The organism is Nocardia sp. NPDC059228, from assembly GCF_042754245.1.
In the GTDB taxonomy this organism is placed as follows: domain Bacteria; phylum Actinomycetota; class Actinomycetes; order Mycobacteriales; family Mycobacteriaceae; genus Nocardia.
Window position 1 is genome coordinate 1 of record NZ_JBHZAL010000037.1, and the last position, 55761, is coordinate 55761.

Annotated in this window: 55 protein-coding genes and 6 pseudogenes; 33 read left to right on the plus strand and 28 right to left on the minus strand. The window is 65.8% G+C overall.

Features of this window, described 5'->3' with window-relative positions; translation table 11 throughout:
• Positions 1–465: pseudogene (locus ACFXKA_RS35730) on the plus strand (ATP-dependent DNA ligase); the annotation flags it as partial.
• Positions 466–610: 145 nt separating this feature from the next.
• Here ACFXKA_RS35730 and ACFXKA_RS35735 read toward each other — a convergent pair.
• Entirely contained in the window at positions 611–1303 is a 693-nt protein-coding gene (locus ACFXKA_RS35735) for an HD domain-containing protein (protein ID WP_379430706.1), read from the minus strand.
• Between the two features lie 100 nt (positions 1304–1403).
• Between ACFXKA_RS35735 and ACFXKA_RS35740 the strand changes: the two genes are divergently transcribed.
• On the plus strand, positions 1404–2357 hold the full coding sequence (locus tag ACFXKA_RS35740) for a GlxA family transcriptional regulator (RefSeq protein ID WP_379430707.1): 954 nt from the start codon (positions 1404–1406) through the stop codon (positions 2355–2357).
• Between the two features lie 328 nt (positions 2358–2685).
• Positions 2686–3621 (plus strand): transposase, encoded by a 936-nt coding sequence (locus tag ACFXKA_RS35745; RefSeq protein ID WP_379430708.1) that lies wholly within the window; start codon positions 2686–2688, stop codon positions 3619–3621.
• 24 nt (positions 3622–3645) lie between these two features.
• Here ACFXKA_RS35745 and ACFXKA_RS35750 read toward each other — a convergent pair whose 3' ends face one another.
• The gene (locus ACFXKA_RS35750; protein ID WP_379430709.1) at positions 3646–4038 is read right to left on the minus strand and encodes a hypothetical protein; all 393 of its coding nucleotides are present in this window, start codon (positions 4036–4038) and stop codon (positions 3646–3648) included.
• Positions 4039–4340: 302 nt separating this feature from the next.
• On the opposite strand from ACFXKA_RS35750, the gene ACFXKA_RS35755 reads away from it, so the two are divergent.
• Together ACFXKA_RS35755 and ACFXKA_RS35760 are read left to right on the plus strand one after the other, a co-directional pair.
• Complete coding sequence (locus tag ACFXKA_RS35755; protein WP_379430710.1) at positions 4341–4490, plus strand: hypothetical protein; 150 nt, start codon at positions 4341–4343, stop codon at positions 4488–4490.
• Between the two features lie 150 nt (positions 4491–4640).
• Complete coding sequence (locus ACFXKA_RS35760) at positions 4641–5162, plus strand: DUF6985 domain-containing protein (protein WP_379430711.1); 522 nt, start codon at positions 4641–4643, stop codon at positions 5160–5162.
• Between the two features lie 236 nt (positions 5163–5398).
• Here ACFXKA_RS35760 and ACFXKA_RS35765 read toward each other — a convergent pair whose 3' ends face one another.
• The gene (locus tag ACFXKA_RS35765) at positions 5399–5500 is read right to left on the minus strand and encodes a pentapeptide repeat-containing protein (RefSeq protein ID WP_379430712.1); all 102 of its coding nucleotides are present in this window, start codon (positions 5498–5500) and stop codon (positions 5399–5401) included.
• A gap of 45 nt (positions 5501–5545) precedes the next feature.
• On the opposite strand from ACFXKA_RS35765, the pseudogene ACFXKA_RS35770 reads away from it, so the two are divergent.
• Positions 5546–5992: pseudogene (locus ACFXKA_RS35770) on the plus strand (IS30 family transposase); the annotation flags it as partial.
• A 121-nt stretch (positions 5993–6113) separates the two neighbouring features.
• Here ACFXKA_RS35770 and ACFXKA_RS35775 read toward each other — a convergent pair.
• On the minus strand, positions 6114–6407 hold the full coding sequence (locus ACFXKA_RS35775) for a transposase (RefSeq protein ID WP_379430713.1): 294 nt from the start codon (positions 6405–6407) through the stop codon (positions 6114–6116).
• A 257-nt stretch (positions 6408–6664) separates the two neighbouring features.
• On the opposite strand from ACFXKA_RS35775, the gene ACFXKA_RS35780 reads away from it, so the two are divergent.
• Both ACFXKA_RS35780 and ACFXKA_RS35785 read left to right on the plus strand, forming a co-directional pair.
• Positions 6665–6895 (plus strand): hypothetical protein, encoded by a 231-nt coding sequence (locus ACFXKA_RS35780; protein ID WP_379430714.1) that lies wholly within the window; start codon positions 6665–6667, stop codon positions 6893–6895.
• Positions 6896–7176: 281 nt separating this feature from the next.
• Complete coding sequence (locus ACFXKA_RS35785) at positions 7177–7830, plus strand: phosphatase PAP2 family protein (RefSeq protein ID WP_379430715.1); 654 nt, start codon at positions 7177–7179, stop codon at positions 7828–7830.
• Between the two features lie 8 nt (positions 7831–7838).
• Here the strand turns inward: ACFXKA_RS35785 and ACFXKA_RS35790 are convergent, their stop codons facing one another.
• The gene (locus ACFXKA_RS35790; protein WP_379430716.1) at positions 7839–8936 is read right to left on the minus strand and encodes a diacylglycerol/lipid kinase family protein; all 1098 of its coding nucleotides are present in this window, start codon (positions 8934–8936) and stop codon (positions 7839–7841) included.
• A 160-nt stretch (positions 8937–9096) separates the two neighbouring features.
• On the opposite strand from ACFXKA_RS35790, the gene ACFXKA_RS35795 reads away from it, so the two are divergent.
• Positions 9097–10767 carry an ISL3 family transposase gene (locus ACFXKA_RS35795; protein WP_379430717.1) on the plus strand — a complete coding sequence of 557 codons (1671 nt, stop codon included), beginning with the start codon at positions 9097–9099 and terminating at the stop codon, positions 10765–10767.
• Positions 10768–11423: 656 nt separating this feature from the next.
• Entirely contained in the window at positions 11424–11921 is a 498-nt protein-coding gene (locus ACFXKA_RS35800; RefSeq protein WP_379430718.1) for an IS5 family transposase, read from the plus strand.
• On the opposite strand, the pseudogene ACFXKA_RS35805 reads toward ACFXKA_RS35800, so the two are convergent.
• The 8 genes and pseudogenes from ACFXKA_RS35805 to ACFXKA_RS35840 all read right to left on the minus strand — a co-directional run.
• Positions 11908–12885: pseudogene (locus tag ACFXKA_RS35805) on the minus strand (hypothetical protein); the annotation flags it as partial. The gene ACFXKA_RS35800 and the pseudogene ACFXKA_RS35805 overlap by 14 nt on opposite strands.
• Positions 12886–12987: 102 nt before the next feature.
• A complete protein-coding gene (locus tag ACFXKA_RS35810; RefSeq protein ID WP_379430719.1) occupies positions 12988–13938 on the minus strand; it encodes a class I adenylate-forming enzyme family protein in 951 nt (316 codons plus the stop codon).
• A gap of 750 nt (positions 13939–14688) precedes the next feature.
• Positions 14689–15117 (minus strand): response regulator transcription factor, encoded by a 429-nt coding sequence (locus ACFXKA_RS35815; RefSeq protein WP_379430720.1) that lies wholly within the window; start codon positions 15115–15117, stop codon positions 14689–14691.
• Positions 15118–15460: 343 nt separating this feature from the next.
• The gene (locus ACFXKA_RS35820; protein WP_379430721.1) at positions 15461–17155 is read right to left on the minus strand and encodes a bifunctional 3-(3-hydroxy-phenyl)propionate/3-hydroxycinnamic acid hydroxylase; all 1695 of its coding nucleotides are present in this window, start codon (positions 17153–17155) and stop codon (positions 15461–15463) included.
• Entirely contained in the window at positions 17152–17508 is a 357-nt protein-coding gene (locus ACFXKA_RS35825; protein ID WP_379430722.1) for a DoxX family protein, read from the minus strand. Before ACFXKA_RS35825 ends, ACFXKA_RS35820 begins: the two co-directional genes overlap by 4 nt.
• The gene (locus tag ACFXKA_RS35830) at positions 17505–19421 is read right to left on the minus strand and encodes an acyl-CoA synthetase (RefSeq protein WP_379430723.1); all 1917 of its coding nucleotides are present in this window, start codon (positions 19419–19421) and stop codon (positions 17505–17507) included. The genes ACFXKA_RS35825 and ACFXKA_RS35830 overlap by 4 nt, the downstream gene beginning before the upstream one ends.
• Positions 19418–20356, minus strand: a complete 939-nt coding sequence (locus ACFXKA_RS35835) for a fumarylacetoacetate hydrolase family protein (protein WP_379430724.1) — start codon at positions 20354–20356, stop codon at positions 19418–19420. Before ACFXKA_RS35835 ends, ACFXKA_RS35830 begins: the two co-directional genes overlap by 4 nt.
• Positions 20353–21486 carry a VOC family protein gene (locus ACFXKA_RS35840; protein ID WP_379430725.1) on the minus strand — a complete coding sequence of 378 codons (1134 nt, stop codon included), beginning with the start codon at positions 21484–21486 and terminating at the stop codon, positions 20353–20355. Before ACFXKA_RS35840 ends, ACFXKA_RS35835 begins: the two co-directional genes overlap by 4 nt.
• Positions 21487–21617: 131 nt before the next feature.
• Between ACFXKA_RS35840 and ACFXKA_RS35845 the strand changes: the two genes are divergently transcribed.
• Positions 21618–22280 (plus strand): TetR/AcrR family transcriptional regulator, encoded by a 663-nt coding sequence (locus tag ACFXKA_RS35845; protein WP_379430726.1) that lies wholly within the window; start codon positions 21618–21620, stop codon positions 22278–22280.
• Position 22281: 1 nt separating this feature from the next.
• On the opposite strand, the gene ACFXKA_RS35850 is transcribed toward ACFXKA_RS35845, so the two are convergent.
• Complete coding sequence (locus ACFXKA_RS35850) at positions 22282–24081, minus strand: FAD-dependent monooxygenase (protein WP_379430727.1); 1800 nt, start codon at positions 24079–24081, stop codon at positions 22282–22284.
• Positions 24082–24229: 148 nt separating this feature from the next.
• On the opposite strand from ACFXKA_RS35850, the gene ACFXKA_RS35855 reads away from it, so the two are divergent.
• The gene (locus tag ACFXKA_RS35855) at positions 24230–24913 is read left to right on the plus strand and encodes a GntR family transcriptional regulator (protein ID WP_379430728.1); all 684 of its coding nucleotides are present in this window, start codon (positions 24230–24232) and stop codon (positions 24911–24913) included.
• 103 nt (positions 24914–25016) lie between these two features.
• Here the strand turns inward: ACFXKA_RS35855 and ACFXKA_RS35860 are convergent, their stop codons facing one another.
• From ACFXKA_RS35860 to ACFXKA_RS35870, 3 genes are all read right to left on the minus strand, one after another.
• On the minus strand, positions 25017–25208 hold the full coding sequence (locus ACFXKA_RS35860) for a hypothetical protein (RefSeq protein WP_379430729.1): 192 nt from the start codon (positions 25206–25208) through the stop codon (positions 25017–25019).
• A 104-nt stretch (positions 25209–25312) separates the two neighbouring features.
• The gene (locus ACFXKA_RS35865; protein WP_379430730.1) at positions 25313–26197 is read right to left on the minus strand and encodes an alpha/beta fold hydrolase; all 885 of its coding nucleotides are present in this window, start codon (positions 26195–26197) and stop codon (positions 25313–25315) included.
• Between the two features lie 83 nt (positions 26198–26280).
• Entirely contained in the window at positions 26281–26643 is a 363-nt protein-coding gene (locus ACFXKA_RS35870) for a MerR family transcriptional regulator (RefSeq protein WP_379430731.1), read from the minus strand.
• Positions 26644–26758: 115 nt separating this feature from the next.
• Here ACFXKA_RS35870 and ACFXKA_RS35875 point away from each other — a divergent pair, with 115 nt between their 5' ends.
• The 3 genes from ACFXKA_RS35875 (at position 26759) to ACFXKA_RS35885 (ending at position 29590) form a co-directional block, all read left to right on the plus strand.
• Complete coding sequence (locus ACFXKA_RS35875; RefSeq protein WP_379430762.1) at positions 26759–27976, plus strand: MFS transporter; 1218 nt, start codon at positions 26759–26761, stop codon at positions 27974–27976.
• 311 nt (positions 27977–28287) lie between these two features.
• Complete coding sequence (locus ACFXKA_RS35880) at positions 28288–29427, plus strand: serine hydrolase domain-containing protein (RefSeq protein WP_379430732.1); 1140 nt, start codon at positions 28288–28290, stop codon at positions 29425–29427.
• Positions 29411–29590, plus strand: a complete 180-nt coding sequence (locus ACFXKA_RS35885; protein WP_379430766.1) for a hypothetical protein — start codon at positions 29411–29413, stop codon at positions 29588–29590. Before ACFXKA_RS35880 ends, ACFXKA_RS35885 begins: the two co-directional genes overlap by 17 nt.
• On the opposite strand, the pseudogene ald reads toward ACFXKA_RS35885, so the two are convergent.
• A pseudogene (gene ald, locus ACFXKA_RS35890) lies at positions 29589–30588 on the minus strand (alanine dehydrogenase); the annotation flags it as partial. The gene ACFXKA_RS35885 and the pseudogene ald sit on opposite strands and share 2 nt — an antisense overlap.
• 879 nt (positions 30589–31467) lie before the next feature.
• On the opposite strand from ald, the gene ACFXKA_RS35895 reads away from it, so the two are divergent.
• Positions 31468–31788 carry a hypothetical protein gene (locus ACFXKA_RS35895; RefSeq protein ID WP_379430733.1) on the plus strand — a complete coding sequence of 107 codons (321 nt, stop codon included), beginning with the start codon at positions 31468–31470 and terminating at the stop codon, positions 31786–31788.
• 373 nt (positions 31789–32161) lie between these two features.
• Here ACFXKA_RS35895 and ACFXKA_RS35900 read toward each other — a convergent pair whose 3' ends face one another.
• Positions 32162–32677, minus strand: a complete 516-nt coding sequence (locus tag ACFXKA_RS35900; protein WP_379430734.1) for a class I adenylate-forming enzyme family protein — start codon at positions 32675–32677, stop codon at positions 32162–32164.
• 498 nt (positions 32678–33175) lie between these two features.
• On the opposite strand from ACFXKA_RS35900, the gene ACFXKA_RS35905 reads away from it, so the two are divergent.
• The 9 genes from ACFXKA_RS35905 to ACFXKA_RS35945 all read left to right on the plus strand — a co-directional run bounded on the left by ACFXKA_RS35905 (position 33176) and on the right by ACFXKA_RS35945 (position 41797).
• Positions 33176–33397 (plus strand): helix-turn-helix domain-containing protein, encoded by a 222-nt coding sequence (locus tag ACFXKA_RS35905; RefSeq protein WP_379430735.1) that lies wholly within the window; start codon positions 33176–33178, stop codon positions 33395–33397.
• Between the two features lie 434 nt (positions 33398–33831).
• A complete protein-coding gene (locus tag ACFXKA_RS35910; RefSeq protein WP_379430736.1) occupies positions 33832–35217 on the plus strand; it encodes an MFS transporter in 1386 nt (461 codons plus the stop codon).
• Positions 35214–36692: an FGGY family carbohydrate kinase gene (locus ACFXKA_RS35915; RefSeq protein ID WP_379430737.1), complete on the plus strand. Its 1479-nt coding sequence runs from the start codon at positions 35214–35216 to the stop codon at positions 36690–36692. The genes ACFXKA_RS35910 and ACFXKA_RS35915 overlap by 4 nt, the downstream gene beginning before the upstream one ends.
• Positions 36693–36748: 56 nt before the next feature.
• A complete protein-coding gene (locus ACFXKA_RS35920; protein WP_379430738.1) occupies positions 36749–38419 on the plus strand; it encodes an FAD-dependent oxidoreductase in 1671 nt (556 codons plus the stop codon).
• On the plus strand, positions 38416–39975 hold the full coding sequence (locus ACFXKA_RS35925) for an FAD-binding oxidoreductase (RefSeq protein ID WP_379430739.1): 1560 nt from the start codon (positions 38416–38418) through the stop codon (positions 39973–39975). Before ACFXKA_RS35920 ends, ACFXKA_RS35925 begins: the two co-directional genes overlap by 4 nt.
• A gap of 42 nt (positions 39976–40017) precedes the next feature.
• Positions 40018–40611, plus strand: a complete 594-nt coding sequence (locus ACFXKA_RS35930) for a glycerol-3-phosphate responsive antiterminator (protein WP_379430740.1) — start codon at positions 40018–40020, stop codon at positions 40609–40611.
• Positions 40608–40901, plus strand: coding sequence for an antibiotic biosynthesis monooxygenase family protein (locus ACFXKA_RS35935; protein WP_379430741.1), 294 nt, complete (start codon positions 40608–40610; stop codon positions 40899–40901). Before ACFXKA_RS35930 ends, ACFXKA_RS35935 begins: the two co-directional genes overlap by 4 nt.
• A gap of 194 nt (positions 40902–41095) precedes the next feature.
• Entirely contained in the window at positions 41096–41329 is a 234-nt protein-coding gene (locus tag ACFXKA_RS35940; RefSeq protein ID WP_379430742.1) for a hypothetical protein, read from the plus strand.
• 45 nt (positions 41330–41374) lie between these two features.
• Positions 41375–41797 carry an alpha/beta hydrolase gene (locus ACFXKA_RS35945; protein ID WP_379430763.1) on the plus strand — a complete coding sequence of 141 codons (423 nt, stop codon included), beginning with the start codon at positions 41375–41377 and terminating at the stop codon, positions 41795–41797.
• A 294-nt stretch (positions 41798–42091) separates the two neighbouring features.
• Here the strand turns inward: ACFXKA_RS35945 and ACFXKA_RS35950 are convergent, their stop codons facing one another.
• From ACFXKA_RS35950 to ACFXKA_RS35975, 6 genes and pseudogenes are all read right to left on the minus strand, one after another.
• A complete protein-coding gene (locus ACFXKA_RS35950) occupies positions 42092–42652 on the minus strand; it encodes an ATP-binding protein (protein ID WP_379430743.1) in 561 nt (186 codons plus the stop codon).
• A pseudogene (locus ACFXKA_RS35955) lies at positions 42565–42885 on the minus strand (hypothetical protein); the annotation flags it as partial. The gene ACFXKA_RS35950 and the pseudogene ACFXKA_RS35955, both read right to left, overlap by 88 nt.
• On the minus strand, positions 42786–43139 hold the full coding sequence (locus ACFXKA_RS35960) for a hypothetical protein (RefSeq protein WP_379430744.1): 354 nt from the start codon (positions 43137–43139) through the stop codon (positions 42786–42788). The pseudogene ACFXKA_RS35955 and the gene ACFXKA_RS35960, both read right to left, overlap by 100 nt.
• Positions 43115–43708 carry a hypothetical protein gene (locus ACFXKA_RS35965; protein ID WP_379430745.1) on the minus strand — a complete coding sequence of 198 codons (594 nt, stop codon included), beginning with the start codon at positions 43706–43708 and terminating at the stop codon, positions 43115–43117. Before ACFXKA_RS35965 ends, ACFXKA_RS35960 begins: the two co-directional genes overlap by 25 nt.
• Before the next feature lie 192 nt (positions 43709–43900).
• On the minus strand, positions 43901–44692 hold the full coding sequence (locus tag ACFXKA_RS35970) for a GNAT family N-acetyltransferase (RefSeq protein ID WP_379430746.1): 792 nt from the start codon (positions 44690–44692) through the stop codon (positions 43901–43903).
• 478 nt (positions 44693–45170) lie between these two features.
• Positions 45171–45803, minus strand: a complete 633-nt coding sequence (locus tag ACFXKA_RS35975) for a TetR family transcriptional regulator (protein WP_379430747.1) — start codon at positions 45801–45803, stop codon at positions 45171–45173.
• 62 nt (positions 45804–45865) lie between these two features.
• Between ACFXKA_RS35975 and ACFXKA_RS35980 the strand changes: the two genes are divergently transcribed.
• The 3 genes from ACFXKA_RS35980 (at position 45866) to ACFXKA_RS35990 (ending at position 49337) form a co-directional block, all read left to right on the plus strand.
• A complete protein-coding gene (locus ACFXKA_RS35980; protein WP_379430748.1) occupies positions 45866–46813 on the plus strand; it encodes a TIGR03564 family F420-dependent LLM class oxidoreductase in 948 nt (315 codons plus the stop codon).
• 599 nt (positions 46814–47412) lie between these two features.
• Positions 47413–47952 (plus strand): hypothetical protein, encoded by a 540-nt coding sequence (locus ACFXKA_RS35985; RefSeq protein ID WP_379430749.1) that lies wholly within the window; start codon positions 47413–47415, stop codon positions 47950–47952.
• 869 nt (positions 47953–48821) lie between these two features.
• Positions 48822–49337 (plus strand): hypothetical protein, encoded by a 516-nt coding sequence (locus ACFXKA_RS35990; protein ID WP_379430750.1) that lies wholly within the window; start codon positions 48822–48824, stop codon positions 49335–49337.
• 155 nt (positions 49338–49492) lie between these two features.
• Here the strand turns inward: ACFXKA_RS35990 and ACFXKA_RS35995 are convergent, their stop codons facing one another.
• Positions 49493–49828 (minus strand): hypothetical protein, encoded by a 336-nt coding sequence (locus ACFXKA_RS35995; RefSeq protein WP_379430752.1) that lies wholly within the window; start codon positions 49826–49828, stop codon positions 49493–49495.
• Between the two features lie 218 nt (positions 49829–50046).
• Complete coding sequence (locus tag ACFXKA_RS36000) at positions 50047–50355, minus strand: hypothetical protein (RefSeq protein ID WP_379430753.1); 309 nt, start codon at positions 50353–50355, stop codon at positions 50047–50049.
• Positions 50356–50424: 69 nt separating this feature from the next.
• Between ACFXKA_RS36000 and ACFXKA_RS36005 the strand changes: the two genes are divergently transcribed.
• The 5 genes from ACFXKA_RS36005 to ACFXKA_RS36025 all read left to right on the plus strand — a co-directional run bounded on the left by ACFXKA_RS36005 (position 50425) and on the right by ACFXKA_RS36025 (position 55072).
• Complete coding sequence (locus tag ACFXKA_RS36005; protein ID WP_379430764.1) at positions 50425–51414, plus strand: NAD-dependent epimerase/dehydratase family protein; 990 nt, start codon at positions 50425–50427, stop codon at positions 51412–51414.
• Positions 51415–51610: 196 nt separating this feature from the next.
• Entirely contained in the window at positions 51611–52114 is a 504-nt protein-coding gene (locus ACFXKA_RS36010) for a hypothetical protein (RefSeq protein ID WP_379430754.1), read from the plus strand.
• A 382-nt stretch (positions 52115–52496) separates the two neighbouring features.
• Complete coding sequence (locus ACFXKA_RS36015; protein WP_379430755.1) at positions 52497–53120, plus strand: hypothetical protein; 624 nt, start codon at positions 52497–52499, stop codon at positions 53118–53120.
• Between the two features lie 211 nt (positions 53121–53331).
• Positions 53332–54117 carry a DUF1963 domain-containing protein gene (locus tag ACFXKA_RS36020; protein WP_379430756.1) on the plus strand — a complete coding sequence of 262 codons (786 nt, stop codon included), beginning with the start codon at positions 53332–53334 and terminating at the stop codon, positions 54115–54117.
• A 181-nt stretch (positions 54118–54298) separates the two neighbouring features.
• Positions 54299–55072, plus strand: a complete 774-nt coding sequence (locus ACFXKA_RS36025) for a hypothetical protein (protein ID WP_379430757.1) — start codon at positions 54299–54301, stop codon at positions 55070–55072.
• 141 nt (positions 55073–55213) lie between these two features.
• Here the strand turns inward: ACFXKA_RS36025 and ACFXKA_RS36030 are convergent.
• Positions 55214–55732 (minus strand): annotated as a pseudogene (locus ACFXKA_RS36030) (phosphotransferase); the annotation flags it as partial.
• Positions 55733–55761 lie beyond the last annotated feature (29 nt).

Sequence of the window (55761 nt, forward strand, 5' to 3'; positions counted from 1 at the left end):
GCCGCGGAGCACGGTATCGAGGGCGTCATCGGCAAACGGATCGACAGCACCTATCGGTCCGGACGGTCGCAGGCGTGGCGCAAGCTCCCGCTGCGGCGGTGCACCGAGGTGGTGGTGGTCGGCTGGCTGGCCGGCCATACCAGCAGCGAGGTGTTCGGGTCCCTGCTCGTCGCCGCCCACGACAACCAGGGGCGGCTGGTGCTGTTCGGGGCGGTCGGGACCGGGTTCAGCGACACCACCCGCCGGGTGCTGCAGCGCGAGCTGCTGGCCCTGGCCGTTGCCGCGCCGCCGGTCACCGGGGAGATCCCGGCATCGATCGCGGCCATCGCGCATTGGGTCGCCCCGCATCTGGTCGGCGATGTCGCCTATCGCGAGCGCACCGCCACCGGCCTGCGGCACCCGTCCTGGCGCGGACTGCGATTCGATCGCTCACCGGCGGAAGTCTCGGTGCCCGAGCACAATTGACCTTCCGCCGCGGGCGGTTGTCCATCGTTTTCCGTGACCCGCTTACGACCGCTGGCAAAGTCGGGCAAGCCGCACCGCAGCCCACCCGGCCTCGGAATCACTCGTCCTAGGCGTCTGCGGGCCGCGTAGTGCTCAGCGTGCCCGGTTACGGCAAGGCGGTGGTGTCGCTTGCGGTGTCGAGCGGGTTGTCGCGGAGTTTGGCCGCCAGCCCAGTTCGGAGTGCTACCGCCGCCGTGCTGCGGGGTTTGCGGGCCGCTTGGTGCTCGAAACAGCGGGTGAACTCCTCGACCAGGCCCCGCCGCGGCCATCGCGCCAGCACCGTCGCGCGGGTGCTTTCGGGCAGCAGGTGATTCTCGCTGCCGCAGATGTCGATGCCGGTGGCGCGTTCGAGCAGATGCCCCTCGACATCGACCTCGACATCGACGTGATTCCACATGTGTCGCACGATGATCTCGTGCAGGCGCCGCGCCCGCGCCGGGGACCAGCCCGCGCCGGCGGCGAACACCATGGCGACATGACCGCTGGCGTCTTCGAAATCGATGGCATACGAATCGAATTCGGGCACCAAGCCGATGTCGTGGAACATCGCCGCGACATACAGCAACTCGATATCGACGGTGAGGCATTCCTCCCGTGCCAGCGCCGCCGCCCAGTAGAACGAGCGCACCGAGTGATTGAACAACGCCGGTGAATGGTAGCGGCGGGCCACCTCCCGCGCGGCCCGGGCCGCCGCGGTGCCCACATACGGCAGGGCCGCCACGTCCCGCACCAGCTCGGTCGCCTCCCGGGCGGGCGCGCTGTCGGGGATCGCCACCCCCGCGATCGTCTCCGCACTCACCGCTGTCTGCCTCCTTCGATCGTGGTTGACCTCTTCACTGTGCCCGGGCCCGCTACACTCCCACCATGTCCAAAACGACAAACGAACCACAGATCCGGACATGACTCGTCGCGTCGGTTTCCTCGTCTTCGACCACGTCACCCTGCTCGATGTCTCCGGACCGGTCGACGTCCTGCACAATGCCGACCGCTGCTACGAATCGGTGCTGCTCTCACCCGGCGGCGGCCCGGTCATCACCTCGTCGAAGATCACCATCGCCACGACCGCCGCCGCGGACGCCGGCCCGATCGACACTCTCGTCATTCCCGGGGCCGACCATCTCGTGGAGCATCGCATCGAGGCCGCGTTGCTCGAAGCCGCGCGCACGCTGGCCGAAACCGCGTCCCGGGTGGCCTCGGTGTGCACCGGCGCGTTCGTGCTGGCCGAACTCGGTCTGCTCGACGGCCGCCGCGCCACCACTCACTGGCGACACGCCCGGACCCTGGCGCAGCGATACCCCCGCATCGACGTCGTCGCCGACGCACTGCACATCAGCGACGGCCGCTACCTCACCTCGGCAGGTGTCAGCGCCGGCATCGACATGGCACTGGCGCTGGTCGAACACGATCACGGCCCCGACACCGCCCGCGCGGTCGCCCGGGAACTGGTCGTCTACCTGCAACGCCCCGGCGGCCAATCCCAGTTCTCGACCGCCCTGCACACCCCACCGGCGCGCACCCCGGCCCTGCGCACCATCATCGACGCCGTCCACGCCGACCCCGCCGCCGACCACAGCGCCACCACCCTAGCCGCAACCGTCGCCCTGAGCCCCCGCCAGATCACCCGCCTGTTCCACGCCGAACTCGGCACCACCCCCGCACGATGGATCGAACGTGTGCGCCTGGACCTGGCCCAGCAACTGATCCTGCACGGACACACCATCACCGCCGCCGCCCGCCACAGCGGCCTGGGCAGCGACGAATCTCTACGCCGTGCCTTCGCCCGCCACCTTGGACTCACCCCCACCGACTACAAACACCGCTTCACCACCACCCTCACCAACCGCGACACATAACCACGAAAACCCACGACCGCCAGCGGCCGGCAACCCAGAAGGAACTCTCGCTGTACAGCCAGGAAAGTTTGGCCGGCCGCTTCGATGGGGTCCCGGTAGTACTCGCCGAAGAAACAACGGATATGGGCGTCGACCCCGGTCAGGCGTTGGGTGTATAGCTAACCCCCGAAGGGATGACGCTGCCGCGTACACGGCATCCGTTACAGATTCGACCTGCGGAAACACGTTGGCGCGGAGGGTGTCTCGTGAACGTTCGTATCCGGACAGTCCCGCGCTGGCCGGTTCGGTCAGCGCGGTATGCGGCATGGAAAGACGTTCTGTGCCTCGGGTGTCTGGACGTGGGGAACGTCCTCCCGATGCGCTTGTCGGGCTTGGTGTCCCATCGCCGGTAGGAGGACGTTCCATGGGTAACGGTAGTGGCTTGTCCCGGGGTGATCGCAACCGTAACGCGCGTCTGAACCGGCTGCGAGCCTTGGTTCCGACTGGCAATGCGATCGTCGGGATCGACCTGGCTGACCGCAAACAGATGGTCGTGATCACCGATCATGATTCGAAAGTGCTGGCCCGCAGAATATTCCGATGCAGGGCGTGGGATCTGGGCGCCGCGTTGGACTGGGCGGGCGACCAGGCCGCCGCGGCCGGGTTCGAGGGAGTGACGGTGGCGTGTGAGCCGACCGGGCATCGGTGGCGGGTTCTGGGGCAGCTGGCTGCCGAGCGTGGCATGGCGTTCGTGTGCGTGCAACCGGCGTTGACCGCCTGGTCGCGACGCGCCGAAGACCTTACCCACGACAAAACCGACGAGAAGGACGCGGTCCTGATCGCCCGTTTGACCGCCCAGTTGCGCTGCTATGTTCCCGAGCCGGTCGATGAAACATGGGGCAGGCTCAGGCATCTGGGAGCCCGTCGTGAGCAGCTGCTGGTCGAGATGGTCTCCCAGGTCCAGCAGATCCGAGCGTTGCTCGAGTGCGTGTGGCCGGCGGCGTTGGGAACTGCTCGCCAGCCGTTCCGGTCCCGGTCATGGGTCGCGGCGCTGCGAGTGGTCTGCGGGCGCGATCGAGGTGATTTGTCTCGTACTCGGCGCTTGGGCCGTGACCGGTTCGAACATGCTGTGCGTCGCGAGATCATCCGTGCCGGCGGGCAACGACCGCGGACGTTCTGCACCGCACCAGGTTCCGGCCGGCGTCGCCCCGCGCTGGCCGGTTCGGTCAGCGCGGTATGCGGCAGAATCGGACGTTCGATTCCGTGCGGAGGTTTCGGTGTGTGACTGCCAACGTCTTTGTGCGACAAGTCAGAACGGCGGATCTGTCAGAGTGACCGTCCAGGACTCACCTTCCGCGTAGCGAGACCAGCAGGGGCCGTCGGCATCGGTCGGTCCTCGCCATTGGCCGGTGTCCTCGTCCAGGATGAGGTGTGGCTGGTGGAGCGTTCCGTCCGTCCAACGGCGGAGCCATTCGGTGAAGCCGAACTCCTCGCGATACAGCGCCGTCTCGATGTCCTCGACATATGGTGAGCCATCGGTCTCGTGGTGATCGATGATGTTGGGTTCGAAGCCCCACATCCGATACTCGGCGTCGCTGACGTCGATGAATGAGATTACGTTGCACCCCACTCGCAGATCGGCACGAGCGAGGTAAACCGCGACTGCAAAGGCGCTGGCCAACCGTGACAGTGAGATAGCCATTCCCCCGCGATAGTGCCGCCCCCAGGGTGCTCGTGGGTGGAATGACCGCCCCCGAGACCAAGAATCCCCTTGTTGGGACCGAACCCGCCGTCGCCGAGTTCGAGATAGCACCGCCGCAACAAGTCCGGCAATCGTGCACCGATGACCGATTCGCATTCGAGCACTGCTTCCAGAGGGGCCGGAGTCAATGTCGGAAGTGGCCGCAGGTATCCGCCCGCTAGGGCCAAGCGATATTGCGGGGTGCCGCGGTAGTAGTCGAACTGGTTGTCACCGAGGCGAGGTTCTGCTGTTTTGTGGCCGAGATGGGTGAGGATCCGGGGCTCGTCGACTCGATAGTCGACGTACTCGCCGGCCTCGAACAGAGCGCGTACAGCCTCGAAAACCTGATCGTCGTCGGACACTCGACCAGTATGCCGTCGATCGAGACCAGTCATCGCGGCCATCGGCAGTAGCGGACGTTCTGCGCCGCAGCGGGTTCCGACCGCCAGCGCCCCGCGCTGGCCGGTCTGGTCAGCGCGGTACGCGGCAATAGCGGATGTTTCGTTGGTGGTCGGACTGGCATGCTAGCGTCCGGCGGCGTGGAGGTCCCTGGCATTGGTCGGTTGTCCTACGACAACGAGCTGGGCTGCTACAGAAGCGGTCCCGTCTCTGTCCCGCTGGTCGGTGGACAGCACAGCATTCTGGTCAAGCTAGACGACGATGATCCCGCGCCGAAGGACTTCGGCGCCGCGATCCGTCAATTCTTGATGCTGGATCCATCAGTGCTGGTCGATACCGCGCCTGCTGTGTTCTCTTACTACCGCGATATCTCCGCCGCCGTCCTCGCCGACGGGGACGATGACTGGTATATCGAGATCCCTACCGTGGGTGAGGTATTCGACCACGTCCGGTTGGGTGAGGAGCCGGCCATTCTGGTGGAACGCGACGATACTCGCGGTGGGCGTGTGTATGTGTCGCTGGAGTACGAGTGCGAATGGGAGCCCGAACATGGGCTACAAGTTGTTCTCCGCGATGGCTTGACCGTTACGAAGGTTGGCCCCTATGACGGCCACCTCACCAACGCGGCAGCCTTCGACGACGACCGCCTCGACGGGGTCGTGTACGTGCATAGACACATGCCATAAACGCGCGAAACTCGGCATGAGCGCGCACTCCCGGCGGCCATGAGCGGACGTTCGAAGGCGCCGCGGCGTCAGGCCACAGACCACAGACCACAGACCACGTCAGTCTCGTCGGCGCCACCTGAGGGTGCGACACAACACTGCCATTTACTGCTGCGACTCACAACGCCAGGTTGGGCGTGTGGCGGTGTGGCCGTTCGGCAGACGGCCGTTTTCCGAACCCTGATCGAAGGCCCAGATCACTGTGGCGGAACGGCTCCGTCCGGCAATCGTGCGCCGATCAGCTTCGTGTCGATCAGGTTCGCGTTGACCAGTTTGGTTCGTGTCAGGTTCGCGTGCAACGAGAGGGCCCGAACTGGGCCCCTCTTGTTGCGTTTCAGTTTTCACATGTGAAGCCGGACCGGGGATGGGGGAAATCGGCGCCGATCAAGAACGGCACCGCGCTCAGCGGCTATGTGTCGTTGTCGATGAACAAGGCGCTCGCGGCGGCGTTGAAGAAGGTCCCCGAGTCGATGCGCAAGACCCTGACCTGGGACCGGGGAAAGGAACTGTCGGCTCACCTGGCGCTGACGTCGAAGACCGGTGTCCCGGTGTTCTTCGCTGACCCGCATAGCCCTTGGCAGCGCGGAACCAATGAGAACACGAATGGCCTTCTGCGGCAGTATTTTCCGAAGGGAACAGACCTATCTCGCTGGACTGCGAGAGATCTCGCGGCAGTCGCGCACACGCTCAACACGCGACCACGAAAGGTTCTCGGCTGGCGCACTCCGGCCGAAGCGATGGACCATCACCTACAATCGCTCGAACGTAAATGTGTTGCAACAACCAGTTGAATCCGCCCTGGCTGCCGCGGTCGCTGTGGAAGATTGTTTCCCCGGCGGCAATGGGCCCACCGGCACATGGCGGCCACGGAATGATTGCCTTCTTCGACCGCGATGAACGCGTACTTGACCGTTACCGGTGTTTCTTCGCGAAGAAGGCCACCGATTTTCCCAGGAAGAGGTTCTCCTCCTCCAGTTCCCGGACCCGACGCTCCAATTCCTTCAAGCGGGCACGTTCCGACATCGACAAATCGGTGTCCGCAGCCGAGTTCGTGCGCTGGAACTGCTTCACCCAGTTCCGGATCGTCTGATCGGTCACCCCGCAATCGCGCGCGACATCGGCCACCGGCCGAGACTTCTCGACCACCTCACGTGCCGCCGTCTCCCGGAACTCCTGGCTGAACTCACGCGACTTCCTCTGTGCCACAAACAACTCCGTTCAGTTACCCAAATCCTACTTTGGGTAACTGTCCGAAGAAGTTCCAGCACCTCATAGCGCATGATGTCCGGCCATTGCCGAGGAGTTGTCCAACGCCTTCGTCGTGATGTGCTGCTACGGAGGGGTTTTCACTTCTCAGTGGCGTAGCAGTCGGCTTGGCTGCCGAGGCCGGCCTGCTCTACTGTTGTCGAACTCGGGCCATCCGAGTCCTCACAACCACCTGAGTCCTCACAGCAAGGAAGCCCATGATCAAGATTGCCAGCGCCGTTGCCTCCGGCCTGCTCACGGTCGGTGCTGCTGCCACCCTCGGAATCGGTGTCGCCCAGGCCGACCCCGGCGGTGACTACATCGGCAACTACGCCACCCAAGCCGCATGCGAGGCCGACGGCCAGGACCCCAGCACCGGCGGTACCCACTACGTCTGCGAGCAGCAGCCCGACGGCAGCTTCGACCTGTACACCGGCGTCCTTGCCTGAGCCAGGCCTTGCCTGGCCCCGAAAACAACGGTCGCCCAGCCCATTCCCGGGCGGGCAGTCGATTGCGCAGCTGTCTGCGGTAGCGGCCTTACCGCCAGATCTGACGAACTTCGCCCTCACGGGCCTTATCCGAGGGGACCGTCGCCCCCGAACGGGCACCCGAACGGCAGGCAGGAAATAATGTCCCATCCCGGACTGCTCGGTATCTCGACCTCGGGGTAGTACCGACACTGGTAGAGGCGCCACCTCGGTTGACCGGCTCTACGACCTATGATCGCCGTATGTCGGAGCGGATCGACACGCAGGAGACAGTCGAGGACGCCCTTGCACGGAGGGTCGAGGACCGGCGGGGTCTGGAGTTCCGGTGGGCGGAGGCGTTGCGCGAGCTGGGGGCGGTCGACCGAGCGGCGTACAAAGCCGTGGCGGTGACTCCCACGCCTCAGTTGGACGATGCCTTCCGCCGACTCTCGCAGGCCGCGAACTACTCACGTCTGTGGCTTGGCATCGCTGCAGCGATCGCCACCCTCGGAGGTAGACATGGACGCCAGGTGGCGCTCGAGGGTGTGCTCGCGATCGGTGCAACGTCCGCAACCGTGAATCTCGGCATCAAGCCTTTTGCCCATAGGCGACGTCCGGAGCGACCTCGCCCGGATACGTTTGAAGCCCGTCTTGTTCCTATGCCGGAGTCCGCGTCTTTCCCATCCGGTCACGCCGCCTCGGCTTTTGCATTCGCCTATACGGTGGGCCGACACTACCCGGCGCTGGCAGTGCCGATCCGGTTGCTCGCCACCGGGGTGGCCTATTCGAGGGTTCACACCGGCGTGCACTACCCCGGTGACGTGGCGCTCGGCTCTGTCCTTGGAGCCGGAATATCAGCCATGGTGGCGGGCGTACGCGACCGCAAGTATCGGTCGTCGGGCGGAAGGGCGTCCTAGCTGGCCGACTACTCCCACTCCGCCTGGCGGATGGCCGGTGAAGTGCTCCCCGGATTTGCGGGTCGGATGCGGGCGGAGGGCGAGGCGCCAGGATGCCGGGACGAGATGCGCACGCGAAGCGCTGCCGGGCGAATGGCGAACTCCAGTGGTGCACTCAGCACCACTGGTTCACCGTCGATACCCGCCTGTACGGGCGCGGGGGCGAAGACCTCGAAGTCCGGTGCGCTCCAGGCGCGCCCTGGAGGATGCCGCCTACTATCCGGTGCGTCAAGAATGACGATGCCCAGAAGCCCGCTATCGAGCGAGGGGCGAGTGCCGAGGACAGGAGGGCCCAACACATAGGGGTTGTTCGACACCAGCACAATGGCGAGCTGGGCGTGCTGGCGTCCTACGTCGTCGACGAGACGCAGCGCCGGTGTCCTTGCACCGGGGCCGCCCACCCGCTCGGCCGTCTCCACCAGGGTGCGCATCTTGGCGGCGCGATAGGACGGATGGTGGACCGCCTCACCGTAGATTCCGAGAGAGACGTTGTTGACAAATGCGCGGCCGTTCACTTCTGCCAGGTCGATCTGCCGCTCTACCCCATCGGTGAACGCGTCGAGCGCGCCCGCCGCGTCCTGCCGGTCCACTCCGAGGTCGAGCGCGAAGTGATTACGTGTCCCGGCCGGGACGCAGATGAACGGCACCCCATGCGCGGCGGCGGCCGCTGCCACGACCGCAAGGGACCCGTCGCCGCCAGCCATCCCCAGCGCGTCCGCGCCTTGTCTCACCGCCTCGTCGACGCACTCCAGGAGGCTTTGGGCTGGCTCGAGAATAACCACCTCAATCCCGCGATCGCGTGCCCTTTCAGCGATTCTCGCACGGCTCGCCGCTCCATCGCCCGACCTTGGATTGATGAACAAAACCGCCCGTCGAGGCGGGTCGGTTGCGCTCCAGCCATAGCGCGCCAATCTCTGCTCAGACGGGCCACGACGCGGCCGGGGAACCAGGGGAGAGGTCATGACGCTGTCCCCCGGCATCCGCCAACTACCGCTGCCGACGTCATTTCGCCCTCGTAGACCCCACTGGTCGGGTTCCGCGGAGGACCGTTGGACGCTCCTCGGCATCGGGCAAACACGTCGAGCCCGCGTTGGCGGGTTGCTGACCCGGGCACCAGCTAATCTTACGTCTCGGGCCCACGGTGACGCGGTAGTCCAGGCAAAGGGGACGGAGGGCTCCCTTTGTGTCGGCAGAACGTGAATACTGGATCTGGCACAGACTTCGTGATTGACCCGTTCGGGATGCGAAGGGGCGGTTGATAGTTCATCATGTCGCGGGTGTTCTGATCTTGAACTGATGAGGGTCCTGTTCCCGCATCTGGAGGGTCTGCGGATCGGAGTGATCCGCGCGGCGGGGTCAACAGTGCGGATCGAGGCCGCTACCGGTGAGGATCCGGTCGCCTGTTCCGGCTGCGGGATGCTGTCCGGGCGGGTCCACAGCCGCTACCGCCGACGGTTGTCCGATGCCTCGATCACCGGCCGCGAGGTCTTGATCGGGTTACAGGTCCGCAGATTGTTCTGCGACAACTTCGACTGCGGCAAAACAACTTTCACCGAACAAGTGCCGCAGCTGGCGGCCAAATATGCCCGCCGCACCCTGATTCTGCAGCGTGCGTTGTGCGCGGTCGCGCTGGCCCTGGGAGGCCGCGCGGGAGCGCGGCTGACTCGGCAACTGGCCGCGACCGTGAGCCGGATGACGTTGCTGCGCCAGATCCGGGCACTGCCCGATCCGCAGCATCCGATCCCGCGGGTGTTGGGCGTGGACGATTTTGCCCTGCGCCGCGGGCACCATTACGGAACGATTCTGATCGACATGCAGACCCGCCGTCCGATCGAGGTCCTCGACGACCGGAGCGCCGACACTCTCACAGCCTGGTTGCGGGCCCACCCGGGCGTGGAGATCGTCTGCCGTGACCGCGCCGGTGCCTACGCTGAAGGCGCCACCGCAGGAGCACCGGACGCGGTGCAGGTCGCCGATCGATGGCACATCTGGCACAACCTCGGCGAGGCGGTCGAACGTACCGTGGCACGCCACCGCGCCAGTCTGCCCGCGGCGATCAACGCCTCCGAACCGCAGGACCATCCTGATATCGCCGCGGTCGCCGCCGACATACTCCCCGGGCCGCCCACGCCCAGCGACCGGCAGGATCGCACCGCGGTGCGCACTCGTCGGCGCTGGGCCGAGGTTCATGCCCTGCTGGCCCAGGGCACGAGCATTCTTGCGATCAGCCGCGAGCTGGGGCTATCCCGTGGCACCACTCGCCGCTTCGCCCGCGCTGAGTCGGCCGACGAACTGCTGGTCAACAACCGCCTCGGATACCGAGTCAGCATCCTCGAGGCATACAAGCCCGACCTGCACCGGCGGTGGAACGAGGGCTGCACCAACGCAACCCAGCTGTTCCAGGAGATCAAGGCCCGCGGCTACCAAGGCAGTGAGAAGTTGGTGCGCAACTACCTCCAGCCCCTCCGCGCTCTCACACATGTCCCGGTCGCGGCGCCCAAGCCACCGACCGTCCGGAAAGTCGTCAGCTGGATCATGACCAAACCCGACACCCTCGCTGCCGAACGCCAGGCAAGCCTCGATGCAATCCTGGCCGCCAGTCCGGAACTGGCCGCGCTGACCAGACACGTCCGCGCATTCGCCGACATCATGGGCCAGCGGCGCGGGAGAGATCTCGAACAGTGGATGGCTACCATCGACGCCGAGGACCAGCCAGCGCTGCACTCGTTCGTCCGCGGTCTGCGCAGCGACCAGGACGCGGTCACTGCCGGACTGACCATGCCATGGAGCAGCGGAACCGTCGAAGGCCACGTCAACCGCATCAAGATGCTCAAACGACAGATGTTCGGGCGCGCGAAAACTGACCTACTCAGGAAGCGAATCTTGTTGAGCGACTGAACAACCCAATCGACCGAATCACGAAATTTGTGCCAGATCCAGGATTGGCGTTCCGTTGACACTTTGCGTGCGCCGCTTCCTTCTGTACTTGTCACGGGCCCAACGATGTCCGTCGTCGGACGGTAACCCCACGGCTGATGGGCAGGGATTCCAAGCGAGAGTTCACCTCGTGAACCAACGTCGTCTCACCCGATGAGGGTGATGCTCTACCTGTTAGGTTCGTGCGAGACCAGTTGCTCACGTGTCACCATGCGAAAGCGGGACTCCTCCGATCGAAAGCACTGGCCAGCTGTGGTAACCACCAGCCTCGGAGCAGGCCCGCCCTGCACAGCGCAGCCATACGGGACACATCGGGAATGTAGGTGAGCGCCAGTGGGTAATTCAGTGAACGCCGTCAGAGGCAAGGCAAGTGGGCTCGGTGAGAGCCGAAGCCGCGCAAAGGAAGCCGCGCAAGGATGGAGGACATCAAGGCCACGATCGACAAACGTAACGACAAGATCGACGTAGACATGGCCGCGGCGTAGGCTGACTTCGCAGGGGCCGATGCATCCGACGCGATCACGTACGCCGGATCGACAAATGCCAGGCTCGCGGTCCTGGATGCTGTGGACTGCCCGCGGGCGTGTGGAAGCAGCCGCCCGAACCCCCAGATACGGATGCACATCCAGCATCGGCCGCTTGTCTGGCTGCTAGGTAGTGTCCTCAAAGCTAGTACTGCTGATCTGCAAAGTTGCTGCAGCGGTTCTGATTTGATTGCCCGTGTGGTTCGCAGGCACGAGTTGACCGAGCAGCAGTGGCGGACGATCGAGGTCTTGCTGCCGGTATCTGGAGCGAAAGGCCGCCCCCGCGTGGATGACCGGCGGGTGATCAACGCGATGCTGTACAAGGCCAAGACCGGTGTGGCCTGGCGGGATCTGCCCGACCGGTACGGGCCGTGGCAGACGGTTTACAGCCGGTTCTGGCGCTGGACCCGCAACGGCACCCTGGGCATGCTGGTCGAGCAGGTGCGTGTGATCGCCGATGCGGTCGACGAACTCGACCGGGAGGTATCGGTGGACTCCTCGCTGGTGCGTGCCCACCAGCACGCCGCCGGTGCGCGCGCACGCGTGGTTCACACAGGGGGACAACGAACCCTGATATCCCCTGGCCCATGATGCCGATCGCCAAATGCGGTGTGTCCGGCCGCTTGCTCGCGAAATCACGGACCTTGGCCACCGCATCGGGCTGCTCGGACCGATAGGGCAGCCAGGCCCATGCGCTCGTCCGGTCTGCCGGCCCGAACAGCGGCGCGGCCGCGGTGCCGACTGCCTCGGCCAGCTCACGGACGAAGCGTTGCAGCCGGGTCAGCTCGTCACTACCCGCTCCGGTGTCGGGATACCAGAGGATCAGCGCCAGGTGATGCCAACGCAGCGGGTAGCGGATGGATTCGGTCGCGGCATCGACATCGATGGGCTTACTCTCGGATAGCACCTCACGCACGAGCAGCGCGTGGGCGCTGTTGCGGCTCTCGAGCCACTGCTCGCGCTCGGTCTCGTACACCGCGACGACCTGCATGGTGATCCAGTCGACGTATTCGAACGTCGCGGTGGTGATCGCCTCCGCGACCGTGACACCGTCGGCGGGCGCGACAGCGCTGTCCCGCAGTTCGGCGAAGACCAACTCGGTCATCCGCCGATGCCCGATCCGATAGGCACGCACCAGGGCCTTGACCGGAACTCCATGCTGGGCAAGGCGTCTGGCGTATTCGATGGCCGCCGTGGGAGCGTTGATCCGTGCGACGGGAATGTCGTGCTGCAGTGCATGCAGGATGGTGTCGACATTGCCTTGCACGCTGGTGCCCAGCAGTTCGACGATGCGGGCGTCGCCCCGCAATTCGGGGATCTCGTCCTCGAGACCACGCCGCAGGATCGCGGCGATATCCGTCACCCGCTCGTTCAGGCGGGCGGCGATTCCCGCGACATAGCGGCCCACATCGACATCACCGCCGCGACGAAAGCTCGTCACTCCCCAACGGTAGTTACTGCGCCGTTGCCGCGCGGCAAATTGCCAACTTGTTCTCCGGGGACAACACCGACGGCGAACTCCGTCGATCACATCGACCAGCTGCGTCCACGGCATTGGCACCGCACCCGCGCCGAATTCCCCGCGTCGCTGCTCAGCGAGCACTGCATCGACCGGCCATTTCGGCTAGGTTCCAGCCACGATGTGGACTCCCCCGGATCAGCAGTTCGAATCAGCCGGCCCGGCGGGAATATTCGACGGTGCCCATCGTGCGGGTGACGGTGAGCGGCGTGCTCGTACCGGAACTTCGGAGACATAGCCGTCGATGATCGGAATTCTGTAGCGGCGTTCGAATTTGGTCAGCAGTTCGACTTCGGCCGGGGCCGCGCCGCAGATGGCGAATCGCACCGATGAGGTGTTCGGCCGGATTTGGTCGGGCAGGTCCGACAGCAGTGCATACGTGGTCGGGACAGCGGAGATGTATGTGGCACGGCTGCGCTCGATCCGGTCGAAGAACGTCTTCGGGCTGAAGGCCACGGTGGCGCGGCCATCGGCGAGCAGCGGCGACAAAGTACCGACAACGATGCTGTTGACGTGGAACAGCGGTAGATTCAGCAGGCTGTGGTCGGCTGCGGTGAGATCGAATGCCTCGATCGCCAGCGAGCACATGGCGTCGAGATTGGCGTGATCGATCGTCACGCTGTGGGGTTTGCCCGTGGTGCCGCTGCTGGGAAACAGCAGCGCCAGTGTGTCGTTGCGGGGCCGTGCGGGTTCGGCGACATCGGGGTCCGCGGTGGTGAGATCGCCGGCGGGTATGACGACGTGGACCCCAGCGTCGGGGGTGGGCCGCCGCGCGGTGATCAGGACCGTGGCACCGGTGTCGGCGAGCTGATAGTCGGCTTCTTCGGCGGTCAGCGACGGGTCGATAGGGGTGACCGTGGCACCCACACGCCAGATGGCGAACAGGGATACGACATAAGCGGCAGTGTTGGGCAACATGATCGCAACCACATCGCCGCTCGAGACTCCCGCGGCGCGCAAAGTAGACGCGGCACGCCGCACAGCGTCAAGGAAGCCTGCATTGTTCAGATCAATGCTGTCGTCGGCGACCGCGGCCGCCTCCGGTGCAGCAGCCGCACGACGGTCCGGCAGAGTCGAGAAAAGGTTCATCAGCGGTCCTCAGAACGGGTACAGGGAATGCCGACAACGGTAGAAATCACGCCGCCACTGGACACCGTCATGCATCAACGAAATTCGCCGCCTGCATTGTCACCGCAGGACAATTCCGACCTCACATCCGCCGCCGTCGTAACCGGGATGTAACTACCGCCTCCGCTACTTCCTCGCTTCTCCATGTTCGAGCCAGGTGCGGGAGTTGATGGCGTGACCATCGACAGGGGCATTATCCGGTGATTCGTTCCCCGGGTGAGGTCCACGCGGGTGTCCATGTCGAGCCGGAACCGGCCGTAGGGTTGATGTTTCGACCAGAACAACGGGCTCACGACACGGCGTCGTTGTCGCCGACCAGATCATCGAACTGCGGATCCTCCAGAACGGCATGCAACAGAAGGGTATTGATGTGCACCATCGCCGATTGCAGCAGGCACAAAGGAGCATCGACACCTCGGTGCGCGCGGTCGGCGCCCCGATACCGCCGATACCGTCCTGACGGCGAGCACCGAACCTGGCCTCGACGACTGAGGCCGGTCGGCCGCCAGGAGCACTCTCTACCGCGTCGTCGCCGTTCCGCCGATGCTTATCGCAATCGCGTTGACTACCAGCCACATCGGCCATCTCGAGGGTCTGGATATAGAACCCGGCGGGCGCAGCCTGGCGCACTGAGTCCCCATTGTGGTGGTGCCCACCGGACCCTGCGCAGTGACGTGTTGGCCTGGTGGCACAGCGGAATTGGTCGACGTTTCAGGCCTCCTGCGGTGCCGTGAGATGGACACGGATGTGGTCGAGCAGTTCACCGTTTCTGAGCGGTTTGGGCAGGTAGTCGCACGCACCGGCGGCGTAGGCGTCATCGATGGCATCGGGATTGCCGTCGAGGGAGGCCGCGATGATCGGAATCGGTGAACGTTTCCGTAGCTGTCGGCACAGGTTCGCGCCCGGCAGGTCGGGCAGGTCCAGCTCGAGTAGCACCAGGTCCGGATTCCATCGCCGAGCCAGCGCCAAAGCGCACTGCGCGTTGGGGACAGAGATCACCTCATGGCCGGCGTTGGCCAGCACGAGTACCTCGATCTCTGCCATCGCCGGGTTGCTCTCGACGACGAGGACCTTGCTCGGCCGAACCGCGGGGGTCGGCGGCGTCGTGGATGCTGTTGCAGAGCACGGGAATTGGCTCATGGTGGATCCTTCGTAGACGGGTCACCCGGCCGCTGAATCCGCAGCGTCATGGTGCTGGATGGAGGTGGCCCCGTGATCGCAATGTCGCCAACGCGATCGACGTGCTTCGAAACTATGTCAATCCGCTATTTTTTCAGCAATGAGTCTGTGAACTGTTTTCATGGCGTTCACATGACCAGGCCTACCGGATATCTCACCACCCACGGCATGCCCGCTAATGTGCGGCGTCCTGCGGACGCACTCTGGGGCGGACATGCGGCGTTGGTAGTGTCAGGGTTTCAGCGTGCTCCGTGCCGAAGGGCAGTCGGTCCAGTGACTCTGGCGATTGCCGATCGGCTGCCTGTTAAACGAAGTGGTTGAGTGCGTCGACATCACCTTCGGAACGAATATTTCCGGGGTCGCCGCCCTCCGACTGCTTTCCTAGGCATTCAGGTATCGGGATTGGCCGTTGTTCCGGCGGATTCCTGGTTGAAGGCGGCCGCTTGGCCTCGGGTTCGTGTTGTTCGAGTGGTGTTCCGTTTGCGGCGCTCCAGTGGAGATTGACCATGTCGGTGCACAGCTGTGTCAGCTTGCTTCCGGTTCGCTGGATGGTCCCATCCGGGCGGACCAGGGCGGCGGTGGTGCGTGCATCTCGAAGCCAGCGGTGCAATTCGCCGCCGTGCTCGGCGGCGAGCAGAATTCCGCCGCGTTGTTCGATGCACTCACGTTGTGCGGTTGTCGGTGCGGCGGTGGTGATGACCGCGTAGCGACCGGCGATGACCTCATCGACACGGCGACCATCGGCGAGCCGACAATTCGGGACGAGTCGGCCGGCCAGACCACGCCGAAGCAAGGGCGCCGTGACCAGGCCGCCACGGCGCAGCGGTGGTGTTTCGCCGCTGGTGATCTGTGCGGTGAGGCCGGGAATCCGGTGCAGATGCGGGGCAAGCACGCCGCGCAGTCGATTGCCCAGTTCACCGCCGTCGGTCATGATCATGCCGATCAGTTTGGCGAGGCGAATCATGCTGCGAGCATGTGGTTTTCGCTCGGCCTCGTAGGTATCGAGCCGGTCGGCGGGCAGGGCACCGGCCAGGACCGCGGCCAGCTTCCAGGTGAGGTTCGCTGCGTCGCGGAGTCCAGCGCACAATCCCTGGCCGATGAACGGCGGGGTGAGGTGGGCGGCATCGCCGAGGATGAAGACTCGTCCGCGCTGCCAGCGGTCGGCGGCCTGGGCTCGGAAGGTGTATTCGGCGACCCGGACCACCTCCAATTCCTCAACGGGGGTGTCTGCGGTCCAGGGGCGGATCAGTGGGTGCAGTCGGCTGACATCTGGATAGTCGTCGGCGGTTTCGCCGGGCCGCAGGCGGAATTCCCAGCGGTAACGGGTTTTCCCGATGCGCATGTAGGTGGCGGCGCGTTCGGGATCGCAGACTTGGTGGACCCCCTCCCATTGGCCGAGTTCGGCTGTGGTGGCGACATCGACGACCAGCCAGCGTTGTTCGAATCTCATGTCCTGCATGCGTGCGCCGATGGCGGCGCGGACCAGGCTGTTGGCGCCGTCACAGCCGAGCAGATATCTCGCGCGCGTGGTTCCCGCTGAGCCGGTGAGGCGGTCGGTGTAATCGATTCGCACGCAGTCGGTTTCGTCGGCGATTGCCGTGACTTCGACGTTGCCGCGCACGGTGACGGATCGGTGGTGTTCGAGGTTGGCGCGCAGCAGCGCTTCCAGTTCGGGCTGGTCGAACAGGTTCGCTTCGGGGTAGCCGTTGCGCCCGCCCGCGGGGTCGCGGTCGATCTGGCCGAGCACTCGCTGATCGCGGTCGAGCAGGCGCAGTCCCAGCGCGGGCCGGGTGATGGCGTCGAAGGCGGTCCCGATTCCGAGTTTGGCCAGGATGCGGCGTATTTCGCCGTCGAGGTGCACCGCGCGGGGCTGCGGGAAGACACCGTCCCAGCGTTCCAGCACGAGGACCTCGATGCCGTACTGAGCCAGCAGGGTGGCCGCGGTGAGCCCGGTCGGGCCTGCGCCGACGATGACCACGGGAACGATCGAGCTGTTCATCGGTTGGCTCCGATCCATGTCGCGAGGTAGGCCGCGCAGATCAGCCCGGCGACCACGGCCGGTGCCAGCTGCGGCAGTGGGTCACCGGTGCGCGCGTGCACGATGGCGGCGCCGGCCATGAGCAGGATCAGACCGCCCGCGGCTGCCACACCGATCGGCCACCACACCAGTGCGGCCAGCACGCCCAGCGCAGCGGCGAGTTCGAGCACACCGATGGCCCGATACGCGGCGACCGAGAAGCCGACATGGGCGGCCCGCTCGCGCATGGCCGGTACTGCGAGCGCTTTGGCAGCTCCGGCGGAGCCGAAACACAACACGAGCAGACAGGCGAGTGCGATCGCCGCGATCTTCATTGATCAACCTGGACTTTCCATGAGATTGCGTATCGGCCGAGCACGGCTTCCACGGCCGGGGTGTCCGCGGTCGCAGCGAGTTCGACCGTGGCCCGCACCGATCCGTCCTTGATCGACACCGACACGGCACCGATTCCAGCGGTCGTGTCGAGTGCGTCGAGCAGCTCGCGGCGGGTGGCGTCGGCGCGCAGCGCGAGCTTGTAGGGTTTGCCGACGTCGGTGGTCGGTAGCCAGTCGAGCACGGTAATCGATTTCGGTGCGGCGGCGCGCTCGGGAACCCGCTCGCTGGCCCAGGCGAGCAGATCGGTCTCGGTCACTTCGGCGCCCGCGGCCAGCGTGACGTAGGCGACGGGCACCTCGCCGGCGTGGGGGTCGGGCCGCCCGACCGCGCCGGCACCGGTGACCTGTGGATGGGCCAGCATGGCGTCCTCGATGGTGGCGGGGTCGATATTGTGGCCGCCGCGGATGATCAAATCCTTGGCGCGGCCGTGTAGATAGATGTAGCCGTCGTGGTCGACGCGGGCGAGGTCGCCGGTGTCGAGCCAGCCGTCGACCAGTTTGCCCAGCCCGTCGAGCAGATGACCGTGTTCGCCGCGCCCGCTCACATATCCGGCGAACAGCGTGGGACCGGCGACCGCGAGCACTCCGAGATGATTGCGCGGCAGGTCGTTCCAGCTGCCGTCGGGCCCGATGCGGACGACCTTGACTTGCTGATAGGGCATGCGCTGGCCGACAGTACCGGGCCGGGGCGCGCTGGGGAAGGTACGTGCGCTGGCGCAGGTCGCCTCGGTCAGGCCGTAGCCTTCGATGAGCGTGATTCCGGTGTGGGCCTGGAAGTTCTCGCGGACGGCCGCGGGCAGCGGCGGGGCGCCGACCATGGCGTAGCGCAGGCTGGAGATGTCGGCGGTGACCGGGCATTGCGTCAGCGCCGCGTACACGGTGGGCACGGCGCTCATCGTGGCGATGCGGTAGTACTCGACCAGGTTCCAGAATTGGCCGTACAGTGCGGGGTCGCGGTAGCCGAGCGGCCCGGCCCAGACCACCGGCTGTCCCTTGAACAACGGTGCCAGCAGCGTGACCACCAGGGCGTTGACATGGAACAGCGGCAGCCCGGCGAATACCACCGAATTCGTGTCGAGCAGGGAGTTCGCGGCGATCATCCACGCGTTGGCGACCTCACCGGAGTGGGTGTGCGCGGCCAGTTTCGGTATGCCGGTGGTGCCGCCGGTGTGGAAGAGCGCCGCCAGATCCGTGGCGGTCGGCGGCTGGCCGGCGAAGCCGGTCGAATCCTGGTCGGCGGCAAGGTCGGTGAGGTATCCCACCTCGATCCCGTCCAGGCGCGGCAGCGGGTCCGCGGTGGCGTCTGAGGCGGTCGGGCGCAGTGCCAGTAGCGCGTCGATGTGGCCTCCCATCACGGATTCCCTTGTCGAGCGCCAGGTTTCGGTAGCGAGTTCGGGACCGGCGGTGATCACGATCCGCGCGCCGGAGCGGCGTAGCAGTTCGGCGATGTGTCGCGGGGACAGCCCGCCGTTGATCGGCGCGGCGATTCCGGCGAGTTGGGCGGCCAGGGTCGCCGGGATCAGCTCGGCGCAGTTGGGGGCGATGAGCGCGACCGCGTCACCGCGCCGCACGCCCAGCCGGTGCAGCAGATTCGCGTAGCGGTGGACATCGGCCAGCAGCTCGGAGAAGGTGCGGCACACCGGTTCTCGCCATCGGGTCGCGTCCGGCAGCACGGTCAGGGCGGTGCGGTCGGGCCACAGGCGCGCCGCCCGGGTCAGCAGCGCGTAGGTCGATTCCGGCAGTCCGCGTGCGGCCAGCGGGACGGATTCGATCTCGGCCAGGTCGGCCGGTGACTCGTACTGCGGCCACATCCGGTCCGCGCCGACGGGTGGGGCGGGTATCGTGCCGGTCATCGCGCGTATCTCACGGCGGTGCGCTGGCGTCCAAGATCGAGTGCGCCGTCGTCGGTGCCGATGGCCGCTTCGACGACGTCCCCGTCCTGCAGGTACTTCGGGTTCTTGGCTTGGCCGGCGAAGAACAGCTTCCATTTCACCGCTGGCGGCAGCAGGTTGGTGATCAGCGCGACCGGCTTCGGCGGGGCGCTGATGGCGGTGCCGATCGGGGTGCCGGTGAGTAGCAGGTCCCCGGTGTCCATGCGCTGGAAGCGGGTCAGCTCCCGCAGCGCTTGCACCGGCTGGTAGATCATGTCGGCCACCGTCATGTTCTGGCGGAGTTCGCCGTTGACCCACAGCCGCAGCCGCAGATCGGTGAACCGCTTGAGCTCATCGGCGTCCAGCAGCATCAGCGCCGGCCCGACCGGGGTGAACGTCGGATACGACTTTGCTTCGTAGAACTGGGTTTTCGGCAACTGCACATCCCGGGCGGACACGTCATTGGTGATGACCAGTCCGGCGATGTAGTCGGCGAGGTTGTCGGCAGTGATCTCGGAGCCGACGGGCATGGGTTTGCCGAAGACAAGGCCGATCTCCACCTCGTAATCCAGTAGTCCCACATGAGCGGGCCTGATCACGTCGTCGTAGGGTCCGCTGATCGATCCGGAGGTCTTGCGGAAGAAGGTGAGTGGCACCGTCTTCGGATCGCCGCCCGAATCCCGCACGTGGGAGGCGAAATTTGTCATCTGCGCGACCACCCGGCACGGCGCGGTCACCGGCGAGCACAGCCTCACCTCGGTCACCGGCGTGGTGTCGCGGCTTGCGGCCGCGGCGGTGAGGGCCTCGCGATCGGCCAGCAGCTCACCGGTGGTCGTGGCAGTGGTGTCCACGCGGGCGGCCCCGGTGGCGGTCTGCACCCACCAGGCGTCGGCGGTGCGGAGTACGGAGATGCTCATGAGCGGGCTACTTTCATCAGGCCGCGCAGGCGGCCGAGGTCGAATTCGTTGTCCTCGCGCAGCGCGCAGGCCATGGCGCGCAGTTCGCGCAGCGCTTCGCGGCCGGGCGCGATGCCGAGGAAATCTTTGGTCGCGGGTGGACCCCATTGCGCGAGCCCGGACGCCGACATCGGTGCCCAGCCTGGTTCGAGGGTGTTGTCGAACAGGTCGCCGTCGCTGAAGTGCTCGACGATGAACCCGTCGGGGTCACGCCAGTAGTCGAAGATCTGGCTGCCCTGGATGTGGCGGCCGATACCCCACGACCGGTGATATCCCTGCTCGCGCAGGTATTCCCCGCCCGCGGCGAGCGCGTCGAGGTCGGCGACTTGGTAGGCCGAGTGCACATAGCGGTTGGAAGGTCCGAGCATCAATGCCAGGGTGTGGTGGTCGGTCGGGATCGAGCCCTGGTCGCAGCGAATGAAACTCATCACCGGGCCGCGCGCGCGGCGGCCGGGGTGGTACAGGAAGTCGCTGACGATCAAGCCCAGATGCTCCAGATACCAGTCCAGGGTCTGCCGGTATCGGGTCGTCTCGAAGACCACGTGGCCCAACCGCTGTACCCGAGTCGGTTCGCGGGGCGGGCGCTGGGTGCTGTTGGTTCGGGGCGTGTTGTGCCCGAAGTTGAACGTGTGCGGTTGCTGGGCGGGCAGCGCACCGAGGACCTCCATGCCCGCGGTGACGCGCACTCGCAGCCCGTTCGGGTCGGCGAGATCGACGACGAGCCCGCCGAGACTCTCCGGCAGCGGAGCCACCCGGGACCCGGTGCGGTCCGCGAGTCTCGACAGATCGGCGGCTTCGGTGGCCCGGAAGGCCGGGCCGAGAAAGCTCGAGCGCGGTCCGCGGCGGATCAGCACGCACGGCGCGCCGGGATCGGTTCCTCGCAGCCACAATTCGTCCGCCGACCGTGCGGCGGTGGCGAATCCGAAGGCGTGCGCGAAGGTTTCGGCCTTGCGCAGGTCCGGTTTCTCGAATTCCAGCCACGCCAGGTCCGCGACCTTGATCACCGGATTGCGGGCCCGCCCGGGATGTTCACCGGGCAATGCCCCTTGCTCACTGTGGAGACCGACGTGGACGTCGTGATGGTCGTTCATCGATCACTCCCTTCAACTTTCTGAAGATATCGTCACTTACGCCGCTATCCTCAGTCAAGGGTTTCTGAATAATTCGTCAGCATTGACACTCTGGGCTACCATGGCCGGAATTGGCGAGACAGGGGACGGCAATGGCCACACCGACCGGTTCCGAACCCACCCGCCTCGAGCGCCGCAAGGCGCGTACCCGCGCCGCACTGGTGACCGCGGCGCAGGCGTTCATGGCCGAGGGAAGACTGAACCCGCCGATCCTGGAGATCACCCAGGCCGCCGACGTCGGAATGGGGTCGTTCTACAACCACTTCGCCAGCCGCGACGAGCTGTTCCGGGCCGCGGTCGAGGACGCGCTGGATCGGCTCGGGGCGGCCCTGGACGTGCTGACCGGCAGGCTCGACGATCCGGCCCAGGCGTTCGCGCAGAGCTTCCGGCTCGTCGGCCGCCTGCACCGACGCGCACCGACGCTCAGCAAGAGCCTGCTCGCCCACGGGCCCGGCCTCACCAAGGCGAGCACCGGCATCACCCCCCGCGCCCGCCGCGATATCGGGGCCGCCGTCAAGGCCGGACGATTTCAGGTCCGGGACCTCGACCTGACCATGACCCTCGTCACAGGCGCGGCCCTGTGCCTCGGTCAACTGCTGCACGATCACCCCGACCGCGACGATGCCGAGGCCGCCGACCAGGTGACCGAGGACCTGCTGCGCATGCTGGGCCTGCCCGCCGACGAGGCGACGCGGGTCGCCTGGTCCCCGCTGCCCGGACTCGACTCGCTGCCGCATGAAGCAGCAGTCGGCTGAATCACGCGCCGATACCGGCGCCGAGCCCGCCGACAGCGAGAATCCGCTCGAGGGCCGAGGACAGCTCCGCCAGCGGATCCTCGACCGCGCCGACAGCCCGAAATCCCACGAAACGATCGGGTCGCACCAAAACCGCACCCGCACGCGTGATTTCGCGTTTGCGCAGCCAGGCGAAGCGCGCATCGGCCAGCTCGGCGTCGTCCGCGCCGACGGTCACCGCGACCAGGCGGATGCCGGTGCTGTCGGCCAGTTTGCGGGCCGCGTCCACCCAGGCCGCTCCGTCCTCGCCGGCGATCAGGACGAACGCGCCGCCGTAGGTGAGCTTCTGCAGCGGGAACCTCACGCCCGCACGGGAAACGAATGCGTGCGGCAGCGGGTGACCGGGCCTGGTGCTCGGCTCGTATAACCGGACGGCGTCGATCGCCACGGGCGCCGGGCTGCCGTCGTCGACGACAGCCGTCGACGTGTAGGTGAACCCGAATTCCAGTCCGTGATGGCGGAATTCGCCCGACTGGGCGGCCAGCGCGTTGTTGAGCAGATCACGCCGTTCGGCGTAGTCCGGATGCGACGGGTCCCAGATGACCTCCATGGCCCGCCAGTTCTCCTCGGCCGATTTGTCCATCGAGATGCCCAGCGCAGCGTCGAGCCGGAACCGGTCCATCGCGCACTTGACCGAGTTGGCGATATTGCGCTGAACCACCGGGCGGCGCTCGGCCTCGTAGGTGTCGAGCAGGCCGTCGCCGGCCTGCCCGGCCAGCACCTGGGCCAGCTTCCAGCACAGGTTGTGCACGTCGTGGACCGCCGAATTCAATCCGAGCCCGCTGGTGGGTGGGTGCCGGTGGGCGGCATCACCGGCCACGAACACCCGGCCGGCTCGGAACCTGTCGGCCAGGATGCCCTCCATCGTCCACTTCGACACGGCGTGGACCTCGGCGTCCAGATCGGGCAGACCCAGCACCGCCTTCATCCGTGCGATGACCTTGTCACGGTCGCCGGCATCGGAGTCGCCGTACGGGTAGCCGATGTGGAAGACCCATTCCTCCGACTTGGTGCCCCAATGATCTGGGCCCATCGGGCACAGTGTTCCCCCGGTCATCGTGCCGCCGAAGTCGGGATTGGCCAGCCACCGCAACAGCACCCCGTCATCGGAGAGCACCTCGGACAGATCGGCGGTCATGTGCACCGATGCGACATCCATGATGTTGCGGTCGCCCTGCAGCTCGATGCCCACCAATTTGCCGACGGTGCGGCCGCCGTCGGCGGCGATCACGTACCGGGAGCGGACCCGGTACTGCTCACCGCTGGCCTTGTCGCGGATGGTGCTGGTGACGCCGTCGGCATCTTGTTCGAGAGCGATCAGCTCGTGATTGAATCGGATCCCGCCGGGATTGAGTTGCTCCGCATGGGCTTTCAACACGGGTTCGAGCCGGATTTGCGGAAGATTGGTCGTCGGGCACGGGCTGGCGTCGATGTACTCCGGATCTCGATTCCCGGCGCCCCAGATCTCGAGCTTGCCGATCTCGCGGCCCGTGTTCGGGTTCGCGCCGCGCACACCGGCGTAGAAGCCGGTCTCGACGAGGTTCTCCTGCGGGGTCCCGCGCTCGTAGATCGCCTGGGCCACACCGACTTCGGTGAATATCTCCATGGTGCGCTGCCCCAGCACGTGCGCCTTGGGCAGGACCGACGTCCCGGGCAGGGCGCTGACGAGCAGGGATTCGACCCCGAGCGTGGACAGGATCATCGACGCGGACAACCCCGCGCCACCTCCGCCGACGATCAGAACGGGAACCGTGGTGGTCATGTGGTGATCAACCTCCTGAGCGCGATACCGGCCGCGCATGTGAGTGACGAGCACCACAAGTTCTACGCGCAGAATTTCGGCATTGCAAGAGAATTTCGAAATTGTCTGGAATGACGTCATTCCTTCGGGGTCGCGATACCATGCGAGGGTGCCGACCCGTACCGTCAAACAGACCCGGGCCGAGGTCGTCTACAACGCGATCCGATCCGAAGTCCTCTCTGCCCGCGTTCCGCCGGGCACGAAGATGAAGCTCGCCGACTACAGCGAGCGCTTCGACGTCAGCCTGTCCGTCGTACGCGAGGCCATGAGCCGCCTCGCCGAACAAGGCCTGCTGCAAGCCAATCCGCAGCGCGGCTTCGCCACCCTGCCGCTGTCCGCAACCGACCTACGCGAACTGACCCGAGCCCGCGTCTTGATCGAGACCGCGACCCTGCGCGAGTCCATCGCCAACGGAGACTTGATGTGGGAGGCGCAGGTCGTCGCCGCCCACCACCGACTGGCCGCCACGCCGATGTTCCTCGAAGATGCCGTCCCCAACCTGGATTTCGTGGACGTCCACGGTGCCTTCCATGTGGCCCTACTCGCCGGCAGCGGCAATGGCCACCTCGAATCGATCGCCACCTCGCTACGGGTGCGCGCCGAGCTCTACCTCGCATGGTCGCGCTTCCTCGGCGACGACCCGAACCGCGACACCGCCGGTGAACACCGCGAACTGGCCGAACTGACCGTCGCGCGCCGGGCCGACGAGGCAACCGACGCCCTGGCACGGCACATTCAACGCACTGCCGATTCCCTCGCCGACTACGCCCGAACCGTGGGCAATGGTGAGTAGAACGCGGAGTTGACCGGGACGGTTTGTGGAACACCTCTACGGATCACCGATGGTGAGGCCCGCTGACAACCAACCCTCGAATGGTTCTTCGAGGGTTGTCGACTCATGCTGGCGTGCGTTGTACCAATTCCTGGATGAAGGCGGTGACATCCATGGGCTTTTCTTCTGCCATGAAGTGGCCGGCATCGATCGGCCTGTAGGTGGCGGTCGGGGCCCATTGCTGCCACAGGGCAGCTGCGTCGAATCCGAGGCGCGCTCCCCAGTCGTGGGAGATCACGGCCACGGGCATGGCCAACTGGTTGCCTGCTTTCGGTCGGTGTTTTGTCGGCACCTCGGCTCGGTTTCGGGTCGAGGAGCATCGGGGTCCCGGTAGAACTCGCCGAAAAAGGGATTTTCGGATTAACGGTGGATCCGACCTCGGTGTGGGTTACTTGCCGGCGCGCAATTGGGTTGAGCGGCGGGCTGCTCCGGGATTGGCCATGGGATCGGTCCGGACTCGACGGCGCGGAGCCAGTGGTGCACCGATTGCCTGACAGTCTCCGCTGTTTCGACTTGGGGGTTGTGGCCGGCGCCGTCGATCACGGTGGCGGTCATGTGGGGGTAGAAGTCGAGTAGGTCGAGTTGGTCGCGCCATCCGACGAGTGCGTCTTGGCGGGCGGTGATGAGCAGGTGCGGGCCGCGGTGGGGCGGGACCGAGGTTTCGGGCCAGTTCGGCAGCAGGAACTCGGATTCGAGTTCGGTCGCCGCGTCGGTGTCATGGGCGCGCCAGCCCGGAAGAACGTACTGCTCGAGCAGCGACCAGTTCGGTCTGGTGTGCCCGGCCATGACCATCTGAAATAGTTGCCGGTCCGGGTCCGGTAGCGCGGCGAGGAGGTCCGTGTCGGCCGTGATGGTCGTGGTACCGGGCAGCGTGCGTTGTTCGCCCCACCGGACAACGGGTGCCAGAAGTGCGGAGCCTAGGACCTGATCGCCGAATCGAGCGGTGACGGCGCGGGCGATCTGTCCGCCGAAAGACTGACCCACCACCGCGAATCGCTGGTCTCCAACGTTCTCGGCGATCCAGTCGAGGATCGCACCGGTGAGTGAGGCGGCGGTTGTTCGTCCGCTCAGCCGGGGACTGTTGCCGTGGCCGGGGAGATCGAGGTAGAGGCGTCGCCAGCCCGGGTGGTTCGTGAAGAGGGGTTCGAGCGGCAGGAGCAAGCGGTGATCGACGGTGTAACCGTGGATCATGACCAGCGGTGTGCCGGAGCCGATCTCGGTATGCCAGATGCGGGAGCTGTTCATGTCGTGCAGTTTTCAACCTTGACACATATGTGAGGGTCAACCCCACGCCGGGTGTGACGTACCCCGCAGCCCAGAGCGGGCAGTCAGGCCAGGCCCTTGACTACCGACAGATACTCCACAATGGCGTCGCGATTGCGGGTCAGGCAGGTGATTCGCCTGGTCATGCGTGCGGTCTCGTGTTCGAGGGTGGAGATCATCTCCGGTGTGGCGTCGGCGAAATGGATGGTGCGGGGCGTGCCGAGGCACGGCAGGATCTGCCTGATGATGCGAGTCGGCAGTCCAGCCTCGAGCAGTCCGCGGATCTGCAGAACCCGCTCGACGAGGTAGTCGTCGTAATCGCGGTAGCCGTTGGCCTGCCGGTTGGGTGAGAGGAGCCCTTGCTGCTCGTAGTACCGCAAGGACCGTGCTGGTGTCTCGGTCAGCCGGGCCAGTTCTCCGATGCGCATGTGTGCACCCTCACGTTCCTGGGGCGCGCCCCGGTATGGACCTTGACATACATGTCAATCTTAGACGCTGTCGATCATGACGCAGCAACAATCATCCCTACCCCTACCGCCCGCGATGCCGCGATTTCCGTGGCCGGGTCTGGCGGCTTTGGGAACCGCCGGGTTCGTCACGATCATGACCGAAGCGATGCCGGCCGGGATCCTCCCCGCGATGAGCTCCGACCTCGGCGTGAGCCAATCGACCGCCGGGCAGACGGTGACAGCCTATGCGATCGGCTCGATGCTGGCCGCGGTCCCGTTGACCGCCGCCACGGCACGATGGCCGCGAAAACGCCTGCTGCTCACAGCCATTGCCGGATTCGCCGGAACCAATCTGGTCACAGCCGCAACGAATTCCTACGTTGTCATGATGGTGAGCCGGTTCGTCGCGGGCGTGGTCGCGGGACTGCTGTGGGCACTGCTGGCCGGTCACGCACGCCGGATGGTGGTTCCGGCTCAACAGGGGCGGGCGCTGGCGGTCGCCATGGCCGGAACACCGATCGCGCTGTCTCTCGGCCTTCCCATCGGAACCGTGCTGGCCACGACGATCGGATGGCGCTGGACCTTCGCGGCAATGAGCGGCCTGGCTCTCGCGCTGATGGTCTGGACCGTTGTGACGGTGCCCGACGTGCCGACACAACCGACCGGTTTGGCTTCATCGATTCCACGCACCGCCCGCATCCCCGGCGTCCTTCCAGTTCTCGTCGTGACCGGTGCGTTCGTCCTCGCCCATAACATCCTCTACACCTATATCGCGGCGTATCTCACCCCGGTCGACCTCGCCCCGCAGGTCGACCTGGTACTGCTCGTGTTCGGGATCTTCTCGCTGCCGAGCATCTGGCTCACCGGGCTGTGGATCGACCGGCACCTACGAGCGACGACGATCACGGCCTGCGCACTCTTCTCGGTGGCGGTCGCCATTCTGGCGGTCTATCGCACCGTGCCGATGCTGGTATTCACCGGAGTCGCGTTGTGGGGGTTGGCTTTCGGCGGAGCGGCGACCCTGCTGCAGACCGCCCTCGCCCGTGCCGCTGGTCCGCACGCCGACACCGCGCAGTCGCTGCTTGTCACCGGCTGGAACGCGGGCATCGCGGGCGGCGGCTCGATCGGCGGACTGGTGTTGGCCTGGCTCGGCAGCGAATCCCTGTCCTGGATCGTGCTGGCGCTGACCATCATCAGCCTCGCTGTCACCGTTTCCGCTCGCCGACATGGGTTTCCGAAACATTGGACCACGGCGGCGGCCGCCGCTCGCAGAGCCGGTCCTTCGCCATCGAGGAAGAGCTGGACTCGTTGATTCGGGTGCAGCGGTCGAGAGTCCTGTCCGCGGGGTCGGTGTAATGCCGAATCACGCGCGGCTGGTCCACCATTCGCTCCGCCATCCGTCATCAGACGATGGCCGTCCAGTTACACCACTACTGCGACCACCGGCGCTGCGAGCATCGCGGCCGCCTCGACGCGGGTGATGCGTCGGAAGCGAAGCCAGAGCACATGATACGGTGGCCGCAGCGACTACTTCTTGCGGGTTTCTTCCGCGAGCGGCCGGGCGGTTCCTGGGTTCGCAAACAGACAAGCTCTGTTGCAGACGAGGAACTTCCAGGAGTAGTTGTGGCAGCACATCTGATGGCGGCAGAAGTAGATGCGGTCGTCGAGCGGGCCATTGTCGAACAACGGCTGGTCGGTGTCAGTGTCATGGTCAGTGTGGGCGGCCAGCTCCTGTATCGCCGTAGCGCTGGGTTGGCGGATCGAAACACTGGCCGGCCACTCCCCGATGATGCGATCTTCCTGCTGGCCTCGATTACCAAACCGTTCGTGTCGGTGCTGGCCATGCAGCTCGCTGAGGCCGGGCAACTCGACCTGGCGGCGCCGATCAGCGAATACTTGCCCGATTTTCGTCCAGCCCTGTTGGACGGGAAGCGTCCGGACATCACCGTCCTGCAGTTGCTCACCCATACAGCCGGGCTGTCATACGGAATGTCTCCCGAGGACTACGCGGCTTTCCATGTCGCCGGCGCGAGCAACGGAATGGATGTGCCGGGGCTGAACTCAACCGATGCGGCGAACCGGTTGGCTAAGGTGCCAATGCGCTTCGCGCCGGGCACCAGTTGGGAGTACTCCACCGGGATGGATGTGGTCGGCTGGGCCATCGAAGCCGTGACTCACCGGCAACTGGGCGAGTCCGTGGCCGAACACATCACGGGTCCGCTCGGCATCGTCGACACGGGTTTCGTGGTGTCCGACGCAGCGCGGCTGGTTATCTATTACACCAATGCCTCCCCGAAACCGCAGGTGGTGCACGAGGGCTCAGTGATCGTCGCAGGTACGGACCGAAACAGCGTCGCTCCGGGGCGCATTCTCGACCCGATGTCATATCACTCCGGTGGCGCGGGCATGGTGGGGACCGTGGCGGGGGTGTGGACCTTCCTGGAAGCGGTTCGCACCGGTCGTCTACTCGACGCGGAATCGTGGAGTCGCATGCTGACCGTGCAAGCGGGCATGGACAAGATCCCGATTGGTCCCGGCGTCGGCTTCGGTATTGGCTGGGCGGTGCTCGATGATCCGGTGCGCAACGGAAGCCCTCAATCGAGGGGAACTCTCAACTGGGCGGGTACTTATGGGCACAACTGGTTCATTGATTCCACCCACGAAATCACCGTGGTCTCGCTGAGCAACACCACACCCGCGGGCATGTTCAGTGATTACACGCTGCAACTGCGCGACGCCGTCTACCGTGGTTTGGCGCAATGACCGGCACAGCGCGATCGGCGGCCCCGGCCGCCGCACCGGTGGCTACCTGATCGGGCCGGGCTCGGTCGTCGACGGAGTCGCCTACGTCGTCGAGCGCAGAGGCCCGATTGTGCCGCTTCCTTCGTGGATTGCCATGCGCCTCGGCTGGCGGCCAGGCGATTAGCGGGGTATCCGTGGGCGGCGGCCACGGACTCGGACAGCAGCCGGCCGTCGTGAGTGCTCAGGCCCTGGGCGAGTCCGGGGACATGGCGGTGGCCTGCTCCCACCCCTGGTCGGCAAGGGCGACATTGTAGGGGAGCGTGGCGTTGGTGAGGGCGTAGGTGGAGGTACGGGGTACCGCACCGGGCATGTTCGCGACGCAGTAGAACACCGAGCCGTGTACCTGATAGGTGGGGTCGGCGTGCGTGGTGGGCTTGGAGTCCTCGAAGCAGCCGCCCTGGTCGATGGCGATGTCGACGAGCACCGAACCCGGCTTCATCCGCGCCACCACATCGTTGGACACCAGCTTTGGTGCCTTCGCACCTGGGACGAGGACGGCGCCGATCACCAGGTCCGCATCGAGCACGGCCTGCTCGAGCTCGAGGGTGTTGGAGGTGATGGTCTTGACCTGACCGCAGTACTGGGCGTCGATCTCCCGCAGGCGGGCTAGGGATAGGTCCAGGACGGTGACGTCGGCATGTATGCCGTGGGCTATGGCGATCGCGTTCTTTCCAGAGACACCGGCGCCGATGACGACGACCTTGGCCGGGCGCACGCCCGGGGCACCGCCCATCAGGACACCGCGACCGCCGCCCTGACGCATCAGGTTGTAGGCACCGGCCTGCGGGGCGAGACGGCCGGCGACCTCGCTCATCGGGGCGAGCAGCGGCAGGGAGCCGTCGGCGGCGGTGACGGTCTCGTACGCGATCGAGGTGGTCTTCGCCGCCAACAGCGCGTCGGTGCACTCCGTCGAAGCGGCCAGGTGCAGATAGCGTGGTCCGCGCTCGAGATGATCTGTGCGCCAGCGGCTTTGAAGTCCTCGTCGGCCAAGGGGGAACCGACACCGGCACCGCCTTCGATGATCACCTCGTGGCCGCGGCCGGCGAGTTCGTGGACACCGGCCGGGGTGATGGCCACCCGGTACTCGTGGTTCTTGATCTCGCGGGGGATTCCGATCTTCACGGGTTAGGTCTCCTGAGCGTGTGTGGGGATGTGAGCGACGGGTGTCGCAGCAAACCGGTGAACGTGAGGCACATCACTCATTCGCATTACCAAGTATGAATATTCACCGATTTTTTGCCAAGGAAACTGCAGATAATTCTGTGATTCTATATCAACTCGCTCAATCTTCATCCAATGGGAAGGGTAGGGCCCCGGAACCGAAGCATGTTCAGGAGACGAGCGACCAGCCCGCCGCCCGCGCGTCGCAGCCGACGCACTGCCGCCCCGAACCCCACATCGACGCCAGGGCTCGTCGCGCGGTTCACGTGTCGGCCGACACGAAGACAGCCGGCGCGCCCGGGCGCGCCGGCTGCGTCCAACTCTCGAGCCAGATCGCTCGGGTGCCGGCGTCCGAACCGGATAGCTCGCGATCGGAATGTTGGCCATGTGCGAAAACGTCACTCCCGCAACAATGCCGAGGAATCCGCGCAGATCCGCAGTCCAGATCCGCGATCAGTCGGCATCCGCGCATGCGGGGAACTGCGCAACGATGGATTGGGTGGGCTTCCCGAGCGCCGAAGATACTTCGGAATCGACACAACACCGAGCAGCATATCGAATATCCAGGTGACCAACTCTGGAAATCAAAGAATTACGTTCGCAACTATGGCGTATCTTCCTAATTATATTCCATACTCATGACGCCAGTGGCTCACGTCACAATTCCGGCGGATGCCCGACGGAGACACCAGTGGGCGACAAATGCGATAGCTGAGCTCGACCCTAGGTCGAACCAACGATGGCAGGTGGCACATGCTGCCCTGCGACAACAGATCCATCCGGCTCGCAGGGGTTATCTCCGATTTCTTCTGTGGCCGGCCGACCGGGAACCGAACCACCATGACAACCGCTCCATTGCCTCTTGCCTATGGATACGTGCGCGACGATCTACTCGATGATCGCGAGTCGGATTCGAGTGATGACCGGCTGCGCGATACCGCCCGATCGCTCGGATACGAGCTGGGCACCGTATTCCACGAGCCCTCACCGCGGAGCGCCACACTGCCACCGGCGTTCGTCGAGCTCGTTCAGGAATGCCGTCGAGCCGCGGCACACGTGGTGATCACCCCGCGCGGGCACATGTCGCAAATGGCCGTGTGCCGGATGGTGCTGCTGGAGATCCTCGACGTGCGGGCCGCCACCGCCGTTTACGAGGTCTAGCCGTGAACCACCGGGTAAACGATCCAGGGTTCCGAACCGGAAGGAACCGCTGTTCGCGGAGTGGATATCCGATCGGGTTATAGCGCTGTTTTCGCCTTCTGTTGCGCGGCATGATGTTTGGCCGTGGTCGATGCGGTTCGTCATCTGCTGATGATCGCGGCGTTCGCGCTCGGGCTCGCGTACGTCACACGGCTCCACGCCGACCGAGCTCGCGCTACGCCGTGCCGCGGCCGAGCTCGCCGAGACTTTGCGTGGACGCGCTCATCGGCTGATCCATGGACCGAGTTCAGCCGATGAGCGAGGACACGACCGAACCGAGGCCGTCACGGTCTTCCGATAGGCGTTGGCGGGCAAGGCGTTCGTCGATCGTCCGCTAAATGGCCGTTCGGCTCTGCTCGCGAAGCTCCTGGCGGAGGGATTTCCTGTCGAGCTTGCCGACTGCCGTCTTGGGAACGGATGAGCGGAATACGAGGTTGCGGGGCTTCTTGTAGGAGGCGAGCCCTTCGGCGACGAAGGCAATCAGTTCGCTGCGGAGCTGTTCGGATTCGTGATGGCCGGGCGCGAGGACGACAACGGCTGTCACGGCCTCGACCCAGACCGGGTCGGGTGCTCCCACGACGATTGTTTCGGCGACAGCCGGGTGCGCGAGCAGTCGCTCCTCGACTTCCCGGGGATAGACGTTGTATCCACCGGAGACGATCATGTCGGAGAGCCGGTCTTCGAGGTAGAGGAACCCGTGCTCGTCGAAGACGCCGACATCACGGGTGTGAACCCAACCGCCGGCGGTGAAGGTGGCCTCGTTGAGTTCGGGCGCGTTGAAGTGTTTCATGTCCGGCTGTGCGTGATGAGGGCGCGCTGGCGTATGGCCGGTTCGGGGTGTTGTCGACACGAGGTCGAGGCCGAGTTGGCGTTCGCCCGGGCCCGGGGCAGGGCATCCGGGCGCGGTCCCCCGCACCCGGACCAACCGCGACGCCGACCGCGATCGGCCTGGACACCACCGCGCTGCACCTACTGGCCACGCGTGCGCGCCGCCTTCGACGCCGCCGCGATCGCCCCCCGTTGCTTCGGTCGGGACCGCCTATCGTCGGCAGCGGTGGTGAGAGCCGGAGTCGATACACGCACGGGTTTTGATCGGGGCCTTCCGTGCGCACTCGCGGTCGCGAGCCACCGGACCGTGCCGCCCACCGTTCCCCTTTATAGGGGCCGCCTGCCCGACAGACCCGCAGATCCCGCCCCTGAGCCAGGCCAGGAGATCACCGCGGGTCGGGACTCCGGATACGCGCCTGCGCGGCGAGACCCACAAACCGAACCCCTCACCGCGCAGGCGGCTGCCCTGGCAGCACCGGCTCGTGGGTCTAGCGTTATCGGGTATGTAAGCAGGGACATCGTGATCGTCCGCACCCCGAGCCGCCTGTTCACCGCCGAAACCGGAATGACCTTCGCCCAGTCGCGCATTCACCTCCGGATGCGCGCGGCACTGGGCCACCTGGCTCGCGGTGCTTCCATCGGCGCCACGGCCCGCGCGGTGGCTACCACAAGCCCAGCGCTCGCGGCGGCCGTTCACCGCGCCACCGGCCAGCATCCGAGCACCTACCGCCCGGGTGCCTGACCCCGGTCCCCGTTATGGCCGCTGTCCGCGTCGAGGGGGACGGTGAACATCGTCGTCGACCCGATAGCGATCCAGATCCCAGTCCAGCGCCGGATACAGCAACCCACGCGAAGCCGACAATCAGCGCCGCACTTGCCTCGCTGCGCGGGTAGACCCCAGTTGCCGATGCTTTTGGTGAGGCCACCATTGCCGTGAGCCGATTGTGGCCGAAAACTCGATCCAGGGAGAGCGCTCCGCGCCCGGATCCGGGGATTCCCTTGACGTGTTGTGGATCTCAAGATTAATCTTTGCAGTCCAGACAGGCATAGACGAAGAGCCACTGTCAGCGGTCTTCGTCGTGTCTGTTTTTTTGTGTCGGATCGCTGACAGCCAGCGCAGAAAGTTGGCGGTCCATGAGTTCATCGACGGTCGCAACGCCGCGATCGATTTCGAGCATGTCGCAGGTAACCGCGCTGATCAACAGCCTGCCGAATTTACCGCGCAAGGCGAATCTGCTGTGGTACCTGGCGCTGGGCGGGCTGTTCTTGGACGCCTATTCGAACGCCGCGCTCGGAGCGGGACTGTCGCCGATGACCAAGGAGCTGACGCTGAGCGCAGCCCAGGTCGGCGTGCTCACCGCGACGGCTCCCGCGGTCGCCATCGTGTTCAATCCGGCGGGCGGCTGGCTGGCCGCCCGGATCGGCCGCGTCAAACCGCTGATCGCCGCGAAGGCCGTTGCGGCGCTCGGCGCGGTGCTGACCGCCACCGCCGGCAGCTTCGAGGCGGTCTGGCTGGGGCGCGGGCTGGTCGGCGTCGCCTACGGCGTCGACTTCGCGGTGGCGATGGCCCTGCTCGCCGAGTACACCCCGGCGAAGATGCAGGGGCGGCTGAACCTGTGGCAGTCCGTCTGGTACATGGCCACCACGGTGAATTTGGCGCTGACACTTGCCATTTACCAACTCGGCGTGACGCTGGAGATCTGGCGGTGGTCGGTCGGTTCGGCCGGGGTCTTCGCGATCGCGTTGCTGATCCTGCAAATCATGTTCCTGGCGGAGAGCCCGTCGTGGCTTGCGGCCAAGGGCCGACTGCCCGAGGCGGCTCGCAGCCTGCGTCGGATCTACGGTTTCCAGGTAACGGCGGGAACCGCCGACCAGGGCGGTCCGGTCCGGGAGTCGAATATCGGCTTCCGGCAGGCGGGCGTGCTGTTCCGGCAGCCCTATCTGCCGCGTACCTTCCTGTCCACAGCGATCTCGCTGACCCAATCCATGCAGTACTTCGCGATCGGCTGGTACCTGCCGGTAATCAGCCTGGCGATCTTCGGGGAGAAGTTCGAGCGGGCCACGTTCGGGTCGATGATCTTCAATGTCGCGGGGATCATCGGCGGTGCGCTGTCGGCCTACTTCGGCCGCAAGATCGGATTGCGGGTCAGCTCCGCGATCGGCTACGGCTTCGCGTCCGCCATCCTGCTGGTGATGGGGCTCGGGTTCGGCAGGCTACCGATCACCGTCGGGTTCATGCTGCCGTTGCTGTTCATCTTCTTCCACTCGGCGGGGCCGGGTGCGAACGGCAAGTCGATCGCGGCGTTGTCCTACCGCAGTGACATCCGCACCCTTGGCACCGGCGTGACCGGGATGCTGGGCAGCTTCGGCAGCGTCATCGGGTTGTATGTGTTCCCGCAGATCAAGGAGGCGATGGGGCTCGGACCGACGATCGCGCTGCTCGCGGTGGTGCCGTTGCTCGGCCTGGTCTGCTGCCTGATCGTGCGCTGGGACCCGACGCGCAGCGGCATCGATCCCGACGACGAGCGGATCGACCTGCGATTCGCTGGGAGCGCGGCATGATGCGGCGCGGGATCCTGGCCGTCGACGAGGGTTCCACCGGGACGCGGGCTGCCGTCGTCGGCGAGGACGGGAGCTGCGGGCCGTCGTTCTACGCCACCGTCGATGTCGTGCACCCCGAGCCGTCCCGGGTCGAGCAGGATGCGGAGCAACTGTTGCAGCGCACGGTCGGTGTGGCGGGTCAGGCGGTAGCCTGGGCGCGGGACAACGGCGTCGAGATCGCTGGTATGTCGATATGCACCCAGCGGGCGACCGCGATTCTGTGGGACCGCGTGACCGGGCGCCCGCTGGCCCCGGCCGTGGTATGGCAGGACAGCCGGTACGCCGCCGAACTGGCACAGCTGGCTCCGCAGTGGGATCCGATCCTGTGGCCGAGCACCGGCCGCCCGGTCGGCACCCGCTCCCCGTTCCTCTGGGCCGCCCGGCGGCTCGAAGAGCTCGACATCCCCACCGATCGTGTGCTCTTCGGATCGGTGGACACCTGGCTGGTGTGGCACCTCAGCGGCCGCGCACGGTACACCATCTCCGCGACCAACGCCGTCGCGTTCGGCGGATACCAGCTGCGCGAGCACGCCTGGGACCCGAAATGGCTGGCGCAGTTGGGTTTTCCTACAGAACTGGCGCCGCCGCCACTCGACGACGACGGCGATTTCGGCCACACCGACCCGGATCTGCTCGGCATCCGCGTGCCGATCGCGGCGGTCATGGGCGACCAGCACGCGTCGCTGATCGCCCTCGGCGCGCTCACGCCGGGGCAGGGCACCTGCGTGCACGGCACCGGCACATTCGTGGGTGCCCTCGCCGGCGACGAGCCACCGGCGCGTCTCGGCGAGCTGGACGGTGTGCTGTGCCTGGTCGGCTGGCGCAGCGCGGGACACAGCCGGTTCAGCCTCGAGGCCTACAGTTCGACCACTGGGTCCGCGCTGCGGTGGCTGACCGAGGATCTGGGTCTGTTCGCCTCCGCGGCCGAGATCAGCGCGCTGGCCGCGACCGTGCCGAGCAGCGACCGCACCTGGTTCGTGCCCACGCTGGCCGGGCTCCGCACACCGGTACAACGCCCCGGCGCGCGCGGGCTGCTGGTCGGGTTGAGCCTGGCCACCACGCGAGAAATGTTGGCCCGCACGGTGATCGACGGTATCGCGCACGCGGTGAGCGATACCGTCGACGCCCTGCGGACGACCATGAACCGGCCGATGACCCGACTGCGGGTGGGCGGCGGGCTGGCCGCGAGCGATGCGTTGCTTCAGAGCCAGGCTGACTTCACCGCAATCCCCATCGAACGGGTGGCGGATTCGGCGACCGCCAGCCTGCGCGGCGCCGCCTACCTCGCCGGTACCCGGCTGGGCATCTGGCCCTCGCTGGCTCATGCCGTCGCCGACCAGGAGCCGGGCCAGGTGTTCGAACCCAGCTTGGCCGAGGCCGATCGCCGGGAACTGCGGGCGCGCTGGCAGGACGTGCTCGCGCTCTCGTTGTCCTGAAAGAAGTTTCGGGTCCGGTCACGCCTGGGCCCTGTCCGGAATGGAGAGACCAACTCATGTTCACACTGCCGTCGAGACGGCCGAACGCCGTCGCCGCGCGGGCGACCCCGGGTGCACTACTGCGGCTGGACCGCCGCGCCGCGCTGACCGGACTCGACACCGGCACATTCGACATGCTGGTGATCGGCGGCGGCGTCACCGGCGCCTACGCCGCGCTGGACGCCGCCTCCCGTGGCCTTTCGGTGGCCCTGGTGGAGCGCGACGACTTCGCGTCCGGGACATCGTCGAAATCGTCGAAGATGGTGCACGGCGGGTTGCGCTACATCGAACAGGGCAATCTCGACCTGGTCCGGCATTCGTTGCTGGAGCGCCAGCGATTCCGGCGCAACGCCCCACATCTGGTGCAGCGCTTGCCTTTTCTGTTCCCGATCCTGGCCAAAGACGGGGTGTTCGATGCCCGGATCGCGCGTGCCTTCGAGAGTCTGCTGTGGACCTACGATCTCGCGGGCGGCTGGCGGATCGGCAAGCTGCACCAGCGGCTGACCGTCAACGAGGTGCTGGCCCACGCGCCGACGTTGCGCTCGGAAAACCTCGAGGGCGGGCTGATGTACTACGACAGCCGCGCCGACGACGCCCGGCTGACGCTGGCGATCGTGCGCAGCGCGGCCCGGCTCGGCGCCGTGGTCGTCAACGGCGCGGAGGTGACCGGCCTGCGCACCGCAGGCGGGCGGGTCACCGGTGCGACGGTCGAGGCCGATGGCGAGCGGATCGACGTCCGCGCCCGGGTCGTGGTCAACGCGACCGGGGTGTGGACCGACCGGGTGGACGGCATGGCCGACCCGGGACACCAGCCGCAGGTGCGCCCCGCCAAGGGTGTGCACATCGTGTTGCCGTGGTCGAAGATCCGCAACGACTGCACGGTCACCGTGCCCATTCCGGGCCGCGCGCGGCGGGCGACCTGCACCCGCTGGGGCGATGCCGTCGTGGTCGGCACCACCGACACCGACTACCACGGCTCGGCCGACGACGTGCACTGCACCCGCGAGGAGATGGAGTTCCTGCTCGAAGGCGCCACCATCGCCTTCGACACCAAGCTGGACGCCGGCGACGTACTGGGCAGCTACGCGGGCCTGCGCCCGCTGGTGGGCGGCAAGGAGGGTGCGACGCTGGACATGCGGCGCGACCACCACATCACCGTCACCGCAGGCATGGTCACCGTGACCGGCGGCAAACTCACCACCAGCAGGCACATGGGCGAGCTGGTGGTGGACAAGGCACTCGGGCTGCTGGACCGCAAAGCCCGCTGCCGCACCAAGAACCTGCCGCTGCTGGGCGGCGCCGGCTACGACGCGGAGGCGACCGCCGCGACCGGCGGTATCGCCGCGCATCTCGGGGGACGCTACGGCACCGAGGTGCGGTTCGTGAGCGCGCTCATCGACGAGGACCCGGCGCTGGGCGAGCCGCTCATCCCGGGACAGCCGCACCTCAAGGCCGAGGTGGTGTTCGCGGCCCGGTCGGAGCTGGCGCGATCGGTGGACGACGTGCTGTCGCGGCGGACGCGGCTGCGCCTGTTCGCCCGCGACGCGTCGGTCGAGGCCGCACCGCTGGTGGGCGAGCTGCTCGGCGCCGAACTCGGCCTCGCCCCGGACGTGGTGGCGGCGCAAGTGGAGGAATACCGGGCGGACGTCGCCCGGGAGAAGTCGATCCTGTTGGGAGACAACGCATGATCAGCCGTCAGACCATCACCCACCCGTTCAACCGCGGCAACTACATCGTCGGTGCTCCGACGCCTCCGCGCTGGGGCGCCATGCCCCCGGGCCGGGGCGAGGCCTCGCTGCAGGCGTCAGTCGTGGCCGTGCCCGCGGCCTTGACCGAAGCATTGCGCGGGGCGGCGGACGCCGTGTACACCGATCGCGACGAGGTCGTGCTGCGCACCCGCGACTGGTGGGCTGGATCGATGATCGGTGAGACCGCGGGGAATCCGGCGACGCCGGACGCGGTGATCGTCGAGGTGAGCACGGTGGAACAGATCCAGGCCGCGGTGCGGCTGTGTGGCGAGTACGGGGTGCCGCTGACCGTGTCCGCCGGGCGCAGCAACGTCACCGGTGCCGCGTTGCCGGTGCACGGCGGCGTCGTGCTGGATGTCTGCCGCCTCGACAAAATCGTGTCCTTCGACACCGAGTCGCAGCTCGTCGAAGTGCAGGCGGGCATGTTCGGCGACGTGTTCGAGACCGAACTGCAGCAGACCCACGGCGCCACCACCGGGCACTGGCCGTCCGCGTTCGCGATGTCCACGGTGGGCGGTTGGGTGGCCTGCCGCGGCGCGGGCCAGCTGTCCACCCGCTACGGCAAGATCGAGGATATGGTCGTCGGCCTCGACGTCGTACTCGCCGACGGCACGCTGGCCCGGTTCGGCGACTACCCGCGGGCGGCCACCGGCCCTGACCTGCGGCAGTTGTTCGTCGGGTCGGAGGGCACGCTCGGCGTGATCACCTCCGTCCGGCTGCGCACGCACCCGCTGCCGACGTATGCGGAGGCGATCGCATACGGGTTCGAGTCGTTCGCCGGCGGGCTGGATGCCTGCCGCCGCATCATGCAGCGCGGCGCGACCCCGGCGGCTATGCGGCTCTACGACAAGCTGGAGAGCGGCACTCACTTCGGGTATCCGGACACCAACGTGCTGCTGGTCGCGGACGAGGGCGATCCGGTGCTGGTCGACGCAATCATCCGGGTCAGCGCCGAGGAATGCGCGGCGACCGGATCCGAGCTGGACGGTCAGTCCATTTTCCAACGCTGGCTGGACGAGCGGATGCTGGTCGGCAAGTCGGCAGACGGCTTCACTCCGGGGCCTGGCTTCGTCGCCGACACGCTGGAGATGGCCGGTTCGTGGGCTGCGCTGCCCGCCATCTATGACGAGGTCGTGGCAGCGATCGAAGCCGTGCCAGGCACCCTCGCGGCGTCTGCGCACCAATCGCACGCCTACACCGACGGAGCATGCCTGTACTTCTCGCTGCGCGGCGACGTCGAGCCGGACAAGAGGCGGCACTGGTACCGCTCGGCGTGGGATGCGGCGAACGCCGTGCTCGTGCGCCACGGCGCCGCGCTGAGCCACCACCACGGCTCGGGCCTGCTGCGCGGGCCGTATCTACCAGAGGCGCTCGGCACCGGCTTCGGCACCTTCGTCGACGTCAAACGGGCGCTGGACCCGAACGGGCTGTTCAACCCCGGCAAGCTCGGCCTGCCGAGCACGCTGGGGCCCAGCCCACTCGACGCGGCGAACTGACCGGCCTCCGGTGTTGTCGGGCACTGTGAAACCGTGCAGGCCATGAACGAGAGGATCACGGCGGCGTTCGAGGACGTCCCGGTGTGTGCTTCGGTGGTCGGTTCCGCCCGGGTGCGGGAGTTCGTGCAGGCGCAGTCCCATGTTGGGATCCTGGCGTCCGTCCCGGTTGGCCAGCTGCCGAAGATCGTGTCGCTGCTGGCCGGGCTGGACAAGCTGGTGTTCGTCAACATCGACTCCTGCCCCGGCCTGGCCACCGACCGCGGCGGCGTGGACTTCCTGCAGGAAATCGGGGCGGCCGGGGTGGTCAGCACCCGGGTCGCCCCGATCGAACGGGCACGGGCGCTGTCGATGCTGACCATGCACAAGGTGTTCGTCACGGATCGGTCGAACCTGAACCGCAGCCTGGAAGCGGTCAAGCGCAGCGGCCCCGACCTGGTCGAGCTGATGCCGGCGCCGATCATCCCGTGGATGCCCGCGCCGGCACGGGAAGTCATGTCACCGTTCGTGGCGGCCGGTTTCGTCACCGACCGCGACGGAGTGGCGCACTCACTGGCTATGGGCGCGCTGGCCGCCGCGTCCTCCGATTCGGGGCTGTGGTCGCTGACCCGGTCCCGCCTACTACATGGAGAGAAATGAGTTTCGTTGTGGTGGCCCGGTATCTGACCCCGAATCGGACCCGGGTGGTCGAACTGCTCGGGCCGATGGCCGAGGCGTCGCGGCGCGAACCCGGCTGCCGTGGCTATACCGTTCATACGGGAATCGAGGAGAATGTCGTGGTGATCGTCGAGGAGTACGACACCGAACAGGACTTCACCGACCATTGCGCGTCGGAGCACTTCCAGCGAATCGTGCTCGGCCAGGTCGTACCACTTCTGACCGAGCGACAGGTCACCCGCTGCGTCCCGACCGGCGCGCAGAAGCGGTGATGCGCGCCGGATTTTCGTTGCCCCGGGACCGTCGAGCTGCTCTGCACCCGAGCGGGGATATGGCCAAGGAAGTTCGACATCAGTCGGGAGACCAGTGGCGGCGCATGTCCGCAGGACCGGTTACGGTGTGCGGCCCCTGGGGTCTCGTGAACCCTACAGCTTTTTTATCATCGGCCGCGGTCGACAGATGATCGATGTTGCTGTGGGGTGAAGCCTCGCCCCGCACGGGGCGAGGCTTCACCCCTGGATCGGCTGCGGTACCGGCCGCGTATCGGACGCGGCAACTCGGACGCTACCGCCATACCGTCACCGCATTCGGCAACCGGGCCGACGCGGTCGACAGCGACGACGAGTTCGAAGTCGGCCTCGCGGCGCTGCTGACCGGATTCCGCGCCCTGATCGAGAACGCGGACCCTGCACAGGATTAGACGTCCCGACTATCCGCCGACTGCGCCCCCGCGGACTCAGCTCCGATTTCACCTCGCCCGGTACGTGCACACCCTGAGCCCACAGTGTGGACCCGCGAGACCAACGCTTTCGCATGGAACGCCGTACTCGCCGACCTCCCTGTGGACCAGATTCCCGCCTACATCTCTCCCAGTGGCGCAACGGATCTTTCCGGCCTGCCGCCCACTTATATCGACGCAGGGTCTGCGGAGGTTTTCCGGGATGAAGACGTCGACTTCGCCTCCCGCATCTGGGCGGCAGGCGGCCAAGCCGAACTGCACCTCTGGGCAGGTGGATTCCACGGATTCGATGCCCTCTTTCCCCTCGCCCAACTGTCCAGTGGCGCCCGTCGAACACGCACCGATTGGCTCATTCGGATCCTGCGCCGAACCGGCCACAGCGAGGAGCCGTTGAGCTCTCCTCAATCGGCTGCCGAACGCGCGCACTGAGCTGCCCGTGTCGAGCGTTTGTGCGGACCCAGCCCGATGATGACCCTCATCATCCCTCCCGTGATCGGCAATGTGGTGTCCGTGCGGGAGGGCACCGCTAGTTCGAGCATGGGGCTGGCCCCTCTTCAGCCACTCCCTGCACGGCACCCGATGGGAGGCGACCAGTTGAGAGCCACACCAATACAGATGGCGGGCAGCCGAATATTGGGAGCGCCCCACCGGGTGTCAGCGTTCACTCAATTCCCGGTGCCCGCGTTCACGTTATACCGCAGGTGGTGGGTCCTGATTGATGTTCTACCCGACCTCCTTCTTCGGTGTCTTGGTTTGGTCCTTGGTGCCGGGTCGTTTGTTGGGCCGGTAGGAGGGGCCGTTCATGAACACCTGGTGGCTGGTGTTGATGAGGCGGTCCAGAAGTGATTCGGCGACAACGGGATTCAGGAACAGTGGATACCAGTCGACCGGTGACCGGTTCGAGGTCAGGATCATCGATCCGCCGGCGGCGCTGCGTTCGGAGACCAGCTCGTAGAGGTCGTCGGCCTGGGTAGCGGTGAGTTCGCGCATCCCGAAGTCGTCGAGGATGAGCACGGCGGGCCGGACGAATTCCCGCAGGCGTTTGTCCCAGGTCCGGTCGGCGTGACCACCGGCCAAAGTGGCGAGTAGGCGGCTGGTTTTGAGGGACCGGACCTCGGCGCCCTGGCGGATGGCCAGGTCTTCTCCGGCGGATAGTGGGCCAGGTCGGACTGTTTGCCGAATGGTTTGCGCACATGGGTGGCGATCAACTCGCCGCCTGCGAAGATCTGCACCATCGAATAGGTCGACCACCACACATCCACCTTGCGGCCGATATTCCGCCACGGCACCGAATACAAAGTGCGGCCTGCCTTCACATGAATGTCGGGTCCGACGGTCCCGGTCGACCAGTCCGCGAGCACGAAATCCTTGTCCGGCAAGGGAAGAAGCGCGTCGCGCTCGACCGCTCCGAACACCGTCATCGGGCAGCACCGTCGAGCGGGCGACACGCCCACTGCCCGGCGACGTCGCGGCACCACACGACCGCGGCCTGCTGCATCTGGGCCAGGGACGTCCATTCCCGCCCGCGCCACAGCGAATCTCGGACATAGGGCATAGGCCTTTCGACCCTGGGCTTGTCCTTTGGTTTCCCACGCCGCGCCGGATCCACCAGAGCGCCGTAATGATGCGCGAGCTCGGCACAGGAGCGGTTGATTTTCGGGTCATACAGGTCCGGGGTCGCGACCTCTGTCCGCAGATTGTCGGGCACCAAACGTCTTGGGACGCCGCCGAAGAACACGAACGCCTCTACAGCGCTTCGGTCCAGGCGCATTGATCCATCGTCAAGACGGGCCGCACGAACATCAACCGCGAGCAGGCCAGCACCATCACGAATGCCGAGATCCGGCGGCGTTTCCCGCTGATCGGCTCCACCCACGAGCCCAAATATCCGTAGTCGATCTGGGCTTCCTCACCGGCCGGCGGATCTTCGCGCAGCACCGTCACCCGCGACCGCAGCGTCTCCTCGGGCAGGTTGGCGTCCATGAACCGCTTCAGCGACGACACCGACGCACTCAGCCCATGCTCATCTCGCAGCCGCTGCCAGATCGTCTGCCGCGTCACCCCGGCCTTGGTCATCGCGACGATGAAGTCGCGATGCTTCTCGATCTCCGGCCACGTCGTCTGTCGCTGACGGGTGTCGGTGATCTGCGGAAACCATTGCCGCACAAGCTCGCCCCACTCCGTCACCGACTTCGACGGCCCACCCGGAGCGATCCCCGCCGCGACGGCCGGGTCCACATACTTTTTCACCGTCTTGCGGTCCAGCCCAAGGCTTTCCGCGATCTGGCTCTGCGACCTGCCCGCATGCCAGTGAATCAAGATTTCGGTCACATCGACCACGTCGAACGTTCTCCTCGCCATTCCTGGCTCCCATCACCTTCATCAGATGGGAGCAGCCAACTCCTGCGAGGACCACACCAACCGTCCGCCCGCCTTCCCGCTGGGGAATTACGTGAACGCGACCCTGGGGAATTACGTGAACGAAAACCGGCTCAACCTGGGTAATTTCGTGGACGCCGATACTCGGCAGGGTCAAGGCATTTCCGCAGTCACCTGCCGGTGCTCGTACCAGATTCCCGGGACGACCGATCCGTTCGGCAACTGCTGCGCTCGCCGATCCTTTTCCGTCGCTCCGATCCTGTCGCAGATACGCTGCACCGCGAGATTCGACTCGCTCGTGCCGATCTCGACGGTAGTGAAACCGGCGTCGTGGATCGCCTCGACCAGCGCGGCCACCGCTTCGCTCGCGTAGCCGGCGCGCCGGTGCCGTGGTCCGATCCACCAGCCGAGAGTTCGCGACGATGCGTCGCTACCGCTCGGGTGCACGCTCGCGCCACCTACCAGGGACCCGTCCGACCACGCCTCGAACACGAGAAGCCCGGGAGTCGGGTGCCCCGACCCGACGGCCTTCACCACTTCCTGAGCATTGCGTTCGGTCCACCCGTTCCCGGCAAGCATCTCCGCATCGATCGTGGCGGCGAGCGCGACCGCGTCCTGCCGTACCGGCGGGCGCAGCAGCAGCCGTGCGGACTCGACCTTCCGCAGCACGCCATAACGCGCCCTGATTTCCTTATCGACGAGCCCACCGACCCTCCACGCCCAGAGCCCGCCCGCGACAAGCACGACGCCTACCACGAGCACCACCCAGAAGGCGATAACGAGTCCCCTTGCAGCGGAGCCCGATACGACCGTCAACGCGACCCCGACAACCACCGCCGGAGCCCCGACCGTCACGATCCAACTCGCCAGCCCACGAGCGGCGGCACGCCAGGGCCCTTGCTGAAGGGCCGCTCTGGCATAGGTGATTCGCCACATGGGAAACATGCGCGAACCATATTCGATGCTGTCGAACCGACGCGGATCCCGGCCCAGAAAACAACCAAGCCGTAGGTCGGTGACCTACGTCGGTGGCGAGATCAACACATAGTCGGCATGTGCGGATGGTTGAGATGTCATGTGGCTGAGGCCATGTAGGCAGCCAGGACGTAGTGCGCACCCAACCGTGCTGTCCACCCCGGATCGTCCGGCGCCGCAGGTCCCGGACCGGCCCTACATGCCGGGCCAGTCTGCGCTGGCCGACCGCCCGCACGTGTGGGACGGGTTCGACCGGTGGCCGAGGCCAGCAATGAGCGGGATGGGTGAGCAGTACGCCGAGCTCGACGCCATCGTCACGCGCCAGCACGGGTATCCCCAGACAGGCCGCCTGCAACGCTATCCGGGATAACAGGCCGTTATCCGGGGTAGGTTCGCATCCGCCGAGTAGGGCTATCAGTCGCGCGGTTTCGGCCTAGGCGGAGCTGTGTCAAGCAACTGGGAACCAATCACCGATGCCCCCCTCCAGGAGGTCGAAGGCGCGTTCTGCCTCGGCGACTGCCACCGGATGCCGCTGGGCTGCGCTCTGGCCGTTGACCAGTGCGTGCCAGTTGGCCTCACTGAGGTTGCGTTGCACCGCGATGATCGCGCTGGCCGCCAGCCGCGCGTCCAGTTCCTTTGCTGGCCCGAGTGTCTGGGCGAGTGCAACCTCTCCGGTGGTGAGGAAGTGGGCAAGGCGAGCGGTCAACGCTGGGGTATTCAGTACCAATCGATAGCAGGCCAGCACTTCGGGCACGTCGCACAGGCCGGTGCTGGGTTCGTGATTGTCCAGGCCGGCGTAGAAGGCGGCTCGCAGGGCAGCCAGGGGTGCCTGCCCGTGTGCCCGGTTTCGTACCGCGCGGGCAGCCTCATCGATGTGGTCGGCGAACCGCTGTACGACGAGGTCCTCCTTGGAGGGAAAGTATTTGAACAGTGTGCGTTTGGACACCTCCGCGGCGGCTGCGATGTCCACAACCGACACCGCGTCGAACCCATCAGCGAGGAACAGTCGGAGGGCGGCGTCGGAGATAGCTGCGTGAGTGTGCTGCCTCTTGCGCTCGCGCAGGCCCGGTTCGGGGGTCATGTCAGATAGTCTAGCCAAATGTAAACCGAGTATATAAGTAAACTTGGTGTACTTTTGTTGGCATGCGAATCGGCGTTGCCCTGCCAACCGACTACTACAACCAGCTCACCCCGGGTGTGAATCCCGTCGACTACTTGCTCGACCAGGCCCGCAAACTGGCCGGGCTCGGCGTGCCTGCGGTCTGGCTGACCCAGCGGTTCGACTACGACGCACTGGCGGTTGCCGCGCTGATCGGGCGCGAGTTGCCGGACATCACGGTCGGGACGGCGGTCGTCCCGATCCACCCACGCCACCCCAACGCACTGGCCATGCAGGCGCAAACAGCGCAGGCGGCCAGCGACGGCCGCTTCGAACTCGGCCTCGGCTTGTCGCTGCCGGAGATCGCCGCCGGCTACGGCAACACCCACCCACGCATCCGCTACCTACGCGAATACCTCACCGCCCTATACGATCTGCTCCACACAGGCGCAGTCGACCACACCGGCGAGACGCTGGTGGCCAAATCGCCGACACGCAGCATGATGCCGACGGTCCACTCACCGGTACCCGTACTGCTTGCCACTTCGGGCCCGCTGACCCTGCAGGTCGCAGCCGAACTCGCCGACGGTGCCCTCCCGCTACTCACCGGTCCCAACACCCTGGCCGACTTCACGATCCCCACACTTGCACGACACGCCGCGGCAGCCGGTCGGCCGACGCCCCGCGTGATCGGCATGGTGGGCGGCGTAGTCACCGCTGACGTCGCCGCCGCATGCGATCGCGCGGCGCAGCAGATGGACAGATACGGCCAGATGCCGACCTACCGTGCGTTGCTGGACCGTGAGAAGGTATCCGATCCAGTGGAATTGGCCGTTATCGGCGACGAGCAGACCATGGCCGACGCGGTAGCTCGTTACGCCCAGGCCGGCGCCGACGAGCTGATTTTCGCGCTGACCGCAATAGGGTCGACACGCGACGAGGAGCGAACCTGGGCGTTACTCGGCGAATTGAGCAGAACCAGCCACGCCTGAAGGCGAGCTGACCCGACCGGCGAGCTGGCGTTGTCGATACTCGACACCTCGCCGACCGCCGCGACGAAGGTTCCGGCTGCCGGCGCCTCGCGCTGGCCGGTTCGGTCAGCGCGGTATGCGGCTTCTTAGAAAATGGTGGGCAGGGCCGGGTCCCGGCCAGGACTCGGTCCAGGTGAGCGCGGTCTGCACATCATCGATCGCATCCGGCGCCAAGCACACAACCACCTAGATATGCGCCAAAACCTTTCCCCTCCTTCAACACCGAGCGCCCAGACTACCGCTCAAAATCAGCAAACACAGATATCTGACCAGTTGCCAGCCGAAGCGGTCCTGTCATCGGCAGTTGCGGACGTTCCGCCGGCGTCGGATCGGCACGGCCAGTTGATCTTCCGATGCCTCGCGCTGGCCGGTGAGGTCAGCGCGAGGCATCGGCAGTAGCGCGCACAGCGGACAGCCGTACGGTGCTCGGCCGTTGATCTTTTGGTGGCTGTCGCGCTGGCCGATTCGGTCGGCGCGGTACGTGCGTGCGTTTGTGCACCATGTGGTCCAGCTGGAGGGTTGCCGGGATGGCGTTTTGTTCGAATTGCTAGCCTCCGTGGGTGATTTCGGCACGGAAATGCTTTCCGGCACTGGTGGGGGTCGTGTTGATTTGCTCGATGGCGGCGTGCTCCGGCGAGGAGACCGCCGTGACTTCGTCGCACTCATCAGCGCCGCCCACCTCAACGACGGCCACGCCGGTGCAGACCGATGGCACGTTGCCCCAGGGAGCCGACACGTACGGCTACCGCGACTCGTTCGCCCGGTGCAAGGACGCCGAACGGCTGGTGCTGCTGGCTAGTCAGACCACTGGACGCCCGGTGACCACTGTCCACGGCACGCTGGCAGGCGGCGATCAGCGATTCGTGGTGTGCGAGGACCGGAGCGGCACCCGAATCATGCGGGCGGTGGCGCCAGTGCTGCGGCCGGACCCCTTCGAAGGCACCTTCTTCACCTTCACCGCCAATAGCCAGCAGTTCGTGGCCGATGGCATGAAGATCGATCTAGCGCGCGCGACGATCACCGTCACCGACGACCCGCAGCACCCCGAATTCCGCGCAGTGACATGGACCGTGAACGAGTACTGGAGTGCTGTTTACTAGGCCGTGGCAAGTCTCTGAGCAGGTTCGGCCATGAGCACGGACCTTCGGCAGTTGCGGACGTTCCGTCGGCCTCGGATCGGTACGGCCAGTTGATCTTCCGATGCCCCGCGCTGGCCGGTTCGGTCCGTACGGTATGCGGCAGTGGCGGATGTTCGGCACCGCAGCGAGTTCGGTCCCCTGATCGCGCCGTTCGGCCCGGTCGGCCCTTCTCACGAGCCGACAGAAAGTCCTGGAATTCGGTCACCACGCGGAGGAATTCAGTCTCGGACAGCGTCAGCGTCTCGAATATGGAATACAGCGACTGGATCGTGACGTGGCCCCCGCCGATGTACTCAGCACAGGTTGCGTTGATACAGACTCTCATCGGGTGGTTCGTTGTAATGTTCGGCCACCTCGTGAGCAGCTCCTGAAGGTTGCGCAGGTTGCGGATGTCATCGACGAAATCTGAGATCGCATGACATACCTGGTCCGAGTACGACTGGTTCTCGGCGATGATGAAATCGTCCTCGTCGTAGTGAAATATCCATGAGCACAAGGCGTCCTGCACCTAGACCGTCCTCTCGACCTCGTCGCGCGTCGATCTCCCCACAGGCGCTGGGGCTTGAGAACACCCATATCGGTATGTGCATGTTTCGCCAGGAGCCCCGCGACCGGTTCAAACCGCGCGACCAGCGGCACGCCAGTGCGCCGCACCAGGAGGAGGGCAGACGCGGATCGGTTCGGCGAGCAAAGGCATATCGCGGTTGCGAACCGCACGACATTCGGCATTACCGTGCACTGTCGGCGCTCGGGTAGCCATCCGAGATGCCCGCGGCCCATTGATCTTCCGAGGTGCTGCGCTGGCCGGTTCGGTCAGCGCGGTATGCGGCATGACCGGACACGTGGATGTGGACCGTCGGGCCTTGCCGCCGTTCGGCGCGCATGCCTACGGTGTGATCATGGCGACGATCGTGATGGATGACCTGCCCGCACCGGCGGCAGATGTACTGCGGCGACGAGCTCGAAGGGCTGGCCTATCCATGGTTGCCTACATCCGAGCTGAGTTGATCCAGCTGGCGAGAACGCGTGTCCCGCTGGATGCCGTTGTCGAGTTCCTGGAAGCGGAGCGACCCGGCCACCCGATTGCCGAGATCGACGCCGATGCAATGGCATTGATCGGTGTCTACGAGCTTTCAGCGGAGATCTGGAGTGTTTTCAGTCGCCGCGCGGGAGCCGCCGGGATGCCGATGGGCGGCTATGTCCGACAAGAGCTGATGACTCTGGCCCGCCGAACCACGATCGAGGACGTGGTACTGGAGTTCCTGGAAGTGCAGGATCAGAATCCGGGTCTGCTGATCGACATGGACGCGGTAATCGCGGCAACCCGGTACGCGCGAGCAGAGTAATCGCCCGATCACACAGCTGACCGGCTGGCGGGTTCGAAGAACCTCAACTCGGCAGTAGCGGACGTTCCGTCGCCCGGGATCAACTCCGGCGGTGGATCTTCCGGCCTCACGTGCTGACCGCTTCGGTCACCATGCCAGCGGCAGGTCAGCGCCTTTCAGGTCGGCTTTTGCACGATCAGGCGCGGATTCGGGTTGGGACGACGCGTTGTTGCCTTGCCCCACCGAGCCCTGTCCCGCCGATTGCTCTCTCGCGTAAAGAAGGCGCCGCCTCTTACCCTCTCGAGCCTGCCGTCGGCTTTGTAGACCACCGTGACCGTACCCATCAGCACAAGGCCATGCTCGTCGCGGTTGATCAGAACCTCACGCGGTAAAACCGAGAATACGAACAGCTTGTCGTTCTCGACGATCTCGCGGTCGTCGACGCCGAACCGGGACCAATCTGCCGACTGGTAGAACGCCCCAACAATCTCGGCCGCTTGCTCGTAGCTCACCGTTGCTTGCGGAGTCTTCCTTCGCTGCCACCACATGATGCGCTGATAGTACGTGCGCCAGCGGCCTGCTCGTAAGCCTCGATAGCACTCATCGGCAGTAGCGGACGTTCTGCACCGCACCAGGTTCCGACCGCCAGCGCTCCGCGCTGGCCGGTTCGGTCAGCGCGGTATGCGGCATGAGCGGATATTCGCGCGGGATGTCTGTGTTGCACTTGCGATCACGTTGCCTGTGCGCTGAGTGCTCGTGTCCAAAACTCGACCACAGACTCGACGCAGTCTTCGATCGTGCGGTCGGCGGGTGGTTCTAGAGCGGCGCCATGGATCTGCGCTTCGACAGCCTGCACGAGCAGCGCTGCGGTCAATGCTGGATCGGCTCCGCCGCCGAGACGGCCCAGGTGAAAGTCGACCTCGTCCGCCAGAACGGTGCAACTGGGGCGCTGCGCTGAGGCCGAAAGGTTAAATGGCATGAAGTGCCATTGATGGCATAACGTGTCAAAAATAGCCTCGTTGATCAGGAAGACGCCCATGCGAGCAGGAATCGCGTGGGCGCCGACACCGTCAGCGAGCGCATCGAAGCGACCGGGGAGGAAGAAGACATGAAGATAGGTGTTACTGGAGCCGCTGGCTTCGTTGGCACGAACCTGATCGACGCGTTGGTTGCCGAGGGGCACGACGTGGTCGCCATCGACCGGGTGCGGAACCCGCGCGTGACATCCGATCGAGTCAGCTGGGCCGAAAGCGATGTGATGAACCGCGACTCGATGCGGCGCGCGCTCGAGGGTGTCGACCAGGTGTTCCACCTGGTCGCGATGATCACGCTGCGGATGCAGGATCCGCTGGCGTGGCGGGTCAACACCGAGGGTGTCCGCAACGTCGCCGAGGCTGCACTGGCCGTCGGCGCGCGGCGGTTCGTGCACATCAGCTCGGTTCACTCGTTCGATCAGGAGATCTGCGGGCCGGTGCTGAACGAGAATTCGCCACGTTCGGAACGTCCGAAAATCCCTGTGTACGACCGTTCCAAATGGGCGGGTGAACAGGAACTCCGCAAGGTCATCGACAAGGGTCTGGACGCGACGATCTGCAACCCGACCGGCATCTGGGGCCCGGTGGAGTACGCGACCGGAAAGTGGTCGCGGCTCAACGGCATTGCACGCGACGCTGCGCGGGGCCTGGTACCCGCGTTCATCTCCGATGCCGTCTTCGACATCGTCGACGTGCGCGATGTCGTAGCAGGGGCGATGCTCGCCGCCGAGAAGGGCCGCACCGGCGAGAACTACCTGCTCGGCGGCGAATACCAGCCGCTGATCGAATGGGCCCGGCTCAACGCCCGCGTCGCGGGCCGTCGCGGACCACTGATCGGCGTCCCATTGTCTGCGCTCAGCGCCATCATGCCGGTGGCCGAACCGATCTGCGCCGCACTGGGTTCAGACGTTCTCTCCCGGGCCACACTCAACGCGCTCTCGGCCGCACCGCGGGTGGACTATTCGAAGGCCGAACTCGAACTCGGCTACACACCGCGCACCGTGGAACGGTCTGTACGCGACTTTGTGTCGTTCCTCATCCAGTCCGGTCAGCTGGACCGATAGGTCCCGCGTTACAGACCTGAGCAGCAGACGCCCACACCGCGTTGATCTTCCGCGCCGCCGCGCCGGCCGGCTCGGTCAGCGCGGTATGCGGCAGTTCAGTGCGTTCAATGGGCCGCCGGCTCGGCCCGGTCCGAACGGCTTCGTAAGCGGCAATTGCGGAGGTTGTGTGTTTCGTCGGTCGAGATAGATTCTGGTCGTGATCTGGGTACGGATGGTCGGGCTTGCGCTCGTCGTGGTGGGGTTTCTGGCTTGCGCGGGTTGTGGCACACACGACGGTGGGCCGTCGTGGTTTTCGCCGAACGGCGGTCGAGGGACCGAGAAGACACATGTGTTCATCCAGGGTGGAACGGTCCGTCCTTCCAGGGTGACGCTGCGCGTGAGCTACCGGTGCCCGTCTTCGACACCGAAGGGGGGAGTGCTCACTGCTCAGATCGGAGACAGCGGTTCGACGGGCTTGGTGCACAGAGACCCCGTTCCTGTCACGTGCGACGGGAGCGAACACGGCATTGACGTCGATTTCGAGGAGAGTCTCCCCGCCGGCGAGGCGCGGGTACTCGGCATCGTCGCACTGTGGCTTCCGGCTGCCGTGCCTGATCCTGCCGGCGGTGCGGTTTCCCCTGCCGGCGCGTTGAGTTCTGTGCAGACACAGGACGTCGCCAACGACCTCAACGGCAAGGTCGAGTTGGAGGCGGCGTTGTGAGCGCGTCCACGTGATCTCCTGTGCGAAGCAGGGTGCCGTCTGCATCGCGGGGCGGCACCCACCCTGCATTCGGCTAGTTGGACACTTGCTGTCAGGATCGGAACCCGGCCAGGATTTGATCCAGGTGCCCGGTGCGATGCTCCCAATATTCGGCTGCCCGCCGTCTGTTTTGGTGTGGCTCTCTACTGGCTTGCCTCCGACTGAGGTCGACCATACGTATTGTCCAGCGGTGATGGCGGTGGCTGACTGGGTCCCTGACGGCCACAAGCGGCAACTGGTGCGGTAATTGGGAGGGCTGATGGCGACGGGGGCAACCCGGGCGGAGCTATCGCGTGAGCTGAAGGTAGCGATGTGCACGGACCGCGGCTTCACGATGCACCGAGTGGATGATGGCTATGCGTTCCGCAAAACTGTTGAGGGTGAGCACTTCTCGGGAGCGCTGGAGGTCCTGGCCGATCTCGTCCTGAAATACGGAGAACTTCGAGTGACCGGCACTGTCTCGATGACTGTTCCCGCTCTGCAAACCGCCATCGATGCAACACCGGACGCAGCGGTCAGCAATCTCGATCTGTCCGGCGGCAGGCCCTACTCCACCGAACTCGCGATCAAGAGCTTCGGGCGCAGAGGCAGCTTCGGAGAAGCCGAGCAAGAGATCCTGGTCGAGACCGACGACGATGTCGACGCGGCCGTCGAAGAATTCATCGGCATGGTCGACGGTCCTGTCAGCGACTGGGCCACAGCCGTATTGGCCGTCGAGCCGCTGGTCGCGGCGGCGGTATCGGTGACTGGCGACAGCAACCCTATGTTCGTCCGACGCCTGATCCTGTTGTTGTTATCGCTGAATCGGGCCGAGGATGCCGTACAGGTGATGGATGCACACCTGCGGGCCAAGCTGCACTTGGGCGAGCGGGAATCGCGCGCACCCAAGTTCGAGCAGCACCTACTCGATTCGTTCCCTGCCTACCGCCGCGTTCGAGAAGCCCGCCAACAGGATCAGTCGCAGTGAGATCTTGAGCGCGCGGTCTCGGGCTCAGACCTAACAATCGTCGTGTAATCGGCATGAGCGCGCACCGCCGGCGGCCGTACGGCGCTCTGCCCGTTGATCTTCCGATGCCCCGTGCTGGCCGGTTCGGTCAGCGCGGTATGCGGCAGAAGCGGATGTTCGGCGAATGGATTCTCGTTGGGTGTTGTCGGGTAGTGCTGGCACGATCGTTGCCGTGACCGAGCCCGACCTCCGCGCCTTGATGCGGTTGCACATACCCGAAGAATTCCACGCTGAGATCGAGCTGACGATCCGCGAAGGGTTGCGGCTGCGGCACGCTCGCGAAGATGATCCGATCATCGGCCATTTCGGTGGCCTGCCGCAGTTGCCGGACGGATTCGCCTGGCCCGGTGCCGATCACGGCCATTACGAGCACGTCGCCACCATCGATCTCGCCACCCTGCCGAATCTGGATCTGGATCTGCCTGCCTCCGGAAAGATCTCGGTCTTCGGGGATACGAACGGCTGGGCCGGGGCTTGTGTGTTCTTCCCTGACGACGTGGCCCTCAACGAGATGCCCTTGCCGCCGGACCTCGCCGAACGCAACGGCATCATCAGTCGTGTCGACATGACCTACGCGGTGGTCGAGACTATTCCCGACGCGCAGTGGTTCGAAGAGAACCTCCTCGACGGAAACGACCACGACGATGAGGTGTACGAAGGATTCGAAGCGTTCGGCGAGGCCTTCTTCACCCATTCCTGGGCCTGGCACCAACTCGGTGGCTGGGCCAACGAAATCCAGGGTCAACGCGACCGCGGCCTGCTGCCCGGCACGGCCGCCGAACAACACTTCTACCATGACTTCGAACCGTCGGGTCCGCTGCTGCTCGCCCAGTTCGACACCGATCCCGAAATCAACATGGGGTGGGGAGACTTCGGCACCCTCTACTGCTTCATCACCCCACAGGATCTGGCCGCCCACGACTTCACCAAGGTCAGTGTCCACTGGGAGAGCTACTGAGCAGCCGAGTCCGTCACTGAAGACTCGACCTCGGTGCCAGGCGGCGTTCGGTAGGAGCGGATACCTCCGCGCCGGCTGGTTCGGTCAGCGCGGTATGCGGCAATAGCGTGCAACGCCAACGGTGGCACTCCCGAAACCGCTGGTTGCTCCGAACGGGACTAGTCGTGCACCATCACGCACTGTGCACGATCAGCATTCCGGACATGTCATCTACCAATCGGGTCATGCCTACAAGCTGAGACTGGAACTCGAGTGGGATTTACGTTGCGGCACCACAGCAACCGAGTGTGAGCGAGCAGGGGCCGAACAGGCGGTAGCAGCGATCGTCGAACTCACCCGCGACTTGATCGAACCCAAGGAGTTCGGGCTCACCAAGTGCGTGCGATTCCACTCGGAGGGACTCTCCCTGATCGCGCAACAACCACTGGCAGAAGGACACTGGTATCTGAAGCCGCCAGGCACAGAACCGTTTCCCCCATACACCCGCGCCCAGATGATCGATGTTGAAACAATCGATGAGTCAGCAATGCTGGCAGCGGTCGATGTACTGTTCGATGCGCCATGCGACCTGTCAGGCAACCAGTGGCCATCATGGGAGGAGATGTATGTCTTCGACACCATGGCCCGCATACCGGACACCTCGGTACCCGCCACGCAGGACTATCTCGTCATCGACGACCTCGATAACAAAGCCCTGAATCTGCCAATTCCCCTGCAACGCCGAACCACAGGCGTCTGGGCGGGAAGATACAGCCTCGGTTTCATGGCGCCATTCTCGGTCCACGTGTGGCAAGACGAATACTCCGGCTTCCGTGATTCGGACTCCTTCAGCACCGCCATCGAGCTCCGAATCACTGTCCACTGGTCGCTGTGGTGGGAGGAAGCATCGCCTGGCCGCGCCCTACTCGATGCCGCAATCGATCGCCTCCATCAACGAGGCTGGTCCCGCGCCTGACGATCATCCCTGTACAAGGGCTATACCTATCCGAAACTCGGCAGTAGCGGACGTTCCGCGGCGCACAGGGTTCCGGCCGCCGGCGGCTCGCGCTGGCCGGTTCGGTCAGCGCGGTGTGCGGCTAGAAGCGGATACAGCTCTTCATGGCCGATCCTGCCGCGCCTGGGTTCTGAGCACGTCGATTTCGCATCCTGGCGAGGTGGGATCGAAGCCGTGATCGATCAGCCAGCGCACGCCGCGCAGACTTCGTAACGACCACCAAGCCCGGATCACCTCGAGGTCCATACCTGTGCCATAGCCCGACGCCACATCTCTCAGGCGCTCCGGGTGCCCGAGTGTCAATGTGGCGAGGTCGTACATGGCGTCTCCTTGAGCCGCCTCGGACCAATCGATCACGCCGGTGATCGCGTCTCCGTCGACGAATACATGCGCGAGCTGTAGGTCACCGTGGGTGAACACCGGTGTCCATGGCCGGAGCGCGACTTCAGCGGTCCGGCGGTTGCGCGCGATGATGTCAGCGGGGAGGACGTTGTTCGTGACCAGCCATGCGCATTCGGCATCGAGTTCCGCGGCGAGCTGCTCTGGGGTGCGACCGGGCCGCGGTGGCAACGGTGCGTCGTGCAGCATTCGCAGGGCTGCCCCCGCCGCGGCCCATGCCGCCGTGGATGCGGACGACGGCTCGCCGAGCC

Bases quoted from the DNA above. Each gene is read 5' to 3' on its own strand.
- ACFXKA_RS35850 (WP_379430727.1), bottom strand. From the start codon at position 24,081: ATGACCACCACGGTTCCCGTTCTGATCGTCGGCGGAGGTGGCGCGGGG.
- ACFXKA_RS35975 (WP_379430747.1), bottom strand. From the start codon at position 45,803: ATGACCCCCGAACCGGGCCTGCGCGAGCGCAAGAGGCAGCACACTCAC.
- ACFXKA_RS35930 (WP_379430740.1), top strand. From the start codon at position 40,018: ATGAACGAGAGGATCACGGCGGCGTTCGAGGACGTCCCGGTGTGTGCT.
- ACFXKA_RS35845 (WP_379430726.1), top strand. From the start codon at position 21,618: ATGGCCACACCGACCGGTTCCGAACCCACCCGCCTCGAGCGCCGCAAG.
- ACFXKA_RS35790 (WP_379430716.1), bottom strand. From the start codon at position 8,936: ATGCCGAGGAGCGTCCAACGGTCCTCCGCGGAACCCGACCAGTGGGGT.
- ACFXKA_RS35830 (WP_379430723.1), bottom strand. From the start codon at position 19,421: ATGACCGGCACGATACCCGCCCCACCCGTCGGCGCGGACCGGATGTGG.
- ACFXKA_RS35980 (WP_379430748.1), top strand. From the start codon at position 45,866: ATGCGAATCGGCGTTGCCCTGCCAACCGACTACTACAACCAGCTCACC.
- ACFXKA_RS36005 (WP_379430764.1), top strand. From the start codon at position 50,425: ATGAAGATAGGTGTTACTGGAGCCGCTGGCTTCGTTGGCACGAACCTG.
- ACFXKA_RS35910 (WP_379430736.1), top strand. From the start codon at position 33,832: ATGTCGCAGGTAACCGCGCTGATCAACAGCCTGCCGAATTTACCGCGC.
- ACFXKA_RS35895 (WP_379430733.1), top strand. From the start codon at position 31,468: ATGACAACCGCTCCATTGCCTCTTGCCTATGGATACGTGCGCGACGAT.
- ACFXKA_RS35865 (WP_379430730.1), bottom strand. From the start codon at position 26,197: ATGAACAGCTCCCGCATCTGGCATACCGAGATCGGCTCCGGCACACCG.
- ACFXKA_RS35940 (WP_379430742.1), top strand. From the start codon at position 41,096: ATGTTGCTGTGGGGTGAAGCCTCGCCCCGCACGGGGCGAGGCTTCACC.
- ACFXKA_RS35935 (WP_379430741.1), top strand. From the start codon at position 40,608: ATGAGTTTCGTTGTGGTGGCCCGGTATCTGACCCCGAATCGGACCCGG.
- ACFXKA_RS35840 (WP_379430725.1), bottom strand. From the start codon at position 21,486: ATGAACGACCATCACGACGTCCACGTCGGTCTCCACAGTGAGCAAGGG.
- ACFXKA_RS35740 (WP_379430707.1), top strand. From the start codon at position 1,404: ATGACTCGTCGCGTCGGTTTCCTCGTCTTCGACCACGTCACCCTGCTC.
- ACFXKA_RS35925 (WP_379430739.1), top strand. From the start codon at position 38,416: ATGATCAGCCGTCAGACCATCACCCACCCGTTCAACCGCGGCAACTAC.
- ACFXKA_RS35750 (WP_379430709.1), bottom strand. From the start codon at position 4,038: ATGGCTATCTCACTGTCACGGTTGGCCAGCGCCTTTGCAGTCGCGGTT.
- ACFXKA_RS35870 (WP_379430731.1), bottom strand. From the start codon at position 26,643: ATGCGCATCGGAGAACTGGCCCGGCTGACCGAGACACCAGCACGGTCC.
- ACFXKA_RS35800 (WP_379430718.1), top strand. From the start codon at position 11,424: ATGCACATCCAGCATCGGCCGCTTGTCTGGCTGCTAGGTAGTGTCCTC.
- ACFXKA_RS35920 (WP_379430738.1), top strand. From the start codon at position 36,749: ATGTTCACACTGCCGTCGAGACGGCCGAACGCCGTCGCCGCGCGGGCG.
- ACFXKA_RS35785 (WP_379430715.1), top strand. From the start codon at position 7,177: ATGTCGGAGCGGATCGACACGCAGGAGACAGTCGAGGACGCCCTTGCA.
- ACFXKA_RS35820 (WP_379430721.1), bottom strand. From the start codon at position 17,155: ATGAACAGCTCGATCGTTCCCGTGGTCATCGTCGGCGCAGGCCCGACC.
- ACFXKA_RS35990 (WP_379430750.1), top strand. From the start codon at position 48,822: ATGACCGGACACGTGGATGTGGACCGTCGGGCCTTGCCGCCGTTCGGC.
- ACFXKA_RS35915 (WP_379430737.1), top strand. From the start codon at position 35,214: ATGATGCGGCGCGGGATCCTGGCCGTCGACGAGGGTTCCACCGGGACG.
- ACFXKA_RS35960 (WP_379430744.1), bottom strand. From the start codon at position 43,139: ATGCGCCTGGACCGAAGCGCTGTAGAGGCGTTCGTGTTCTTCGGCGGC.
- ACFXKA_RS35825 (WP_379430722.1), bottom strand. From the start codon at position 17,508: ATGAAGATCGCGGCGATCGCACTCGCCTGTCTGCTCGTGTTGTGTTTC.
- ACFXKA_RS35835 (WP_379430724.1), bottom strand. From the start codon at position 20,356: ATGAGCATCTCCGTACTCCGCACCGCCGACGCCTGGTGGGTGCAGACC.
- ACFXKA_RS35780 (WP_379430714.1), top strand. From the start codon at position 6,665: ATGATCAAGATTGCCAGCGCCGTTGCCTCCGGCCTGCTCACGGTCGGT.
- ACFXKA_RS35810 (WP_379430719.1), bottom strand. From the start codon at position 13,938: ATGAACCTTTTCTCGACTCTGCCGGACCGTCGTGCGGCTGCTGCACCG.
- ACFXKA_RS35875 (WP_379430762.1), top strand. From the start codon at position 26,759: ATGCCGCGATTTCCGTGGCCGGGTCTGGCGGCTTTGGGAACCGCCGGG.
- ACFXKA_RS36000 (WP_379430753.1), bottom strand. From the start codon at position 50,355: ATGGGCGTCTTCCTGATCAACGAGGCTATTTTTGACACGTTATGCCAT.
- ACFXKA_RS35755 (WP_379430710.1), top strand. From the start codon at position 4,341: ATGGGTGAGGATCCGGGGCTCGTCGACTCGATAGTCGACGTACTCGCC.
- ACFXKA_RS35815 (WP_379430720.1), bottom strand. From the start codon at position 15,117: ATGAGCCAATTCCCGTGCTCTGCAACAGCATCCACGACGCCGCCGACC.
- ACFXKA_RS35970 (WP_379430746.1), bottom strand. From the start codon at position 44,692: ATGTTTCCCATGTGGCGAATCACCTATGCCAGAGCGGCCCTTCAGCAA.